Origin of the sequence: Proteus sp. G2675 (assembly GCF_963886535.1) — a bacterium.
Classification (GTDB): domain Bacteria; phylum Pseudomonadota; class Gammaproteobacteria; order Enterobacterales; family Enterobacteriaceae; genus Proteus; species Proteus mirabilis.
Genome location: NZ_CAWPCB010000018.1, coordinates 1 through 50000, shown reverse-complemented (window position 1 = coordinate 50000; position 50000 = coordinate 1). Strand labels below are relative to the sequence as shown.

General features: G+C 39.5%; 46 protein-coding genes. 16 read left to right on the top strand and 30 right to left on the bottom strand.

Annotation, left to right across the window (positions count from 1 at the left end; all coding sequences use genetic code 11):
• Positions 1 to 227 precede the first annotated feature (227 nt).
• Positions 228 to 794, bottom strand: coding sequence for a D-glycero-beta-D-manno-heptose 1,7-bisphosphate 7-phosphatase (gene gmhB / locus AACQ49_RS04950; protein WP_004245445.1), 567 nt, complete (start codon positions 792 to 794; stop codon positions 228 to 230).
• A gap of 210 nt (positions 795 to 1004) precedes the next feature.
• Between gmhB and metN the strand changes: the two genes are divergently transcribed.
• The 6 genes from metN to proS all read left to right on the top strand — a co-directional run bounded on the left by metN (position 1005) and on the right by proS (position 6727).
• Positions 1005 to 2036, top strand: coding sequence for a methionine ABC transporter ATP-binding protein MetN (gene metN / locus AACQ49_RS04945; protein WP_004245446.1), 1032 nt, complete (start codon positions 1005 to 1007; stop codon positions 2034 to 2036).
• Positions 2029 to 2682: a methionine ABC transporter permease MetI gene (locus AACQ49_RS04940; RefSeq protein WP_004245447.1), complete on the top strand. Its 654-nt coding sequence runs from the start codon at positions 2029 to 2031 to the stop codon at positions 2680 to 2682. The genes metN and AACQ49_RS04940 overlap by 8 nt, the downstream gene beginning before the upstream one ends.
• A 94-nt stretch (positions 2683 to 2776) precedes the next feature.
• Positions 2777 to 3592, top strand: coding sequence for a MetQ/NlpA family lipoprotein (locus tag AACQ49_RS04935; protein WP_004248707.1), 816 nt, complete (start codon positions 2777 to 2779; stop codon positions 3590 to 3592).
• Positions 3593 to 3722: 130 nt separating this feature from the next.
• Positions 3723 to 4133 (top strand): Rcs stress response system protein RcsF, encoded by a 411-nt coding sequence (gene rcsF / locus AACQ49_RS04930; protein ID WP_004248708.1) that lies wholly within the window; start codon positions 3723 to 3725, stop codon positions 4131 to 4133.
• On the top strand, positions 4130 to 4837 hold the full coding sequence (tsaA, locus tag AACQ49_RS04925; protein WP_004245450.1) for a tRNA (N6-threonylcarbamoyladenosine(37)-N6)-methyltransferase TrmO: 708 nt from the start codon (positions 4130 to 4132) through the stop codon (positions 4835 to 4837). The genes rcsF and tsaA overlap by 4 nt, the downstream gene beginning before the upstream one ends.
• Positions 4838 to 5011: 174 nt before the next feature.
• The gene (gene proS, locus AACQ49_RS04920) at positions 5012 to 6727 is read left to right on the top strand and encodes a proline--tRNA ligase (protein ID WP_004245451.1); all 1716 of its coding nucleotides are present in this window, start codon (positions 5012 to 5014) and stop codon (positions 6725 to 6727) included.
• A 116-nt stretch (positions 6728 to 6843) separates the two neighbouring features.
• Here the strand turns inward: proS and nlpE are convergent, their stop codons facing one another.
• Positions 6844 to 7524: an envelope stress response activation lipoprotein NlpE gene (nlpE, locus tag AACQ49_RS04915; protein WP_004245452.1), complete on the bottom strand. Its 681-nt coding sequence runs from the start codon at positions 7522 to 7524 to the stop codon at positions 6844 to 6846.
• Positions 7525 to 7785: 261 nt separating this feature from the next.
• On the opposite strand from nlpE, the gene rof reads away from it, so the two are divergent.
• Positions 7786 to 8046 carry a Rho-binding antiterminator gene (gene rof, locus AACQ49_RS04910; protein WP_004245453.1) on the top strand — a complete coding sequence of 87 codons (261 nt, stop codon included), beginning with the start codon at positions 7786 to 7788 and terminating at the stop codon, positions 8044 to 8046.
• A gap of 36 nt (positions 8047 to 8082) precedes the next feature.
• Here rof and tilS read toward each other — a convergent pair whose 3' ends face one another.
• From tilS to rpsB, 19 genes are all read right to left on the bottom strand, one after another.
• Positions 8083 to 9408: a tRNA lysidine(34) synthetase TilS gene (gene tilS / locus AACQ49_RS04905; RefSeq protein ID WP_109880234.1), complete on the bottom strand. Its 1326-nt coding sequence runs from the start codon at positions 9406 to 9408 to the stop codon at positions 8083 to 8085.
• 174 nt (positions 9409 to 9582) lie between these two features.
• Positions 9583 to 10326 (bottom strand): SDR family NAD(P)-dependent oxidoreductase, encoded by a 744-nt coding sequence (locus tag AACQ49_RS04900; protein WP_161778913.1) that lies wholly within the window; start codon positions 10324 to 10326, stop codon positions 9583 to 9585.
• Between the two features lie 296 nt (positions 10327 to 10622).
• A complete protein-coding gene (accA, locus tag AACQ49_RS04895; RefSeq protein ID WP_004245456.1) occupies positions 10623 to 11582 on the bottom strand; it encodes an acetyl-CoA carboxylase carboxyl transferase subunit alpha in 960 nt (319 codons plus the stop codon).
• Positions 11583 to 11594: 12 nt separating this feature from the next.
• The gene (gene dnaE, locus AACQ49_RS04890) at positions 11595 to 15077 is read right to left on the bottom strand and encodes a DNA polymerase III subunit alpha (RefSeq protein WP_004248711.1); all 3483 of its coding nucleotides are present in this window, start codon (positions 15075 to 15077) and stop codon (positions 11595 to 11597) included.
• 22 nt (positions 15078 to 15099) lie between these two features.
• A complete protein-coding gene (gene rnhB / locus AACQ49_RS04885; RefSeq protein ID WP_004245458.1) occupies positions 15100 to 15690 on the bottom strand; it encodes a ribonuclease HII in 591 nt (196 codons plus the stop codon).
• Positions 15690 to 16862 (bottom strand): lipid-A-disaccharide synthase, encoded by a 1173-nt coding sequence (gene lpxB, locus AACQ49_RS04880; protein WP_161778912.1) that lies wholly within the window; start codon positions 16860 to 16862, stop codon positions 15690 to 15692. The genes rnhB and lpxB overlap by 1 nt, the downstream gene beginning before the upstream one ends.
• A gap of 7 nt (positions 16863 to 16869) precedes the next feature.
• Positions 16870 to 17673: an acyl-ACP--UDP-N-acetylglucosamine O-acyltransferase gene (gene lpxA / locus AACQ49_RS04875; RefSeq protein WP_004245460.1), complete on the bottom strand. Its 804-nt coding sequence runs from the start codon at positions 17671 to 17673 to the stop codon at positions 16870 to 16872.
• A gap of 3 nt (positions 17674 to 17676) precedes the next feature.
• Positions 17677 to 18129: a 3-hydroxyacyl-ACP dehydratase FabZ gene (gene fabZ, locus AACQ49_RS04870; protein WP_004245462.1), complete on the bottom strand. Its 453-nt coding sequence runs from the start codon at positions 18127 to 18129 to the stop codon at positions 17677 to 17679.
• A gap of 126 nt (positions 18130 to 18255) precedes the next feature.
• The gene (lpxD, locus tag AACQ49_RS04865) at positions 18256 to 19284 is read right to left on the bottom strand and encodes a UDP-3-O-(3-hydroxymyristoyl)glucosamine N-acyltransferase (RefSeq protein ID WP_017628590.1); all 1029 of its coding nucleotides are present in this window, start codon (positions 19282 to 19284) and stop codon (positions 18256 to 18258) included.
• A 3-nt stretch (positions 19285 to 19287) separates the two neighbouring features.
• Positions 19288 to 19785, bottom strand: a complete 498-nt coding sequence (locus AACQ49_RS04860) for an OmpH family outer membrane protein (protein ID WP_004248713.1) — start codon at positions 19783 to 19785, stop codon at positions 19288 to 19290.
• A gap of 92 nt (positions 19786 to 19877) precedes the next feature.
• Positions 19878 to 22277, bottom strand: a complete 2400-nt coding sequence (bamA, locus tag AACQ49_RS04855; RefSeq protein ID WP_049203513.1) for an outer membrane protein assembly factor BamA — start codon at positions 22275 to 22277, stop codon at positions 19878 to 19880.
• A 40-nt stretch (positions 22278 to 22317) separates the two neighbouring features.
• Positions 22318 to 23670, bottom strand: coding sequence for a sigma E protease regulator RseP (gene rseP, locus AACQ49_RS04850; RefSeq protein ID WP_004248715.1), 1353 nt, complete (start codon positions 23668 to 23670; stop codon positions 22318 to 22320).
• Between the two features lie 9 nt (positions 23671 to 23679).
• Positions 23680 to 24543, bottom strand: a complete 864-nt coding sequence (cdsA, locus tag AACQ49_RS04845; protein WP_004245467.1) for a phosphatidate cytidylyltransferase — start codon at positions 24541 to 24543, stop codon at positions 23680 to 23682.
• Position 24544: 1 nt separating this feature from the next.
• Positions 24545 to 25246 (bottom strand): (2E,6E)-farnesyl-diphosphate-specific ditrans,polycis-undecaprenyl-diphosphate synthase, encoded by a 702-nt coding sequence (ispU, locus tag AACQ49_RS04840; RefSeq protein ID WP_155195897.1) that lies wholly within the window; start codon positions 25244 to 25246, stop codon positions 24545 to 24547.
• A gap of 282 nt (positions 25247 to 25528) precedes the next feature.
• On the bottom strand, positions 25529 to 26722 hold the full coding sequence (gene ispC / locus AACQ49_RS04835) for a 1-deoxy-D-xylulose-5-phosphate reductoisomerase (protein ID WP_036918958.1): 1194 nt from the start codon (positions 26720 to 26722) through the stop codon (positions 25529 to 25531).
• Positions 26723 to 26912: 190 nt separating this feature from the next.
• Entirely contained in the window at positions 26913 to 27470 is a 558-nt protein-coding gene (gene frr, locus AACQ49_RS04830; protein WP_004245470.1) for a ribosome recycling factor, read from the bottom strand.
• A gap of 116 nt (positions 27471 to 27586) precedes the next feature.
• Positions 27587 to 28315, bottom strand: coding sequence for a UMP kinase (gene pyrH / locus AACQ49_RS04825; RefSeq protein ID WP_004245471.1), 729 nt, complete (start codon positions 28313 to 28315; stop codon positions 27587 to 27589).
• 135 nt (positions 28316 to 28450) lie between these two features.
• Entirely contained in the window at positions 28451 to 29302 is an 852-nt protein-coding gene (gene tsf / locus AACQ49_RS04820) for a translation elongation factor Ts (RefSeq protein WP_004248719.1), read from the bottom strand.
• Positions 29303 to 29437: 135 nt separating this feature from the next.
• On the bottom strand, positions 29438 to 30163 hold the full coding sequence (rpsB, locus tag AACQ49_RS04815) for a 30S ribosomal protein S2 (RefSeq protein WP_004245475.1): 726 nt from the start codon (positions 30161 to 30163) through the stop codon (positions 29438 to 29440).
• A gap of 534 nt (positions 30164 to 30697) precedes the next feature.
• Between rpsB and map the strand changes: the two genes are divergently transcribed.
• From map to AACQ49_RS04795, 4 genes are all read left to right on the top strand, one after another.
• Positions 30698 to 31495: a type I methionyl aminopeptidase gene (gene map, locus AACQ49_RS04810; protein ID WP_049209821.1), complete on the top strand. Its 798-nt coding sequence runs from the start codon at positions 30698 to 30700 to the stop codon at positions 31493 to 31495.
• 154 nt (positions 31496 to 31649) lie between these two features.
• Positions 31650 to 34295 (top strand): bifunctional uridylyltransferase/uridylyl-removing protein GlnD, encoded by a 2646-nt coding sequence (gene glnD / locus AACQ49_RS04805; protein ID WP_049257150.1) that lies wholly within the window; start codon positions 31650 to 31652, stop codon positions 34293 to 34295.
• 34 nt (positions 34296 to 34329) lie between these two features.
• Positions 34330 to 35154 (top strand): 2,3,4,5-tetrahydropyridine-2,6-dicarboxylate N-succinyltransferase, encoded by an 825-nt coding sequence (gene dapD / locus AACQ49_RS04800; protein ID WP_004245480.1) that lies wholly within the window; start codon positions 34330 to 34332, stop codon positions 35152 to 35154.
• A 69-nt stretch (positions 35155 to 35223) separates the two neighbouring features.
• Positions 35224 to 35610, top strand: coding sequence for a DUF3461 family protein (locus AACQ49_RS04795; RefSeq protein WP_004245482.1), 387 nt, complete (start codon positions 35224 to 35226; stop codon positions 35608 to 35610).
• Between the two features lie 119 nt (positions 35611 to 35729).
• Here the strand turns inward: AACQ49_RS04795 and AACQ49_RS04790 are convergent, their stop codons facing one another.
• The 6 genes from AACQ49_RS04790 to syd form a co-directional block, all read right to left on the bottom strand.
• Entirely contained in the window at positions 35730 to 36173 is a 444-nt protein-coding gene (locus AACQ49_RS04790) for a flavodoxin (protein ID WP_161778911.1), read from the bottom strand.
• A 71-nt stretch (positions 36174 to 36244) separates the two neighbouring features.
• A complete protein-coding gene (locus AACQ49_RS04785) occupies positions 36245 to 37738 on the bottom strand; it encodes a hypothetical protein (protein WP_161778910.1) in 1494 nt (497 codons plus the stop codon).
• 121 nt (positions 37739 to 37859) lie between these two features.
• Positions 37860 to 39308, bottom strand: coding sequence for a PTS glucose transporter subunit IIBC (gene ptsG / locus AACQ49_RS04780; protein WP_004249509.1), 1449 nt, complete (start codon positions 39306 to 39308; stop codon positions 37860 to 37862).
• Positions 39309 to 39597: 289 nt separating this feature from the next.
• Positions 39598 to 40371: a tRNA pseudouridine(65) synthase TruC gene (gene truC, locus AACQ49_RS04775; protein WP_004249508.1), complete on the bottom strand. Its 774-nt coding sequence runs from the start codon at positions 40369 to 40371 to the stop codon at positions 39598 to 39600.
• An 8-nt stretch (positions 40372 to 40379) separates the two neighbouring features.
• Complete coding sequence (locus tag AACQ49_RS04770) at positions 40380 to 40703, bottom strand: YqcC family protein (RefSeq protein WP_004245488.1); 324 nt, start codon at positions 40701 to 40703, stop codon at positions 40380 to 40382.
• 473 nt (positions 40704 to 41176) lie between these two features.
• The gene (gene syd, locus AACQ49_RS04765) at positions 41177 to 41725 is read right to left on the bottom strand and encodes a SecY-interacting protein (RefSeq protein ID WP_161778909.1); all 549 of its coding nucleotides are present in this window, start codon (positions 41723 to 41725) and stop codon (positions 41177 to 41179) included.
• A gap of 163 nt (positions 41726 to 41888) precedes the next feature.
• Here syd and queF point away from each other — a divergent pair, with 163 nt between their 5' ends.
• The 3 genes from queF to xni all read left to right on the top strand — a co-directional run bounded on the left by queF (position 41889) and on the right by xni (position 44949).
• Positions 41889 to 42734 (top strand): NADPH-dependent 7-cyano-7-deazaguanine reductase QueF, encoded by an 846-nt coding sequence (gene queF / locus AACQ49_RS04760; protein WP_004245492.1) that lies wholly within the window; start codon positions 41889 to 41891, stop codon positions 42732 to 42734.
• 91 nt (positions 42735 to 42825) lie between these two features.
• On the top strand, positions 42826 to 44193 hold the full coding sequence (gene ppnN / locus AACQ49_RS04755) for a nucleotide 5'-monophosphate nucleosidase PpnN (protein ID WP_004249505.1): 1368 nt from the start codon (positions 42826 to 42828) through the stop codon (positions 44191 to 44193).
• A gap of 6 nt (positions 44194 to 44199) precedes the next feature.
• Positions 44200 to 44949: a flap endonuclease Xni gene (gene xni, locus AACQ49_RS04750; RefSeq protein ID WP_049199997.1), complete on the top strand. Its 750-nt coding sequence runs from the start codon at positions 44200 to 44202 to the stop codon at positions 44947 to 44949.
• A gap of 88 nt (positions 44950 to 45037) precedes the next feature.
• Here xni and rlmM read toward each other — a convergent pair whose 3' ends face one another.
• Genes rlmM through AACQ49_RS04735 form a run of 3 tightly spaced genes read right to left on the bottom strand, consistent with a single transcriptional unit; the run spans position 45038 to position 47487 of the window.
• Positions 45038 to 46135, bottom strand: coding sequence for a 23S rRNA (cytidine(2498)-2'-O)-methyltransferase RlmM (rlmM, locus tag AACQ49_RS04745; RefSeq protein ID WP_004245495.1), 1098 nt, complete (start codon positions 46133 to 46135; stop codon positions 45038 to 45040).
• Entirely contained in the window at positions 46128 to 46523 is a 396-nt protein-coding gene (locus tag AACQ49_RS04740) for a DUF423 domain-containing protein (RefSeq protein WP_004245496.1), read from the bottom strand. Before AACQ49_RS04740 ends, rlmM begins: the two co-directional genes overlap by 8 nt.
• A gap of 43 nt (positions 46524 to 46566) precedes the next feature.
• Positions 46567 to 47487 (bottom strand): transcriptional regulator GcvA, encoded by a 921-nt coding sequence (locus tag AACQ49_RS04735; RefSeq protein ID WP_004245498.1) that lies wholly within the window; start codon positions 47485 to 47487, stop codon positions 46567 to 46569.
• 651 nt (positions 47488 to 48138) lie between these two features.
• On the opposite strand from AACQ49_RS04735, the gene csdA reads away from it, so the two are divergent.
• Both csdA and csdE read left to right on the top strand, forming a co-directional pair.
• A complete protein-coding gene (csdA, locus tag AACQ49_RS04730) occupies positions 48139 to 49353 on the top strand; it encodes a cysteine desulfurase CsdA (protein WP_135092026.1) in 1215 nt (404 codons plus the stop codon).
• A gap of 2 nt (positions 49354 to 49355) precedes the next feature.
• Positions 49356 to 49799, top strand: coding sequence for a cysteine desulfurase sulfur acceptor subunit CsdE (gene csdE, locus AACQ49_RS04725; RefSeq protein WP_004245500.1), 444 nt, complete (start codon positions 49356 to 49358; stop codon positions 49797 to 49799).
• The last annotated feature ends 201 nt before the right edge of the window (positions 49800 to 50000 follow it).

Sequence of the window (50000 nt, the reverse complement as noted above, 5' to 3'; positions counted from 1 at the left end):
TGCCGTTTCCGGTCTTCTGCGTTGTTGCGAGGAGGTGCATTCTACATCTTCCTCATTCAGTGTCAAGCGCTAATTTATCAGGCTTTTCACTTTTTCTTTTGTTCTCTCAGCCGGTTCGCTTAGCGCCCTGTGCCGTGACAACGAGGACGCATTATAGGGAGTTTTCTGAGGCTGGCAATAGTTTTTTGAAAAAAAATGTTTGTTTGTTGGTTAATTAAACGAAGTGCCTATTTTTTGTGGCTTTTAAGCCATTTTGGCAGGTCAGCTAAGCTATCTAGAACAAAATCTGCACAAGTTTCGGCCTCTTCTGTAATCGCTTTTCCTGTGCGAACGAGAATTTTATGCCCAACGCCAGCCGCTTTTGCTGCCAACATATCTTCTTTTTTATCTCCCACCATATAAGAAGATGCCATATCGATGTTTAATTGTGCTTTCGCATCCATAAACATACCTGTTGCAGGTTTACGACAGTCACACTCTTTTTTGTATTCTTCTATAATTGCATCTGGATGATGTGGGCAATAATAAATGCCGTCTAAATCGACGCCTCGATCAGCTAAAGACCAATCCATCCATTCAGTTAAATGTAAAAACTGATCTTCACTATAATACCCTCGACCAATACCTGACTGATTAGTCACTAGCACTAAAGCATATCCCATGGCTTTTAATTCAGCCATTGCTTCAATCACACCTTCGATAAATTCAAAGTTATCAATTTCAGATACATAACCATGATCGATATTAATCGTTCCATCGCGATCTAAAAAAATCGCAGAAATCCCCTTGCTCACAGCATTACTCCTTTTAGATATTTGCGCTTAGTATCGCATGTTTTTTCTTATATAGAGAAGCATATCCACCTTTCTTTCTTTTATTGACTATTATTACCTATTACGCTTCTGCTCTTTTTTGTTGACTTGGACGTCTAGACGCCTTAACATCTATTTTAACTCGGGCAGAATAGCGTGAATGTCCCATATTCTACTTATATAAAGAACAAGATGATTAAACTGACGAATATAAATAAAGTATTTAAGCAGGGAGCGCGTTCAATACAAGCGCTATCAAATATTAACCTGCATGTGCCACAAGGGCAGATTTTTGGTGTGATTGGATCGTCAGGTGCAGGTAAAAGTACTCTCATACGCTGTGTAAACATGTTAGAAAAGCCGACATCAGGTGAAGTTTGGGTTGATGGTCGTGATCTAACAAAATTATCTGATAAAGAATTAACCAAAGCACGTCGTGGCATTGGCATGATTTTCCAACATTTTAATTTACTGTCCTCAAGAACGGTATTTGATAATGTTGCCTTACCTCTAGAACTTGATAACACGCCGCGTGCAGATATTAATAAACGTGTTAATGAGTTATTAGAATTAGTGGGTTTAGCAGATAAAAAAGAGTATTACCCTGCCAATTTATCAGGGGGACAAAAGCAGCGTGTTGCGATTGCTCGAGCATTAGCTAATTCACCAAACGTTTTATTGTGTGATGAGGCAACTAGTGCTCTTGATCCTGCAACGACACGTTCTATTTTAGAACTGTTAAAAGATATTAATCGTCGTTTAGGGTTAACTATTTTACTTATCACTCATGAAATGGATGTTGTAAAACGTATTTGTGACCAAGTTGCCGTGATCAGTGGTGGTCAATTAGTTGAAAGTGATGCGGTAAGTGAGGTTTTCTCTCACCCTAAAACACCCGTTTCTCAAGCATTTATTCAATCAACATTACAATTGGATATTCCTGACGATTATAAAGAACGTATGAAGCCAGAGTGGGAAGAAGGCTTATTCCCGCTGTTAAAGCTTGAATTTAATGGGTTATCTGTTGATGCGCCATTAATGTCTATTGTTGCTCGTCGTTTTGATGCTGATATTAATATTTTAAGTTCTCAAATGGACTATGCCGGTGGAGTAAAGTTTGGCGTGATGCTAGCAGAATTACACGGTAAAAATGGTAACACAGAAAAGTCTATCGCGTTTTTAGAAGAGCATCATGTGAAAGTAGAGGTTCTCGGTTATGTCTGAAGGAATGATTTATTTATTAATTAGTGGGATCTGGGAAACCTTAGTCATGACATTTGTCTCAGGCTTTTTTGGTTTTGTCATTGGATTACCATTAGGTGTCTTACTTTATGTGACTCGACCAGAGCAAATTATGGCGAACTCACCCGCTTATAAAGTGATTTCTGCTTTAGTTAATATTTTTAGGGCCATCCCTTTTATTATCTTATTAGTTTGGATGATCCCTTTTACACGTATGGTAGTAGGAACATCCATTGGTTTACAGGCGGCTATCGTTCCGTTAACTGTAGGAGCTGCACCTTTTATTGCACGTATGGTAGAAAATACCTTATTAGAAATACCTCATGGTTTAATTGAAGCTTCTCGTGCCATGGGGGCAACACCAATGCAGATAATCAAGAAAGTTTTATTACCAGAATCTTTACCAGGTTTAATTAATGCTGCGACCATTACACTCATTACATTAGTCGGTTATTCCGCAATGGGGGGCGCTGTGGGTGCCGGTGGTTTAGGTCAAATTGGTTATCAGTATGGTTATGTGGGCTATAATGCCACAGTAATGAATACCGTTATTGTACTACTTGTTATTCTTGTTTTTATCATTCAGTTTATTGGCGATCGTTTAGTTAAACTGACAACACATAAATAAATGAATTAAAGGTTTCTATTCATCTACTATCTAATCAATAAATGTAGTTTGTATGAAACCTTTTATTTAACCAGTTCAAAGAAAGGGTAAATCTATGTCATTGAAATTTAAATCACTTGCTGTAGTCAGTGCGTTAGTCGGTGCTTTAGCTTTAGCAGGTTGTGGCGAAAAAGAAAAAGATCCCAATCATATCCGTGTGGGGGTTATTTCTGGTTCTGAACAACAAGTTGCTGAAGTTGCTAAACAAGTCGCTAAAGATAAATATGGACTTAATGTTGAACTCGTCACTTTCAATGACTTTGTCATGCCGAATGAATCATTAAGCCGTGGTGATATTGATATTAATGCCTTTCAACATAAGCCTTATTTAGATCAACAAATCAAAGATCGTAATTACAAAATTACAGCTGTAGGTAATACCTTTATTTACCCTATTGCTGGTTATTCTAAAAAAATAACGGATTTAGCAGATTTACCCGATGGTGCACAAGTGGCTATCCCTAATGATCCAACCAACTTAGGTCGTTCACTGCTACTTTTAGAAAAAGTAGGATTAGTGAAATTAAAGGAAGGGGTTGGTTTATTACCGACTAAACTGGATATCATTGAAAATCCGAAAAACATACAATTAGTTGAGTTAGAAGCACCACAATTACCGCGCTCTTTAGATGATCAAAAAATCTACTTAGCGGTTATTAATACAACCTATGCGAGTCAAGTTAACTTAACTCCAGCAAAAGATGGTATTTTTGTTGAAGATAAAGATTCACCTTATGTCAATATTATTGTTGCCCGTGAAGACAATAAAGATGATGAAAATGTGAAGAAATTTATTCAATCTTATCAAACAGATGAAGTTGATAGCGCTGCGAATAAGATTTTTAACGGTGGTGCAGTAAAAGGTTGGTAATCATCTCACAACTCAACTTAATAATAAAAAAGGCGGACATTTGTTCGCCTTTCTCTTTTTTACTGGGCTAATTTGCATTAAATTAGGGCGGTTTAATTTTTGTATAGACAATAATAAAGAGGATATACCCATGCACATGCGCTTGCTACTTATTGGCATTATAGCGCTGTTTATGACCGGCTGTTCAATGCAGAAATCATCTGATGTTGATCAGTCTAAGTTTACGGATATGCGTTTAAATAAACCTGGCCAACCACAAAAGCCCAAACAGCAAACTTTATCTCCTGTTCGCATTGTTGAAAAAACAGAAGATCTTTTAGGTGCGCCTTTTAAAGATTTAGGTGTTGTTGCCGGTGAATCTTGCCGACAAACACTACAAGATCCACCCGCAAGCTTACCTGCTGCGAAAAAAAGAATGGCTATCAAAGCGGCTTATAAAAATGCGAATGCAGTTTTATTACATGAATGCCAAATAGTCACAGGAATGGGTTGCTATCAATCGGCAATCTGTGAAGGTTCAGCACTATTAATTACTCAATGAATAGCTACCAAATAACATCTATAGGGCATATTATCAGCCCTTATAAAGAGAAATTTGCCGTTCCTCGCCAACCTGGATTAGTCCAGGATGGCGTAGGCCAGCTAATACTACACACACCTTATAATCATCCTGATGCAGTAAGAGGCTTAGAACAATTTAGCCATCTTTGGTTATTATTTATTTTTCATCAAACAGCGCAACAAGGTTGGCATCCATTAGTGCGCCCACCAAGATTAGGGGGGAATAGCAAACTCGGGGTTTTCGCCACTCGCTCAACTTTTCGCCCTAATGCTATCGGCATGTCATTAGTCGAGCTAAAAGATATCATTATTGAAAAGCAATCGGTGATCTTGCAACTAGGCAGTCTAGATCTTATTGATGGAACCCCCATTATTGATATCAAGCCGTACCTTCCCTATGCTGAATCTATTGCTGATGCAACAGCAGGCTTTGCCCAATATGCTCCTCATGAAGAGATGGAGATTCTTTTTTCTGAAGATGCCACACAGCAGTTACAATATTACTCTCATCAATATCCTCATCTTATGCGATTTATCACTCAAGTATTGCAACAAGATCCGCGTCCTGCTTATAAAAAAAGCGAACAAAGTGATAGAGTATATGCCGTGCATTTACTGGATTTTAATATTCGTTGGCAAGTCAATGGGCAGCAAACACTTGTTCTTAGTATAGAACCGCGCTAACTTGCACTTACTAACATTGAAACTTCTTGTCTTTAAGCAAATCAGATTGAAAAAAATGCTTTGCCTCTTTTGGCAAACCTAAGTCACTGGTAGACTAAAGACTTTCTCTATTTATATTGATGTAGACTGGCCTGACAGTCAGCCTAAGTATTTTTGTTCTAATGGAACCTAATAATGCGTACTAGCCACTATTTGCTCTCTACTTTGAAAGAGACGCCTGCTGATGCCGAAATTGTCAGCCATCAACTCATGCTTCGCGCAGGTATGATCCGTAAACTCGCATCTGGCCTTTATGATTGGATGCCGACCGGTGTTCGTGTCCTGAGAAAAATTGAGAAAATTGTTCGTGAAGAGATGGACAACGCAGGCTCACTTGAAATTTCAATGCCGGTTGTTCAGCCTGCTGATCTATGGCAAGAAAGTGGCCGTTGGGAACAATATGGCCCAGAATTGTTGCGTTTTACAGATCGCGGTGAGCGTCCTTTTGTTTTAGGTCCAACCCATGAAGAAGTGGTGACCGATATTGTTCGTAATGAAATCACCTCTTACAAACAACTACCACTCAACCTTTACCAAATTCAAACTAAATTCCGTGATGAAGTACGCCCGCGCTTTGGTGTTATGCGTTCACGTGAGTTTATCATGAAAGATGCCTATTCATTCCATATCTCTCAAGAGTCTCTACAAGAGACTTACGACAGAATGTATCAAGCCTATAGCAATATCTTTACTCGTATTGGTTTAGACTTCCGTCCAGTATTGGCTGATACAGGCTCTATTGGTGGTAGTGCCTCTCATGAATTCCAAGTATTAGCAGATAGCGGAGAAGATGATATCGTATTCTCAACAGCATCTGACTATGCTGCTAATATTGAATTAGCAGAAGCGGTTATGCCAGCAACACCTCGCTCACCAGCAACAGAAGAGTTACGTTTAGTAGATACACCAAACGCAAAAACTATTGCTGAATTAGTTGAACAATTTAATCTGCCTATTGAAAAAACAGTTAAAACACTTATTGTTCATGCAACTGAAGAAAGTGGTCATAAATTAGTGGCTTTATTAGTCCGTGGTGATCATGAGCTCAATGAAATAAAAGCAGAAAAATGTAGCATTGTCGCTTCACCTTTAGTTTTCGCAACTGAAGAAGAGATCCGCCAAGCTGTTAATGCAGGTCCAGGCTCTCTTGGTCCAATTAACTTGCCATTACCAATCATTATCGATCGCGCTGTATCTGTTATGAGCGATTTTGGTGCTGGTGCAAATATTGATGGTAAACACTACTTTGGTATTAACTGGGAGCGTGATTTACCTCTTGCTGAAATGGCGGATATCCGTAATGTTGTCGAAGGTGATCCAAGCCCAGATGGTAAAGGTACTTTACTTATCAAACGTGGTATTGAAGTCGGTCATATCTTCCAACTAGGTAAGAAATATTCTGAAGCATTAAAAGCGACGGTACAAAACGAAGAAGGCCATAACCAAGTTGTGACTATGGGTTGTTATGGTATTGGTATTACTCGTATCGTTGCAGCGGCAATCGAACAAAATCACGATGCTCGTGGTATTATCTGGCCTGATGCTATCGCACCTTTCCAAGTTGCCATTTTACCAATGAACATGCATCGTTCTTATCGTGTAAAAGAAGTAGCAGAGAAACTCTATGCTGACTTACGTGCACAGGGTATTGATGTATTATTTGATGATCGCAAAGAGCGCCCAGGTGTGATGTTTGCAGATATGGAACTGATTGGTGTACCACACACCATCGTGATTGGTGATCGTAATCTGGATAACGAACAAGTTGAGTATAAAGCACGCCGTAGTGATGATAAATCGCTGGTCAATGTGAATGATGTTGTTGCCTTTATTAAAGAGCAACTGGTTTAATCCATTTAATATTGTTTAGCCCTTATGGGCTAAACTGACCAAACTTAACGACTGCTGTTACCACTTTTGTTAACGTAAAAAAACCGCTTTATTTAAAGCGGTTTTTTTATAATGAATTAACTTCTGCTATTACGACGGCTATTGCAAGAGCCATGACGATCAAAGCGTGGTTTATTATCGGTAACCACTAATGCACGATCATACTGTCCATCTTCCATTGAAGGACGAATACTATAGTAACCTCTGACCTCTAGATAGACAGGTGTTCCGCCATCAACGCCTGTAGCAAAATAGCCTTTTTCTAATACTAATCCATCAGCGGCATAGACACGTCCAGATTGGCAATCTTTAAAGGTTCCAGCGTCAGCAAAATAGGTAAATTCCCCCGCTAACTGCTTAGGTTGAACCTTTGCTAAGGTATAATTAAGACCCGAATTAATTACATTACCATCGATATCCAACATAACTAATTTATCTTCACGAGGTAAATAGTAACTCTTCTCGCCATAACTATTAGTCAAGGTCAGTTTATCTTTACTTAATGACCAAGTACCTGACTCAAAAAAACTTCGATTGTCATCAGAAGTGCCTTGGTAACTTTGCTCCATTACATAAGAGCCATCTTGATTGACAAGAATAGTCGTGTCGATACCAGAACAATCGGCACAAGGTAGAATACTGTTATATGTTTGATCAACAATTTTACCATCGAGTGACAGGCCAATATTATTTTGGCAGCCTGACATAATAAATAACCCTGCAGCAATGGCTGCAAATAAAAGTTTTTTCCCCATCATCAACTCCCTAAGTTCTGGGTACTTTCTAATTTCTCGTTTTCAATGCTAGTTTAGCATTTTTTTAAGCAAAAAGGGTGAATAAAACCCCCTTTAAGATAATTACACTACGTTTTAGTATAAATTCTTAAATCTTGTCGCAGAATGCACTATTTCAGAAAATTATCACAATAACTATTGTGATCACTTCGAATAACAGCATAATGATTTTATTCTGAATTATTCACTGGCGGCAATACCGCCACGAACGAGTGGTGAGGGAATATGTCAACAAATACAGAATATCAACCAATTAATTGTGATGATTATGAATATTTGGAGTTAGCTTGCCAACGAGGCTTAACACTCCATATTGAATTACATAATGGTGAGCAAATTGATGGTGTCGCAGATGATCTCTTTTTAAGTAAAAAAGTTGAATATCTGAAAGTAAAAACATCTGAGGGTGCAAAAGATTTACGACTGGATATTATTGCCAGTTTTTCTCATCCCGAACTTGGCACTATCATAATCAAATCTGAATAACTATTTACATAAACAACCGCCGTAATTGGCGGTTGTTTACGACGCTTGCCACTCAATTGTTATACTTTGTTCTGTTGTTGCATTTCCCTCTAAAGTCACAAAAGTATTAACCGCTGCAATTAATGTATCGTTATAATAAATCAATGGGATACGAGTTCTTTGCCATGGGGCAATATTAAGCTCTTGCCAAATTTTCTTGCTTGATCTGGCCAAATCTCGCCCAACAATACGTAAAGATGAAGCGGTTAAGCCAAAACGAACCGTCACTTTTTCATCTGCTAACGGTGCTCTGCAGATTGTTTTACCGCTATCACGACTCACCGCTAATATCCCTAACTGATTAGGCAAAATTAAAGGTTGTGATAATGACCATTCGATAACCCTATCCGTTAGTTCTTCCATAACAGGCACAAGATAGAGGCGTTGTTGATAACGCCTAACTTCATCTTGGAAAAAACGTAACCGTGGCTCTGCATCTGCTTTAGCTAAAGCAACTTCTTGCCATAGCCGCGACAATTGAGATCTTGATGGCATGCTTTTATTACATTTAGCAAACCAACGACGCAACAATGCATTACGTTTTATTTCGCTACAGCGGGACAATAAATTGATATCTAAACTCTGATGCTCATCAATCAATTGCTGCAATTCTACATCGAGTAACTCATCTAAGAGCGCTTCTTGTTCACCACACAGTGCGGCACTACGAGTGACAGCTTGAGAAAAATGTGGCCAGCGCTGAGTCAATAGAGGCATAACATGTAAACGTAAGAAATTGCGATCATAGCGATCATCTTGATTACTATCATCCTCAATCCATAATAAACCGTGCTCATGTGCATAAGCTTCGATTTGCTCACGTGTGATATTAAGTAATGGTCGTAATAAATACCCTTGTTCAAAAGGCATTTTTGCAGGCATTGAAGACAACCCAGCCGGTCCACTACCGCGTTTAAGCGCTAATAGGAAAGTTTCCGCTTGATCATCTTGATGTTGTGCCGTCACTAAAACTTGATTAGGCTGTAAATATTGGCGATAAGCTTGATAGCGCGCTTCTCTGGCACCCTGCTCAATTCCCCCTTCTTTCCCATTGACTTGTACTCTTTCACTGATAAAACTGACCTGCCAGTTATGACAAATATGTTCGCAATGCGTGAGCCAATCATCGGCTTTTGAATTCAATCCATGATGAACATAAATTGCCGTTAATTCTAAAGGAAGTTGATATTTATCACGTAAGCAAACCAACCCATGCAATAAAACGGTTGAATCAACTCCACCACTAAAACCCACTAAAATATGAGCATGAGAGCCAATTTGTCGTTTAATTTCGTTAATAAGAGGACAATTTTTCAGTTCCATAGCATTATCAGTTATCGAGGAATTCAATGGGTTATGTTAAGCCTTTCCATTGCATTTTGCACGAACACAACCTTTCGCCGCAACATAATAAAAAAGAAAGCAGAATATAGCTTTTCACTTAAGCTGATAACGATACTAAGAAAATTCTGTCCTCATCGCTGTCATGGGTTTAAATTATGCCGTAAAACCACCATCAACGAGATAAGAAGCCCCTGTGACAAACGAGGCGGCATCACTTGCTAAAAAGGCAACAACATTAGCCACCTCTTCAGGTGTACCTAACCGACCAATAGGGTGTAAAGCGGCGAGTTTTTGTTTGTCTAATTCACGCCCCTCTAATAAAGGAGTATCAATATAGCCTGGACAAACAGCATTAACACGAATACCTTGACTGGCATAATCAAGCGCTAACGTTTGTGTGAGTAATTTAATGCCCCCTTTAGAGGAGCAATAAGCAGGAAATGCATGCTGGCCGACAAAAGAGCAGATTGAACTACAGTTAACAATAGCGCCTGTGGTTTTAGTTTCTAACCAATGTTGAATAACCGCGCGGTTAATAAGAAATAGTCCATTAAGATTAACATCAAGCACTTTTTTCCATTGATCGTAATGTAATTTATCGGCAACGGTATCGGTTAAAACCCCCGCATTAGCAAATAAAAAATCCACTTTGCCATAATGTTTTACTACATGCTTAACCAGTTGTTGATTATCTTGCTCATTGGCGGCATCCATTTGTACAAATTCTGCGGAAAACCCTTTATCTTGCAAATACTTTTGTGCTTTTTCCCCACGACCTAAATGACTTCCAGTAATAACAACCGATGCCCCTAGTGATAAAAATTTCTCAGCGCTAGCTAAACCGATACCACTATTACCTCCGGTGATAATGCCTACTTTGTTGCTAAATGAAATCATAACTTTTCCTTCTTTGATTAACGATAAGCCTTATCAAATCATAGGTAGGGTTACGTATTTTTTAAGCAAAGATAAACATAAATCTTATATTTGAGATCGAGTTAACACATTGATATATAATTAAAAATGAAAGTATCACAAGCTATTACTATTAATAATAGAAATAGTTTTATAAAAGAAAAATTAGCTGGAGTGATAGTGGTGTGATAATAGCCTGATCCTATTCGCCATAAAAAAAACCCCATGCTATAGCATGGGGAGTGATCTTTTTAATGGCTAGCTAAGTACCCGCTCAATCAGCAATAGCCATATTCCATTAAGCGTTGATAACGGCGGTTAGTGAGTTCTTCTGTATCAAACTCATCTAACTGCGCTAAATCAGCTTTTAGCTGTGCTTTTAGTGATGCTGCCATTTCATCATAATGACGATGAGCACCACCTAAAGGTTCAGGGATCACCGTATCAATCAATTTTAATTCTTTTAAACGATTTGCCGTGATCCCCATAGCTTCAGCAGCTAATGGTGCTTTATCAGCACTCTTCCATAGAATAGAAGCACAACCTTCTGGCGAAATAACGGAATAGGTGCTGTACTGCAACATATTCACTTTATCACCCACACCAATCGCCAAAGCACCACCAGAGCCACCTTCGCCAATAACGGTACAAATAATTGGCACACCAAAGCGAGACATTTCTCTTAAATTACGAGCAATCGCTTCTGATTGTCCACGCTCTTCAGCGCCCACCCCCGGGTAAGCTCCCGGAGTATCAATAAAAGTGATAATAGGTAATTTAAAACGTTGTGCCATTTCCATTAAACGTAGCGCTTTGCGATAACCTTCAGGAGCTGGCATACCAAAATTACGACGAATTTTTTCTTTCGTTTCACGTCCTTTTTGATGACCAATGATCATCACCGGACGACCGTCTAAACGAGCAATACCACCGACAATCGCTTTATCATCAGCATAAGCGCGATCGCCCGCCAACTCCTGAAAATCAGTAAAAACACGATTAATATAATCAAGGGTATAAGGTCTTAATGGATGACGAGCAAGTTGTGCCACTTGCCATGCACCAAGATCAGAGAAAATTTTTCGAGTAAGTTCTAAACTTTTTTCTCTTAAGCGTGCAACTTCTTCATCAATATTAATATCAATTTTTTCATCATGTTGGCTAACTGCGGTTAGCGAATCGATTTTCGCTTCTAACTCGGCAATTGGCTGTTCAAAATCCAGAAAATTAAGACTCATAACATTCCTATTCTAGTCAAATTCTAATTCCACCTGCTCATTACCCAGCAGAGTTCGCAGATCGGTCAAAAGCATATCAGTCGGCGTTACTCGCCATGTTGCACCAAAACGCAAACGTGCACAGGCATCATGCTTTTGAAAATAAAGATGAACCGGGATCGTGCCTGAACGATGAGGTTCTAAAACGCCGCGAAGACGATTTAATAATTGCTCATTAATTTGCCTGTCTGATAACGAGATAGCAAGCCCTCGAGCATATTTTTCACGCGCTTCGTTAATATCCATTAATTCGCGGACTGTCATTTTAAGCCCACCGTTGAAATCATCAAAGCTGACCTGCCCGGTAGCAATTAAAATCCGATCTTGTTCCAATAGATGTTGGTATTTATCTAATGCATCGGAAAATAACATAATTTCCAAACGACCAGAACGATCATCTAACGTACATATACCAATTCTATTCCCTCGTTTAGTGGTAAAGACTTTCGAAGCAAGGACTAATCCTGCCACTTTTACCATCTGACCTCGGGGGGTTGGTACTAGATCTTTTAGACGGGTTCCTGCCGCATATCGTTCAATTTCTTTTAGATAACGGGTGATGGGATGTCCCGTTAAATATAAGCCGAGGGTTTCTCGCTCACCTTCTAAAACAACTTGATCTGGCCATTTAGGTACATTGGCATAAGAACGTTCCACTTGCTCTGGGGCTTCTGCCAATACACCAAACATATCGGATTGCCCAATGGCTTCCGCTTTTGCGTGTTGATCTGCCGCCTTTAAGGCATCTTCCAGCGAAGACATTAATGCTGCACGGTGAGGCCCTAATTTATCAAATGCGCCTGACATTATCAGTTTTTCCATCACTCGGCGATTCAATTTTTTGGTTTCTGTTCTCGCACAGAGATCAAAAATATCTTTAAAATGACCACCTTGTTGACGCGCTTCGACAATTGCCTCAATAGGGCCTTCTCCAACCCCTTTGATGGCCCCTATGCCATACACTATTTCGCCTTCATCATTAACATGGAAATGATAAAGCCCACTATTAATATCTGGAGGAAGGACTTTTAAACCCATTCGCCAACATTCATCCACCAGACCGACCACTTTTTCGGTATTATCCATATCGGCAGTCATGACTGCCGCCATAAACTCCGCAGGATAGTGAGCTTTTAACCAGAGCGTTTGATAAGAAACTAAGGCATAAGCCGCTGAGTGCGATTTGTTAAATCCATAACCGGCAAATTTCTCTACCAAGTCAAAGATTTTCATGGCTAATTCGCCATCAACACCATTTTTAATCGCCCCCGCTTCAAACACAGAGCGCTGTTTTGCCATCTCCTCAGGTTTTTTCTTACCCATCGCGCGTCGTAACATATCCGCGCCACCCAAGGTATAACCGGCAAGTACCTGTGCTATCTGCATCACTTGCTCTTGATACAAGATAACACCATAAGTTGGCTCTAATACAGGCTGTAAGCTCTCATGTTGCCATTTAACATCAGGGTAGGAAATCTCTTCAACACCGTGTTTTCGGTCGATAAAGTTATCCACCATCCCCGACTGTAAAGGCCCTGGGCGAAACAGTGCAACTAACGCAATCATATCTTCGAAGCAGTCTGGTCGCAGACGCTTTATCAGATCTTTCATGCCACGGGATTCCAATTGGAATACCGCGGTGGTTTCAGAGCGTTGCAACATATCGAAGCTACGCTGATCGGTTAATGAAATGGCTGATATATCAACAGGCTCAAGTGATTTTTTAGCCCGCCGAGCATTAATCATTTCTAATGCCCAGTTGATTATCGTCAGCGTTCTTAACCCTAAGAAGTCAAATTTAACAAGACCGGCATATTCAACATCATTCTTATCAAATTGTGTAACCGGGTTATTCCCTTCCGGATCGCAATAAAGTGGCGCAAAGTCGGTAATTTTGGTTGGAGAAATAACGACACCACCGGCATGCTTACCCGCATTACGGGTTACCCCTTCTAATTTACGCGCCATATCAATAAGCGATTTCACTTCTTCATCAGCTTCGTAAATTTCAGGTAACTGAGGCTCTGCGGCAAAAGCTTTTTCTAACGTCATTCCCGGATCAGGGGGAACAAGCTTGGAAATTCTATCAACGAAGCCATAAGGGTGTCCTAAAACACGCCCAACATCTCGAATAACAGCTTTGGCTGCCATAGTACCAAAGGTAATGATCTGTGATACGGCATCACGACCATACATATCCGCAACGTGATCGATAACTCTATCGCGCTTCTCCATACAGAAGTCAACGTCAAAGTCAGGCATTGATACACGTTCTGGATTAAGAAAACGTTCAAACAGTAGATCAAACTCAAGAGGATCGAGATCTGTTATCTTAAGCGAATAAGCCACCAGTGAGCCAGCACCTGAACCACGTCCTGGCCCTACAGGAACACCGTTATCTTTAGACCATTGGATAAATTCCATCACTATCAAAAAGTAACCGGGGAATCCCATCTGGTTAATAACTTTGAGTTCAATCTCAAGGCGCTCATCGTATTCAGGACGTCGCTTTTCTCTCTCTTGCGGATCAGGAAATAAAAAGGCAAGGCGCTCTTCTAAGCCCTCTTTGGACTTTTTAATTAAGAAATCTTCTGTACTCATATCCCCAGTCGGGAATTGAGGAAGAAAGTATTCACCTAAACGAATGGTCACATTACAGCGTTTGGCTATTTCAACACTGTTTTCTAATGCTTCAGGGATATCAGCAAAAAGCTCACACATCTCTTCTTCTGTGCGCATATATTGCTGAGGACTGTAGTGTTTAGGACGTTTAGGATCGGATAATGTGAAACCATCATGAATAGCCACGCGAATTTCATGAGCATCAAAATCATCACTATCCAGAAAACGGACATCATTTGTCGCAACAACAGGAAGCCCTTTTTCTGATGCTAAGGCTACAGCTTCATGTAAGTAGCTCTCTTCATCCGGACGCCCGGTACGAATAAGCTCTAAATAATAGCTATCAGGAAAGTGCGTTTGATAATATTCAAGACATTGCTCAACTAAAGCTCGATTACCGCGTAGTAGGAATTTACCAACATCTCCCATTCTACCGCCAGAAAGCAACAAGAGACCTTCTTTATATGTTGTTAACCACTCTTGTTTGATAACCGGTCCGGCAGCACCATAACCATGTTTATAAGCTTCAGAAATCAATAGTGTTAGGTTTTGATATCCCACATTATCACGGGCGAGAATGGTTAAATGCGCGTATTCATCACCTAATAGTTCCGTTTCCAGATAGACATCTGCACCAACAATAGGTTTGATACCGGCACCATGAGCCGCACCATAAAATTTCACTAACCCACATAAGTTAGTGAAATCTGTAATTGCAAAAGCAGGCATACCCAGCGAAGCCACTTTCTTCACAAGAGGCCCTGTTTTTGCCAATCCATCGATCATTGAATAATCGCTGTGTACCCTTAGATGGATAAAACGAGGATCTGCCATATCTTATTAATTACTCTGTGGATTAGACTAAATTTAAAGCACGTTTTACAGGCGCAAAACTTTTACGATGATAAGGCGTTGCCCCTAATGAAGCCAGTTTTTCCATATGGAAGGCTGTTGGATAGCCTTTATGTTTGGCAAAGCCGTAATCAGGATAAAGTTTATCTAGCTGTTCCATTTCCCTATCACGGGTAACTTTAGCTAGTATTGACGCTGCGCTAATTTCTTGAACTAAACTATCACCTTTAATCACTGCTTGAGATGCCATTGGCAAGTTAGGACAACGGTTTCCGTCGACTAAGACCATATCAGGCGTTATGGATAATCCCGCGACAGCACGCTCCATGGCTTTCATCGTTGCCCAAAGAATATTCAGTTTATCTATCTCTTCAGGCTCAGCACGTCCAATAGCCCAACATAATGCTTTTTCTTTTATTTCATCATAAAGCGCATTGCGTTTTTTCTCGGTCAATTTTTTCGAGTCCATTAATCCTTGAATAGGATTAGCTGGATCGAGGATCACCGCAGCAGTAACTACCGCCCCCACCAATGGTCCGCGACCGACTTCATCGACGCCAGCAATTAGGTTTGCTTTAGGATAGACAAATTCCATTATTGACCTGCTAATTCTAAAACTGCATTCGCTGCTTGCTCATCAGCACGACAACGGATAGCTGAGTGTAATTGTAAAAATATCTCTTTTAAGTGTTGTGCTTTTTCCGCATCCGTTAATAGGGGGAGTAATTGTTCTGCCAGTGCTTCTGGTGTGCACTCTTCTTGCAGCAACTCTTTAATTATTTCCCGTCCTGCTAATAAATTGGGTAAAGAGACATAGGGCGTTTTAACTAATTTTTTTGCTAACCAAAAGGTAAATGGTTTCATACGATAACCCACTACCATCGGGCATTTCGTTAACATGCATTCTAAGGCGGCTGTACCAGATGCTAATAAAGTCGCATCACTGGCGGTCATCGCCTCTCTTGCTTGTCCATCTAAGAGTTGGATTTCAAGTTTTGGGGCAACACTTTGATGTATTTGTTCAAATTGTGCCCGTCGCTTCGCATTTACCAAAGGGACAACAATATGTAATGCGGGGATCTGTTGCTTTAATCGCTGCGCTGTTTTTATAAAGTCCGCACTGAGCATTTCCACTTCAGAATGCCGACTTCCTGGTAGCAGAGCTAAACAGATTGCCTCTTGATCAATACCTAGGTGTTCACGAGCCACTTTTTTATCAGGGTGTAACGCAATTGCATCAGCCATTGTATGACCGATAAAGCGACAAGGAACCTGATATTTATCGTAAAACGCTTTTTCAAAAGGAAGGAAAGCTAAAACCAAATCCGTTGCTTTACCAATTTTAAAAACCCGTTTTTGACGCCAAGCCCATACTGATGGACTGACATAATGGATAGTTTTCAACCCTTTTTGTTTTAAGCGACCTTCAAGGGTGATATTAAAATCAGGAGCATCAATACCAACAAAAACATCTGGCTTAAGTTGTGTAAAGCGTTGAGTGAGATCTTTTCTGATCTTCAATAATCGTGGCAAACGTTCAAGTACTTCCACGACCCCCATCACCGCAAGCTCTTCCATTTCATACCAAGCTTCACAACCTTCTGCTTGCATCAAAGGACCTGCGACACCAACAAAACGAATATTGGGATGCATTTGTTTAAGAGCGCGGATTAATCCCGCGCCCAAGATATCACCGGACGTTTCACCAGCCACAAGGCCGATAACTAACGGACGCTGTTTTATAGATGATTGGCCTGACAAGGTCATATCCTAATTAGCGAATAATACCGCGGTTTGATTTTGCTGAGTTTTCCAGAAAATCACTGAATATTTTTACATACTGATTATTATTGTCTGCGGCTAATTGAGCAATCTCTTCTCGCGCTTCTTCAAGCGTTTTACCATTACGATAAAGTATCTTGTAAGCGTTACGAATGGCATGCAGATCTTCTTTTGCAAAACCGCGACGTTTTAATCCTTCAATATTCAAACCATAAGGGGTGGCATGGTTTCCTTGTGCAATCACAAAAGGAGGAACATCTTGTGCTACACCGGAACAGCCGCCCACCATGACATGTGAACCAATCTGACAAAATTGGTGAACCGCACTCATACCACCGATTATCACATAATCACCTAAAGTGACATGTCCACCTAAAGTACCGTTATTTGCAATAATACAGCGATCGCCAATGATACAATCATGAGCAACATGGGTGTTGATCATCAATAAGTTATCATTGCCAATTTTAGTAATATTACCGCCTTGTGTCGTACCACGATGAATAGTGACACTTTCGCGGATAAGATTGCGATCACCAATAATGACTTGGGTCGGCTCACCACGATATTTCAGATCTTGGTTTACTTCACCGATAGAGGCAAATTGGTAAATCTGATTATCACGGCCAATGCGTGTATGGCCATTAATAACCACATGAGATTTGATATCTGTACCTTCACCAATCTCAACATGGCTACCAATAACGCAAAAAGGGCCAATGCGAACATTAGCACCAATTACCGCACCCTCTTCAATAATTGAAGAAGGGTGAATTACTGCGGATTTATCAATCATAAGCTAGACCTCACGGCGGCGAGCACACATCATCTCAGCTTCGCAGGCAATTTCTCCATCAACTTTAGCGACGCCTTTAAAGCGTGCAACGCCACGGCGTTCTTTAATGAATTCAACCTCAAGAACCATTTGGTCTCCAGGTAAGACAGGACGTTTAAAGCGAGCACCGTCAATAGCAGCAAAATAGTAAAGTTCACCGGGTTCCAGTTTTCCTACGCTTTTGAATGCTAAAATACCTGTTGCCTGCGCCATTGCTTCGAGGATCAGTACACCAGGGAAAATAGGTTTGCCTGGGAAGTGACCTTGAAAGAAAGGCTCATTAAAAGATACATTTTTTACTGCTCTTAGAAATTTCCCTTCTTCAAAATCAAGGACACGGTCAACCAATAAAAATGGGTAACGGTGTGGAAGTAAATCTAAAATTTCTTCGATTTGCAGAGTATGATTATCACTCATTGCAATACTCTTCCTGTCTAATAAAACTGAATCTAATTAAGAATGACACGACCTGCTGTGACTCAAAAAGGGAGTTAACGCGCAGGTCGCAAAATAGGTAACAACAACCGTCAAAGATGCTACTTGTTACTTATCGCTATTTTCTACTTGACGTTCTAGCGACTTTAGCCTTTTTTGCATTTCATCAATTCGCAGCACCAGTGCTGCGGTTTTACGCCATGCTTTATTCGGTTGTAACGGAATGCCAGAAGAATAAACCCCAGGTTCAGTGATAGGACGCATAACCATCCCCATTCCTGTTACCGTAACTTTATCACAAATTTCCATGTGACCATTGATAACACTTGCTCCACCAATCATACAGTAACGCCCAATTTTCAGGCTCCCCGCCATGATGACACCACCTGCCACAGCAGTATTGTCACCAATAATGACGTTATGTGCGATTTGGCACTGGTTATCAATGATAACACCATTACCGATAACTGTGTTATCTAATGCGCCTCTATCGATGGTAGTACATGCACCAATTTCGACACGGTCACCAATGATCACTGAGCCTAACTGAGGAATTTTAATCCAATTGCCACGCTCATTGGCATAACCAAAACCATCAGAACCAATGACAGTACCAGATTGTACTAAACAATCTTTACCAATAATAACTTCATGATAAATAGAGACATTTGCCCACAAACGGCTATTATCGCCGATATGTGCTTTTTTACCAATAAAACATCCTGCACCAATAACTACGTTATTACCTAACTCAACACCTGACTCAATGACCGCATTGGCACCAATTGAGACGTTATTCCCTAATTTAGCATCAGCGGCAATAACAGCAGAAGGATGTATATCTTGTGCTGGCGCGGGCGTAGTATCCATAATCTGAGCCATTTGAGCATAAGCCAGATAAGGATTTTTCACCACCAGTGCAGCAACAGGACAAAAAGGAAGATCAGCCTCTGTTAATACCACCGCAGCGGCCTGACATTCACTTAATTTTTCACGATAGCGACTATCGGAAAGAAAGGTAATTTGTTCACCATTTGCTAAGCCCATTGAAGCAAGACCGGCGATAGTGATATCACCATCGCCGTGTAACTGTGCATTCAATTGCTGAGCAAGATCAGCTAATCGAATTGAAAACATCTATTATTTAACCTGTTTTTGAACCTGAGCAGTAATATCTTTACCGTCTGCGAAATAAGGAACAGTGTTTGCATCTAAAATCACATCATAACCTTCTTTTTTCGCTACAGCATCAACAGCGTCTAATACGCGTTTCATGATTTTATTACGCTCTTCTGCTTGACGACGGCTAAAGTCTTGCTCAAAAGCTTGTGCTTTTTGTGCATAAGCTTCACGTTTAGCAACCAGATCTTTTTCTGTATTAGCACGTTGTGTCGCATTCATGGTTGGTGCATCTTTTTGGTATTTCTCAACCGCAGTTTGTAATGCTTTACCTAAATTTTGCAATTCGGTATCACGTGATTTAAATTCATTTTCCAATTGTTTCTCTACCGCATCACGGTTAGGCACTTTTTGGAGAACTTGACCGATGTTCACAACACCTACTTTATCTGCAGCTTGAGCGCCTGCTGACATCGTCAATGCCATTCCTAGGGCAGCGGCACATAACAATTTTTTCACGATAGACTCCTTAAAACCCAAAATAAATTTTTTGTCAGATATGAGATGTCTTTTCTATATATTGAGAAAAGACATCAACTTTACTTACATCGCTACCACGTTCTACCAATATTAAACTGGAATTGCTCAGATTTATCGCCTTCGTAATCTTTAATTGGCTTCGCATAAGAGAAGACTAACGGACCTAAAGGTGATAACCACTGTAAAGCCACACCGGTTGAAACACGTATATTACTTGCTTTACCAAAATCAGGCATACCAGCAGTCCAATTAGAATTAGTACTGTTCCAGTTGGTATCCCATACCGTACCCGCATCAACAAACATTGAAGTTCTGACTGATGAGGAGTATTTATCATCAATAAATGGCGTTGGTGTGATTAGCTCAAAGCTGGCGACTGCCATTGCATTACCACCGACCGCATCGCTAGATAAATAAGGTTTACCTTTCATCCCTTCTCTATTTAAATAGATAGCTTTAGGACCGATATTATTGGAACGGAAACCACGTACTGTACCAGAACCACCGGCATAGAAGTTTTCATAGAAGGGTAATTCTTTACCCCCTAAACCGTCACCGTAACCTAAACGACCTTTGAATAAGGTGACCCAAGACTCTTTTTCATTTAGAGGGTAATAAGCCATACCGTCCCAAGTTACTTTATAGTACTTGTTATCAGAGCCAGGTATGGTAATACGCCCACTTAAATTACTTCTTGCCCCAGAGGTTGGGAAGAAACCACGGTTTAAGTTATTAAATGTCCATCCAAGACTGACAGTATAGTCATCTGCATTAAAGGATTCTCGACCAGAATAATCATCACTTAGATTTTTACCCATACTTTCAAGATAACGCCACATCGCTACTTGAGGTTCCATACGTGACAGGCCGTTATGCGTATAGCCTAAGCCAAGACGAGCCGAGTTATATTCATTGATAGGGAAACCTAAAGTGCCGTCTAACCCATAAGATTTATTGGTATAGCCGGATAAATCTGCATCATTAGCTCGGAAATCGTTATAGAAAATACGACCTCCTAAGCTGACACCATTTACAGTAAAGTAAGGATCAGTGACTGACAATTCAGCATACGTTGAGTAATCATTTTTACTGGCATTAATCGCAACAGCATTCCCCGTTCCTAACCAGTTATCCTGTGTTACCCCAACTTGGAAGCTGACACCACTTTCTGTACCGAAACCGACACCAAAGTTAAGTGAACCCGTATTACGCTCTTTGACACGATAAACGATATCAACTTGATCAGGTGATCCGGGAATACGCTGTGTTTCCGTTTCGACTGTTTCAAAATAACCTAAACGGTTTAAACGCTCTTTACCTTGTTCAACTAAATCGCTACCTAACCAAGCCCCTTCCATTTGACGCATTTCACGACGTAAAACAGAGTCCTTGGTTATATCATTACCCGCAAAACGGATTTGACGCACATAGAAACGATTCCCTGCATCAACGTTAACATGCAGTTTTACCGTTTTATTTTCATCATTGATTTCAGGATTTGTCATCACCCGTGGATAGGCGTATCCATAGCGACCTAATAGATTTTTAATTTCATTTTCTGTTTTGGTCACTTGAGCACCGTTATACAGTGAGCCTGGTGCGATTTGGATCAGATCTTCAATCTCTTTGGTATAGCCTGCGGTATTACCATTGATTTCGGTACTTTCAACCGTGTATTTATCACCTTCTTTCAGGTTAATAGTAATATAAATACCTTTTTTATCAGGAGTTAAGCTAACGTTTGTGGATTCAATATCAAAACGTGCATAACCACGATCTAGATAAAAACTTCTTAATGTCTCTAAGTCACCAGCGAGTTTTTGTTTCTGATATTTTTCATCAGCCGCTAAGTTCCACCAAGGCACATCATCACGTAGTTGGAAGCGGTTAACTAATTCAGCAGTACTAAATGCTTTATTACCAACAATATTGATTTGTTGAATAGTAGCTGAAACACCTTCGGCAAATACCAGTTTTAAATCAACACGGTTACGAGGAAGAGGAGTCACAACAACTTTTACTGTGGCGTTATATTTACCAACACTATAGTAGAAATCTTCAAGACCTTTCTCAATATTAGCCAACATTGTTCGGTCAAGTGTTTCACCAATACGGATATTGGAAGCATCAAGATTTTGCTTAAGCATATCTTCTTTAATTGCTTTGTTACCTGAGAAAGTAATACTCGCAATTGTTGGACGCTCTTTAACTTGAACAATAAGTACATTTCCGTCACGCAGAACCCGAACATCATCGAAGTTTCCTGTCGCAAATAATGAACGGATAGTTCGACTAATATCATCATCGCTGACCGAATCTCCAACTCGGACAGGCATGTTCAGTAATGCTGCACCAACGGCGACGCGTTGAAGACCTTCAAATTGAATGTCCTGAACTACGAATCCGTCTGAACCGTATGCAGTGGCGCTGCCCAGCAGCAGCGACGCTATAAGCAACTTTTTCATCGCCATCGTTGTTTTGTGTTTTCCTAACCGGTCCCTGCTTATTTTATTATAAGCGAGAGAAATCATTGAAAAGTGCAAGTCCCATTAACAGCATCAGTGCCATAACACCGAAACGATAACAGACATCTTGTACACGCTCAGATACCGGCCCTCCCTTTATCTTCTCGATAACCAGGAAAAGCAGGTGCCCACCATCTAAGACAGGCAGGGGAAACAAATTAATGATCCCCAGATTGACACTGATAAGTGCGATAAACATCAAATAGTAAACAAAACCTGAATCCGCAGACATTCCAGCGCCTTTAGCGATAGAAACCGGTCCACTAAGATTTGTTAACTTGACATCACCAACCACTAACTTGCCAATCATTTTGACAGTCAAACCCATTAACTGCCATGTTTTATCAGATGCTTCATATAACGCTGAAAATGGGTTGTATTGTTGCATTATCAAGTATTGCTCATCTGGCGGTAATACTTGTAGCTTCGCACCCACTTGTCCAACTTCGCTACCATCTTTCAGCGCTATTGCTGTAGGAGTAATATTTAACACCAAAGAAGCACCGTTACGTTCAACTAACAGTTCCAACGTTTTGTTGGGGCTTTGTCGAACAAAATAAGTAAATGGGTGCCAAGTATCAATTGGCTGACCATCGACTTTAACGATCCGATCCCCTGCTTGTAAACCTGCTTTTTCAGCCGCAGAGTCTGGTGTTACTTCTACAACTTTAGAGTCCAACCGTGCGCCAACAGGCATGATGCCTAGGGATACGATAGGATCTTGTCTTTCAGGATCAAAATTCCACTGTTGCAAATTCAGTATATTCTCACTCTCAGAAAGAGAGTTAGGCTGAGTTACAACGAAAGTCACCTCTTTTGCACCAATTTTACTCACTAATGCTAAACGAACAGCATTCTGATCAGGCGTTTCGATACCTGCAACGGATTTTAGTTCCATTCCCGGCGTTAATTTTGCTTGTTCTGCGATAGAATCAGGGCGAATATCTGCAATTATTGGCTTTAATGCCGGCACCCCTATCATAAAAACAAGCCAATAAGCCACAATGGCTAATAAGAAATTTGCAATAGGTCCGGCGGCAACAATAGCGGCTCTTTGCCCGACGGTTTTATTGTTAAAAGCGAGATGACGACGCTCTGGTGCAACTTCGGCGACACGCTCATCCAACATTTTTACATAACCACCTAAAGGTATCCATGCAACGACAAATTCGGTGCCATGTTTATCTGTTTTACGCCAAATCGCTTTACCAAAACCAATAGAAAAACGCTCAACATAAACGCCACAGCGTCTTGCTACCCAAAAATGTCCAAATTCATGTACCGTAATAAGAATACCTAAAACGATAATAAACGCGGCTAGATTCCACAGGATACCCATTGCTTACCTTTACATTTGAAAGCCAGAAGAAACTAAAAACACCAATCCAGCGAAAACAGGGATCGCCGCGGTCAAACTATCAATACGATCTAGCACACCACCATGCCCAGGGATAAGCTGACTACTGTCTTTGATGCCGGAAACACGTTTAAACATACTCTCAGCCAGATCGCCGAATACGGAAACAATCACCACGATGCCCGAAATCAGTAATAGATGGTTAGGCACTTCAGTAATTGGTGCGAAACGCGTAAATAGCCATGAAACAACACCTGCAGTGATTAACCCGCCCACCAGACCTTCCAAGGTTTTACCCGGTGATACTTTCGGTGCCATTTTATGTTTACCCATTAAACGGCCAAATGCATAAGCCCCTGAGTCCGCAGCCCAAACCAATAACATGACATACAGTAACCACCAGGCCCCTGTATATGAGTTTGTACTATATCCCAACATACGTAGCGCCATCATGCCACAATAAAAAGGAACAATCGTCAATATACCGAACAATAACTTAAGAAGAACAGAATTTTTCCACATATTGGCTGAATTCGGATAACTGACAACTAATAAAATCGCCGCTACCCACCAAAAGAGCCCAGCCCATAAGCTATTCTTAATCATTGCTGTATCAAGCAGGTGATCAAAATCCGGTAACGAGGCTTGCATAAGAACTAAGAGTGCAGCAAATCCAACACCAGTAGCAATACGTTTACCTTGAGAATGCCAGCCGATAAATTGAGCCCATTCCCAACCCGCTAAGCCTGAAATGGCAATAATAACTAATCCAAATCCTGCGGGAGGAAGAAGAAATAAAGCAGCAATAACAATAGGGATTAGTATTAATGCAGTAATGACACGATACTTAAGCAAATTATCCTCCCAGATTTACAGTATCTGTTTCCGATGTAGTACCACCGAAACGTCTTTCCCGTTTAGCAAAAGCATCAAGTGCATTCTGAAAAACTTGTTCATCAAAATCAGGCCATAAAACCTGTGTAAAATATAACTCAGCATAAGCAATTTGCCAGATAAGGAAATTACTTATACGATGTTCTCCACCTGTGCGGATCACAAGATCTACAGGTGATTGATCGTGTAAACACAAGTGTGAGGATATCGCATTTTCATTAATATCTTCGACAGCTAACTCCCCTTTTGCGAGGGAACTCGCTAATTGTTGTACACTTTGTGTAATATCCCATCGTCCACCGTAATTGGCAGCAATATTTAAATTGAGTCCGGTATTATTTGCAGTCAGTGCAACAGAGTTTTTTATTCTATCTTGTAAACGACGACTAAAGCGGCTGATATCACCGATAATTGTTAATCTGACATTGTGTTTGTGTAGGCTTTTCACTTCATTATCTAATGCAAAAACAAACAACTCCATCAAAGAACTCACCTCTTGTTCAGGGCGATTCCAGTTTTCGCTGCTAAATGCATATAACGTTAGTGATTCAATTTTATGTTTGACGGAAAAGCTAACCGCATCTCGAACTGCTTTAATTCCCGCGCGATGGCCCGTAACTCGGAGTTTCCCTTGTTTTTTTGCCCAACGTCCGTTGCCATCCATAATGATGGCAACATGCTTTGGTTTTGATGCGGATGAATCGTCACTGGATAAGTTCACTCAATTTAACCCTTTGCTAATCTGATACTGATACAGACAGTCCTCTTCGGATAACCTACGCACAAAAAAACCGTGTGACTCCACGGCCTTTGGCAAAGCCTCAAAGTTGCTAAAGCGGTTGCTTTAGTAATGAACTGTTAATTTTCATTATTGTCTTTAGTGATTTGGCAACTATACCATTAGCCAGAAAGACGAACAAACACACTCTGGTAAATATCATCATCATTATACAATTTGTGCGATAATCTGCTGTGTTTGTAACCTTGCTAATTTATCAATTTCTAAAACATCGTCGATACTTTGAGGCTCAGAGAGGTCAAAATGTTCAACCACTTTGCGATTAATTTTAGCAATATCAGTGAATTTTACTTTTTCGTTTAAAAAAGCATCAACAACAACCTCATTAGCGGCATTTAATACCGTTGTTGAAGCTTGTCCCCGTTGCGAGGCTTCGATGGCAAGTGCTAAACAAGGATAGCGCTGATAGTCTGGACGGATAAATTCTAGGGCTTGTATCTCAAAAAAATCTAATGCTTTCGCACCCGATTGGGTGCGATGAGGGTATGCCATGGAATAAGCGATAGGCGTTCTCATATCTGGCTCACCAATTTGTGCGATAATGCTACCATCACGATAGCGAACCATTGAATGGATCACCGATTGGGGATGAATAATGACTTCCATCTCTGCTTCCGAGGCATTAAAGAAATAACGAGCTTCGATATATTCCAAGCCTTTATTCATCATAGTGGCTGAATCAACCGAAATTTTACGCCCCATTGACCAGTTTGGATGTGCGCAAGCTTGGTCTGGAGTCATTGCATCTAGCTCATCTAAAGGCGTATAGCGAAACGGCCCACCGGAGCCTGTGAGTAAAATACTGGTGATGCCATGGGCTTCTAAAGATGCATGACCTAAATTGTCTTGAATACCTGTAGGTAAACTTTGGTAGATAGCATTATGTTCACTATCAATAGGTAAAACCTTCGCACCATATTTAGCCACCGCATCAAAGAATAAACGACCACTCGTGATCAGAGATTCTTTATTGGCTAATAAAATTCTTTTCCCTTTTTCTATCGCAGCCAGTGTAGGCTTAAGCCCCGCCACCCCTGTAATAGCAGACATCACTTGATCGGCTTCATCCAATGCAGCAATTTCATTAACAGCATTAGAGCCTGATAATATTTCCGTTTTACACGATGTATTGGCTAATAATTGTTTCAGCTCACCGGCACTTTTTTCATCTGACATCACCGCATATTTAGGCTGGAAAGCGCGACATTGCTGCGCCATTTTAGTTGCATTTTTTCCAGCCACTAAAGCAAGCACCTGAAACTCATCAGGGTTATTTTCAATGACGGATAACGTACTTGTTCCGATAGACCCTGTTGAGCCTAATATAGTTATTTGTTTCATTATTAATCAATCAGTATATCAATAACATTTTCATTAAAAGGAATTATATCAGCATGACGAGATAAATGAGGGGAAAGATGATAACTTTAATAAATAATGTGATAAAAAGAAGATATTAGGCATTTATTTTCCAGTAAATGCTCAAAAATAATGCCACATTTCAGTGGCATTATCAGAAAAAGAATAAAAATTAGAATTCCATTAACTCAGCTTCTTTCAGCGTTAATGCTTCATCAATTTTTTTAATGAACATATCAGTTAATTTCTGAATTTCATCTTGTGAACGGCGTTCATCATCTTCACTAATTTCTTTATCTTTCAGTAATGCTTTGATTTTATCATTAGCATCACGACGGATATTACGAATAGAGACACGACCTTGTTCTGCATCTCCACGCACAACTTTGATTAAGTCTTTACGACGTTCTTCAGTTAACGGAGGCAGTGGAACACGGATGATCGCGCCTGCAGATGAAGGATTTAAGCCTAAATCTGATGCCATAATCGCTTTTTCAACAGCAGGTGCTAAAGTACGATCGAACACTGTAATTGCCAATGTGCGGCCATCTTCTGCCACAACGTTAGCAACTTGATTTAATGGAGTTGGTGCGCCGTAGTATTCTACAACAATACCATCTAATAGGTTTGGAGACGCACGGCCAGTACGAACTTTATTAATTTGGCTTTTTAGTGCTTCAACGCTTTTGTCCATGCGTTCTTGAGCATCTTTTTTGATTTCATTAATCACGTTATAAACCCTTGGGAACTGGTTATCTTCCAGACGATATCAAATTATGATATCGACATAAATGAATTGGCGTACTTTAAGATGTTAACGCCAAATTATACCATTGTCTCTGTGTATTAAGCGTGAGAAATCAAAGTTCCTTCACTTTCACCCATTACAACCCGACGTAATGCACCCGGTTTATTCATATTGAATACGCGGATAGGTAAATTATGATCTCGGGCTAATGTGAATGCAGCAAGATCCATGACTTTCAATTCACGTTCTAATACATCCTGATAAGTCAGCTTTTCATATAATACCGCATCAGGATCTTTGGTTGGATCGGCTGAAAATACACCGTCAACTTTTGTCGCTTTCAATACAACGTCAGCTTCAATTTCAATACCACGTAAACACGCAGCTGAGTCAGTCGTAAAGAATGGGTTGCCTGTACCTGCCGAGAAGATAACAACTCGGCCATGGCGTAATAAGCTAATAGCCTCAGCCCAACTGTAGTTATCACAAACACCATTAAGTGGAAATGCTGACATTAATCGTGCATTGACATAAGCACGATGCAATGCATCACGCATTGCTAAGCCATTCATTACTGTGGCGAGCATTCCCATGTGGTCACCCACAACACGGTTCATACCTGCAGCTGCTAGACCAGCGCCACGGAACAAGTTACCACCGCCAATTACGACACCGACTTGTATGCCCAATTCAACGAGTTCTTTAATTTCCTGAGCCATGCGATCAAGTACGCTCGCATCGATACCAAAACCTTCTGCGCCTTGCAGGGCTTCGCCACTCAGCTTTAATAAAATTCGCTGATATACGGGTTTTGCATTGGTTGCCATGGTGTTCTGTCCTAAGCAGATTAGTTAATTGGAGGTTTTAGATAGCCTTACTCTTTTCAAAGAAAAGCAAACTGTCAGTGGAGATTGTAACAAAACAGAACCGCCTTAAGGCGGTTCTATTAACGCAAAGCGTTATTATTTGCTCATTGCCGCAACTTCTGCTGCGAAATCAGCTTCAACTTTCTCAATACCTTCACCAACTTCGAAACGAACGAAGTTAATGATTTCAGCATTGTTTTCTTTCAGCAGATCGCCAACAGTTTTGCTTGGATCCATAACGAAATGCTGACCAGTCAGAGAGATCTCACCGGTGAATTTGTTCATACGACCAGTAACCATTTTTTCTGCGATTTCGCGTGGTTTACCTGATTGCATTGCGATGTCCATCTGGATTTGGTGCTCATGCTCAACAACATCAGCAGGCACATCTTCAGGGCGAACATATTCTGGTTTGCTTGCAGCAACGTGCATAGCAATGTGTTTGATCAGTTCTTCGTTAGCGCCTTTAGCTGCAACTAAAACACCGATGCGAGCACCGTGCAGGTAAGTACCTAACTCTTCGCCTTCTAAGATAGCAACGCGGCGAATGTTGATGTTTTCACCAATTTTTGCAACTAATGCAGTACGAGCGTCTTCGAATTTCGCTTTCAGTGCTTCGATATCGTCAGTTTTGTCTGCTAATACTGCAGCCATAACATCTTTACCAAATGCGATGAAGCCAGCATCTTTAGCAACGAAGTCTGTTTCACAGTTCAGTTCAACCAACGCACCGAATTTACCATCAGCAGCAACTTCTGCAAGGATGATACCTTCAGCAGCAACGCGACCTGCTTTTTTAGCCGCTTTTGCTTGACCTGATTTACGCATGTTGTCGATAGCTAATTCGATATCACCGTTAGCTTCAACCAGCGCTTTTTTACATTCCATCATGCCTGCGCCAGTACGTTCACGCAGTTCTTTTACCAATGCAGCGGTAATTCCAGACATTTGTTTCTTCCTCGACTTTTCTATGGGCGAGCCATAGATGTTCTCATAGCAGATGTGTAAAGGGGGCCTATTGAGGCCCCCTAACCAATATATAGCAATACCTGGTTAAATAAGGGCTCTTACGAGCATGCCTTATTATTCAGCTTCGACTAAGCCTTCTTCAGCCTGAACAGCCAGATCTTGAGAACGACCTTCACGAACAGCTGTTGCTGCAGCGGTCAGATATAATTTAACCGCACGGATTGCATCATCATTACCAGGGATAATGTAGTCGATACCATCTGGATCAGAGTTAGTATCAACGATAGCAAATACTGGGATACCCAGGTTGTTTGCTTCTTTGATAGCAATGTGTTCGTGCTCAGCATCGATAACAAACAGAGCGTCAGGTAAACCGCCCATGTCTTTGATACCACCCAGGCTGTTTTCTAACTTACCAAGTTCACGAGAACGCATTAACGCTTCTTTCTTGGTCAGTTTGTCAAAAGTACCGTCCTGAGATTGAGATTCTAAATCTTTAAGACGTTTGATTGACTGACGAACAGTTTTCCAGTTAGTCAGCATACCGCCTAACCAGCGGTGGTTTACATAAAACTGGTCACAGCTTTCTGCTGCTTCTTTAACAGCTTCAACGGCAGAGCGCTTAGTACCAACAAACAGGATTTTGCCTTTACGAGAAGCAATTTTGTTCAGTTCAACCAGAGCTTCATTGAACATTGGAACAGTTTTTTCCAAGTTAATGATATGAACTTTGTTACGCGCACCAAAGATGAATGGTTTCATTTTTGGATTCCAGTAACGAGTTTGGTGACCGAAGTGAACACCGGCTTGCAGCATATCGCGCATTGAAACAGTTGCCATTTTAGACCTCTATAAGTTTAAATTTGGGGTTATTTCCTCCACAAATCCCATACGACCGACTCATCAGCTGTAAAGATTAAACCTTTACATAAGAGCACCCCGGCGTATGTGTCGATTTGTGTGTGTCATTAACACAATTGAATGTTTTCAGATTTACTGCTATTTCTTAAACCTCACATGGTGAAGCCATAGCCAATAGAAGCCATAGCCAATAACAGAACTCCGGCGCGCTTTATACCATAAATAACCTCAAGAAACCACTATTAGTTACGGTTTCACTGCCAATATATCAGTTAACAACAGCGAATAAAAAAGCGCAATATGTAAAGACAACAAACAATATAAGGCGTAATGTGCCTGATTATTGGCGATATCAAACAGATTACTCCTATCCTCTTTGATTGGCACACCCACTTTCTGCTGATATCATAAATGGTAATTAGAATTATTTCTCACCATCATAATTCATAGACCTGCAATACCATGCAATAATGATTGTATTGTGGCTTTTAAATCTATTAATGAAGAACTCAAATGGCTATTGTAATCAAGACTGAAGAAGATATTCAAAAAATGCGCGTCGCGGGTCGTCTTGCGGCTGAAGTCCTTGAAGTTGTCGCACCCTTTGTAAAACCCGGCGTAAGTACAGCGGAATTAGATCGTATTTGTCATCAACATATTGTTGATGTTCAGCAAGCTATCCCTGCTTGCTTAAACTATCATGGCTTCCCTAAATCAGTGTGTATTTCTGTTAATGATGTTATTTGCCATGGTATTCCTAGTGAAGACAAAATTTTAAAAGACGGCGATATTGTTAATATTGATGTTACTGTCATTAAAGAGGGTTTTCATGGCGATACGTCAAAAATGTTTATCGTCGGTAAACCGACTATTCAAGGTGAGCGTCTGTGTCGGATCACCCAAGAAAGTCTCTACCTTGCAATAAAAATGGTAAAACCAGGTATTCGCTTACGTGAATTAGGTAAGGCCATTCAAAAATTCGTTGAAGGGCATGATTTTTCTGTGGTACGCGAATATTGTGGACATGGTATTGGCGAAGGTTTCCACGAAGAGCCTCAAGTATTACACTATGATGCTGATGACGGTGGTGTTGTGTTACAAAAAGGCATGGCATTTACTATCGAGCCGATGGTCAATACTGGAGATTACCGTATTCGTACCATGAAAGATGGTTGGACAGTAAAAACCAAAGATCGCGGTTGGTCTGCTCAATATGAGCATACTTTAGTGGTTACCGACAATGGTTGTGAAATCATGACACTGCGTAAAGAAGAAGAGCCATTTATTTCTGCCGTATTAGTTAACGAATAAATCGCACTCTTCTAAAATGTAAAAACGACATATTTTTTCGAGGTATGTCGTTTTTTTTATTTTCAACTTTGGTAAGAAAATAGAAATGCTAGTCAGGTTACCGTTTTAACATTACTCTTAATATAATCAGCATATATGAGTGAGATGATTAACTATGATAACCTCCAATACCTTTCAAACAGCACCACCGTCCCCTTCGTTGCTGACTGAAAATACGCTAGATAGTACTTTACTAAAACACTCTATTGAACAATTTCAGTCATGGTTAACAGATGCTTTTCATCATGATGCTGATGTTGCTTTGTTACTACAAGCTCGTAGTCACTTTATCGACCAACTACTCACACAATTATGGCGTTATACTGAATTAGCGGATCACCCTGATCTCTGTATCATTGCAGTGGGGGGGTATGGTCGCCAAGAATTACACCCTCTTTCTGACATTGACTTGCTATTTTTAAGTCAACAGCCTCTTCCTCCCCAAATTGCCGAAAAAGTGAGTCAATTAATTACCTTGCTTTGGGATATCCGTTTAGAGATAGGTGTCAGTGTGAGAACGATGGAAGAGTGCCTTTTAGAAGGACTGTCTGATTTAACTATTGCCACCAATTTACTAGAAGCGCGTCTTGTTTGTGGTAATAACGCACTCTATCAACAATTAATTAAACACATTTTTAGCCAAGGTTTTTGGCCATCGCCTGATTTCTTTGCAGCTAAAATTGAAGAGCAAGAACAACGTCATCAACGCTTTCATAGCACCAGTTATAATCTAGAGCCTGATATTAAAAGTAGTCCTGGGGGACTTCGTGATATTCACACCCTTATATGGGTCGCTCACCGTCATTTTGGCGCAACATCAATATCTGAAATGGTCAACTTTGGCTTTTTAACCCCTGCCGAAGGACAAGAATTACTCGAGTGCCAATATACCTTATGGAAGATCCGTTTTGCGCTACATTTAGTCCTCAATCGTTATGACAATAGGTTACTGTTTGATCGCCAATTAAGCGTTGCCCAACTTTTAAATTATCAAGGTGAAGGCAACCAACCTGTCGAAAAAATGATGAAGGATTACTATCGCGTTACTCGCCGTGTGAGTGAGCTAAACGATATGCTACTGCAACTCTTTGATGAAGCAATCCTCGCATTACAACCCAATGTTAAACCTCGCCCTCTTGACAAAGAATTTCAATTAAGAGGTACATTAATTGATGTTATAGACGATGAATGTTTTCTTAATGATCCTATTGCCATTATGCGGTTATTTTTACGTATGGCAGAGCATGCAGAGATAACCGGAATTTATTCGACCACACTACGCCATTTGCGTTATGCCCGTCGTCATTTAGTACAACCTTTATGTGAGTACCCACTAGCTAGACAAGTATTTATGCAAATCTTACGTCATCCTAGGGCGGTTTCGGGGGCATTTGTCCCAATGCATAAACATAGTGTATTAAGTGCTTATTTCCCACAATGGAACAATATTGTCGGGCAAATGCAGTTTGATCTATTCCATGCTTATACAGTTGATGAGCATACTATCCGTGTATTACAAAAACTTGAAAGTTTCGCTGATGATGCAAATCGAAACCGACATCCTCTTTGTGTCGATATCTACCCGAAACTACCTCAAATTGAGTTATTAAGACTTGCTGCTCTATTTCACGATATTGCTAAAGGGCGACATGGTGATCACTCTTTATTAGGTGCACAGGATGTTATTAGCTTTGCTCAACAACATGGACTAAATCAACGAGAAATCGCTTTAGTTGAATGGCTTGTAAGTCATCACTTACTTATGTCTGTAACGGCACAAAGACGTGATATTCAAGATCCCGATGTTATCTTCCAATTTGCCTCTGAAGTCAAAAATGAGAGCCGTTTACGCTATTTACTCTGTCTCACTGTTGCTGATATTTGTGCAACAAACAGTAGCTTATGGAATAGTTGGAAACAAAGCTTACTGCGTGAACTATTTCTCGCTACGGCCAATCAATTACGCCAAGGGATGCACTCTATTCCAGATTTACGGGAACGTATCCGCGATCACCGTCAGCAAGCACTAACTATTTTACAACAGCAACAGGTCGATGAAGAAAAACTGCAAGCGATTTGGGCTCGTTGTCATGCGGACTATTTTTTACGTCATACTCCAGAGCAAATTGCTTGGCATGCTCAGGCTCTTATTGAGCACAATAGTGCTGAGCCTATGGTATTGATTAGCCAACAAACCGAGCATGGTGGTACAGAGGTTTTTATTTGGTGTGCTGACCGGCCTTCTCTATTTGCTTCTGTTGCGGGTGAGCTAGATAGACGTAATTTAAATATTCACAACGCACAAATTTTTACTAATCGCGACAATATGGCGATGGATACCTTTATCGTTTTAGAGCCTAATGGTAAACCACTGGCGATTGATCGCTATCATGCTATACGCCAAGCGCTTATTCGCGTTGTATCAGCCCCTTATAACGCCAATGCCAAAACCCGTGCTTTACCAGCTAAATTACGCCATTTTGAGGTACCCACTAAAATTAACTTTATCGCCTCTAACCATAATAAACGTACTTATATGGAGTTATTTGCACGCGATCGCCCAGGCTTATTAGCTATTATAGGTAAGGTTTTTGCCGATCTTTCTCTTTCGTTACATGGCGCAAGGATCACCACTATTGGTGAGCGTGTTGAGGATTTTTTTGTATTAACAGATAACGAAAATAATGCGTTAAACCAAAAAATGAAGGATGAAGTCGTAGAAAGGTTGACAAAAGCCCTCGTTTCAAAGGATAAAATATAGAAACCCACGACAATACATATAGGAAATACTATAGATGCAAGCATTACAATCTATTATTGATAACGCCTTTGAACAACGCGCTGAAATCACACCAGATAATGTTGAACCACAGGTACGCGATGCGATTAATAACGTTATCGCTCAACTAGACAGTGGAAAATTGCGAGTTGCTGAGAAAATTAATGGTCAGTGGGTTACTCATCAATGGCTAAAAAAAGCGGTTCTACTCTCTTTTCGTATCAGTCACAATCAAGTGATCGACGGTAGCGAAAGCCGTTATTTTGATAAAGTGCCAATGAAATTTGCAAATTACGATCAAGCTCGTTTTGAAAAAGAGGGATTTCGTGTTGTGCCACCTGCTGCCGTCAGACAAGGGGCCTATATTGCTCGTAATACGGTTCTAATGCCTTCTTATGTCAATATTGGTGCTTATGTTGATGAAGGAAGTATGGTGGATACATGGGCAACCGTTGGTTCATGTGCGCAAATTGGTAAAAATGTCCATTTATCCGGTGGCGTTGGGATCGGTGGCGTATTAGAACCTTTACAAGCTAACCCAACCATTATTGAAGATAACTGCTTTATTGGAGCACGTTCTGAAATTGTTGAAGGTGTGATTGTTGAAGAAGGCTCTGTCATTTCAATGGGTGTTTATATTGGACAAAGTACCAAAATTTATGACAGAGAAACTGGCGAAATCCATTACGGTCGTGTTCCTGCTGGTTCAGTGGTGGTTTCTGGTAATTTACCGTCAAAAGATGGTCGTTACAGTTTGTACTGTGCTGTGATTGTAAAAAAAGTCGATGCTAAAACACGTGGGAAAGTGGGTATTAATGAATTGTTAAGAACTATCGACTAATATAATAACAGCGGATAGAATGAATTCTGTTCGCTGTATCTCATTCATCTTTCTATCTGGTGCCAATATATGTACGATAATTTAAAAAATTTAGGGATCCAACATCCTGAAGATATTGATCGCTATACCCTACGTCAAGAAGCTAACAACGATATTTTAAAAATTTATTTTCGCAAAGATAAAGGTGAATTCTTTGCAAAAAGTGTAAAATTTAAATATCCACGCCAACGTAAAACAATTTCTGATACTCAATCAGGACAAGGTTTTAAAGAAGTCAATGAAATCAACACTAACTTACGTTATGTGATTGAAGAATTAGATCAAATTTGCCAGCAAGATCAAGTGGAAGTGGATTTGAAACATAAAATCCTCGATGATTTACGTCACCTTGAGCACGTTGTTGCCAATAAAATTGCTGAAATTGAAGCCGATTTAGAAAAATTGACTCGTCGTTAATTAATTGTCTCAATTTTATAAGAAACACCGCTTATAACTATTCACAACTTAATAGTAAGCGGTGCTCTTTAATAAAATAGCCATGATCCATCAATTTATTGCTCATGTAACCGATTAATTTAATTCAATAATGTAGCCCAGTTTTCCAGCCAATTTATAGCAAATACTTCTGGCTCGGCAATATCCATACTGTCTATTTTTAATATTTCACCAATACGCTTTGCTTGATGCTCTTGTAATAACGCTTCAAATTGCATACCTGCACCACAAAAATTATCGTAACTGCTATCACCTAACGCAATTAGGCCATAATGTAAATTAGGTTGATAACCAACATTATCTCGTAGCTCATAAAATAAAGGTGCTATTGTATCGGGTAAATCGTCTTGGCCGGTTGTAGAGCTTATCACCAGTACTGTTGAATATTTTTGCCAATCGGCAAGTGTACCTTCTTCATAGATATTAGCTTGATGTTTATGCTCAAGCAAAATGCGCTGCGCTTCTTCAGCAACCGCCAATGCATTGCCATAAACAGTACCAACAAAAATGCCGATTTTAGCCATAATGTCCCCTATTTCATTTATCTATAATCATAGTAAATCACATACTATATTATTGATATATAATTTATGCTCTATATTTCTTCTCTCTTTCTCTCTACAATAAATGATCTATCTACAATAAATGATTTATAAATTTTATTCCATTCTGTGCGCTCTTTAGAGAATCGCCAAAAAATATCGTTTCTAGGCATTGATTCATTTATTATTTTTGCTACTAATTTGCAAGCCCAATCAGGTACATAATTATTTTTAAAATCTTTAGATTCAAGCAAAAAGAATAAATCCCTATCCAATATTTCTAATTTTTTAACAGCATTATCATTTATCTCTTTTTTTCTTAGGTATTTGTTTTTAAATAATAATTTATACAGTTTAAGGAAAAAACCTTTATTTTCCTTTAATGATTTATTATAAGAAGATAATTGAGAAAACATATCTTTTATATTATTAAAAAAAACCTTTTTAAAATTAACATTAATCTCGTTAACTGTAGTAAAATTAGATTCATCTGCTTCTTTATAAAAACAATATAACTGATTAGATTTAAAATCCTCCATCTTTTTTATAATTTCATTAAGTTCTTCAATTGTTATTTTTATGTCACTTAATTCTATCTCAATATCTTTTTTAGATAAAAACTGACTATCTTTGTTAAAGACATTACATTTTTTTACCAAAGTTTCAATAGACATTTTGAATTGGTCAATGAGGTCGAAATTACAAGTACCATTATCAGTTTTAGAACTAATTAAATTAGATAGATTATCTATATACTCTACAGTTTTTAATAACCCTTGGCTAGAAGTAGCTAACAACTCATTCATTTTCTGTTTATCTTTATCAAGTTGTTCCATCAGGGCTGCTTTTTTTGATTTTTTGTTTTTTTTTGAGAGGTCTGTTTTTTCTGTTTTTTCAAAATTATTTTTATTATGAGAATCATCTTTTGTTATATCAGTATTCTCTGGTTCCTTAAAAATTTTATTCGAAATGGTAGTTATACGTTGATATTTAAGAGAATTGTTATTATATAATGTAAATTCTGGGTTACGCCTAATTTTATTTACTATTTTTTCTATGTCATCAGAAATCTTTTTTTCTTCTTTAGAGATAAAACTATTAATTATTATATTTTTATTACTAAATATTTTATTAAAAAGTGTACTAGAATTATCTTTATTCTTTAACAAAGAGGAAAATAATACATTTATATCATTAGCATCTTTTATTTCTGATACAATTACCTTATTATCAAGTATTATTATTTTATCAGTTAATCTTTCTTTTTCAAGAATATCTTTTAATTTCTTCAGCCTATCTTTTTTTTTATTTTTTTCAAGTATGTATTTTTCCAGAGCACATTTCAACTCTAATGTAAATTTAAAGAATAAAACTTCTTTATCTTTATTAGCAATCATAAAGTCTCTATTACTATTTCTTATAAGTAAAGATAAATCTTTTCTTCCTAAAGAAATATCACCTTCTCCCAAAGAGATGTTTTTTTTATTCCCTATAGAGAGCACAAAAGTTTTATATTCACCATCTTTTTCAAATAATTTCATTGTCATTTAATCTCTTAAACTCTGTTTATGCTCTAAAATAATTACATAATTAACACCTATATTATTTCAATAAAAAAACACTCTTAGCTGATGCATAAGAGTGTTTTCTAATTTAGTCAAAAATAATTTATTTTTCAGTTGTACCTATAGACCTAATATATTCATCCATTTCAGTTTTTAAATTATCAGACTTAGGGCCAAAAATTGCTTGAATACCGGATCCAACCACCACAACACCAGCCGCTCCCAGTCTTTTCAGCTCATCACGATCGACCTTATCAATCTCTTTTACACCAATACGCAAGCGTGTAATACAAGCATCTAAGCTACTGATATTATCTTTACCACCGAAAGCAGCGACTAAAGATTGTCCCATCGCACTTTTATCCGCTTGTTTCGCGTTTTTATCTTCTACTTCTCGCCCTGGGGTTTTCAGGTTGAGTTTCACGATTAAAAAACGGAAAATAGAGTAATAAGTTATCGCATAAAGTATGCCAATAATTGGGAATAGATACAGTTTACTGCTATTGCCACTCAATACGATAAAGTCGATTAAGCCATGAGAAAAACTTGTACCGTCACGCATACCTAACAAGATACAAATAACAAATGCTAAACCGGCAAGAATGGCATGAATAACATAAAGAATAGGTGCTACGAACATAAATGAGAATTCAATTGGCTCTGTGATCCCTGTTAAAAAGGCAGTCAATGCCGCAGAAATCATGATCCCGCCAACTTTTACACGGTTTTCAGGACGTGCTGTATGCCAAATAGCAATGGCCGCCGCGGGTAGACCAAACATTTTAAATAGGAAGCCACCTGATAACATCCCCGCAGTTGGATCACCTGCCATATAACGTGGAATATCACCGTGGAACACTTGTCCTGCGCTATTTACATACTCACCCACTTGCATTTGGAATGGTACATTCCAGATATGATGCAGACCAAATGGCACTAACGCACGCTCAACAACACCATAAATACCAAATGCAACGGCTGGATTTTGATACGCTGCCCACTCAGAAAAACGTTGAATAGCAGTACCAATAGGAGGCCAAATAAAGGATAAAAGAATACCGACAAAAATCGCAATCAGACCAGAAATAATAGGTACAAAACGTTTACCTGCAAAGAAGCCTAAATACTCAGGAAGTTTAATACGATAAAAGCGGTTAAACATTGATGCGGCAATAATACCGGCAATGATCCCACCTAGTACCCCCGTATCAGTTAAACGTTGTATTTCAACACTATCAGGAGATAATCCTAAGACCCAAGGTGCCACCACCAGCATGGTTTTTGACATGATGCCATAGGCAACGACGGACGCAAGAGCTGAGACACCATCATTATTGGTAAAACCTAACGCCACACCAATAGCAAAAATCAGTGGCATATTAGAGAAAACCGAACCACCCGCTTCTGCCATCACTTGAGAAACAGAGACAGGGATCCATGATAGTCCCGCAGATCCAACCCCTAGTAAGATACCGGCAATAGGTAGCACAGATACCGGTAACATTAAGGATTTTCCAATTTTTTGTAAAACAACAAATAGGTTTTTAAACATCAAGCAGACTCCCGAATATGGGTTGTATGTGTTATAAGTTTTTTATTTGTTTAAAGCTAAGGTAGGTTTATTCAATTAACTTATCTAATAATAAGCTCTATTTATTTTACATCATAAAATAAATCTATTATTGAATATATGATAGCTGTCACGTTTCAGTTCATATCTTTTATCAATAAAAGTAACTTTTTATATTACAACCAGTTATTGAGCAATAAATATTGCGCAAACTATCAAAACTTAAGTAAATAAGTCTTGATAGTCACGAGATGTAAGCAATATTTAAATATCAAGAAAGTACAAAATGGTGAGCTAAATCCTCACCGAATTGCTCTAATTCGGGCTTTAGACCACGCCAGCCAAACTGATTAATCAGATGTTGCCATGGCAGATCCCACTTCGCTGTTAAGTTAAGAGGTAGTTGAGTGATCGGATGAATTAAGTTTAGCTGACTTGCGTGTAACATCAAACGATGTGATTGAAAATGATTTACGACCCCACGATTTTGTCGTAAATCACCATGGGCTGTATCCCCAATAATAGGATGACGAATATGAGACATATGACGGCGCAATTGATGCTTACGCCCCGTTTCAGGACGTAATTCCAATAAGCTAAAACGCGATGTTGGATAGCGCCCTATCGCCACTTCTTTTTCCACTTTTGCAAGTGGCACACAATGCGTAATACAGTGTTGAATTTTAGGAGGTTGAGAGGCAAATTTGTCAGCGATTTTGTCATGCTCTTCAACAAGTGGGCTATCAATTATCATTGGCTCTTCAACATAGCCACGCACAACCGCATGATACACTTTCTCCATTTGATGTTGTTCAAAACAGACTGAAAGTGTTCTTGCAACCTCGGAAGAGAGCGCCATTAATAGCACTCCGGATGTGGGTCTATCTAAACGATGAACAGGAAAAACATGCTGACCAATTTGATCTCTTAATGTTTGCATCACAAACACGGTTTCATGCCTATCAAGCCAACTGCGGTGAACAAGCCAGCCCGCCGGTTTATTCACCGCCACAAGATATTCATCTTGATAAATAATATCTAGCATCATTGACCTTATTGCTTAAATAACGCATCAAGTTCACGAAGGTGATTGAGTAAATCAACATAATCACGCGTCTCATCGTCCTTAAATGCTTCTTCATAATAAGGTGCGATAGCAAAAGCCGTCGGCAATGCCATACCACTGTCAATAAGAGAAGATAAACGAGGGATCAGAACCCATTGCAACCATTCATGCGCCTCCATTGTATCAATACAAAAAGGCTCTGAGCTTGCAAAAGCCTCATCATTAGGCGCATCCAATTGCCATAACCCTATGTTTTTCATCTCTTCTTCAATTAATAACAGTCTTGCTAAAATGTGTTGTTCTGAGGTCATTGTTTATTCCTTACATAAAAACAGAATAAGCATAACATTGGGGCTGAAAGAGTGAAAAACAAATAGAAAATAAAGGGGCCGTAGCCCCTTTAGACAAGAAGATATGATTATCTAATATAATACCTGCATCCTAGCAGAACCGTTTTATTGTCATCTGTCATCCATGATGATGAAAGTCTATATCTTGTATTAATGGAAATATCCTATTTCCTACATCCTTGATTACTTTCTTTATCACGGTTACCAAATAATCCCTTAGTTGGCGGAGGTAGAATGCCAATAATTGGTTAGTGAAACAACCCACAAAACAAAGGTAATCAATAAAGAAAAACCATCACGAAAAACAATGTATGATTAATCCATTGAAATTATTTAACAAACAAAAAAAGCATTACGCAATATTTGCATTTAGTAAGCTAAAGATACTCTTTTTGTAAGATATATCTCACAGAAAAAATAGCTAAATGATTACCTTACTTATCAAAAACAGGGGTTAATTTTGTTAAAAATAGTGATAAATTATCTGCAAGCACTTCCCTTTTCTTTTGACCAAAAGTTTCTAGTATTACTTCACCTGAAAGATTACATACAGAAATAATATCGTTTTCAGACGCTGTTGTACCGATAAACAAAGTCGGGGTAAGCTTCAATCGTTTTTGTGTCACAAGATGTCCGATCATGTTCTCTTGTAGGCGAATAAAATCCTCTTCACTCCAAATTTGAAGCAGAGTAAAGTTGAGCGAATCAAAACGGACTTGCATATCACCAGCATATTGCGTAGTAAAATAGTCATGTAATTCAGCGCGAATAATAATTCCCATCGCTTTTTCAACTTTTTCTAATTTATCTCGACCCTTAAAAGGCTGTGGTAACCAATAAACCACATTATCTCCGGCACGAGAAATACAAGGAGAAGGAACACCATAAAGCTCATGGCTGGCAGGAGGAAACCCTGACTCTTGTTGCCATAAATCAACATAATTTTGCGTAAGCTGTTTTAATTCAGTGGAAATATCATTCATCGTTATCATCGTCTGTAGGCATAAAAAAGAGAAATATATCCCTTATGTTACCTGATAATACCGGTAATTTTGAGCGCCAATAATAAAGCGTTCATATACTCTTGATATTTCGCTAGTATAATCACGGCTCTTTCCATTTTTTGATGACATTAGGATATCGATTATGTCTTTATATCAGGGAGATAAGGCTCTCGAAGCACTATCATTAGGCAAAGAAACACAATACCACACACACTATGATGCGAGTCTATTACAAGGTGTACCTCGTCGCTTAAATCGAGATTCACTCTCTTTAACTGCTGACAATCTACCTTTTCATGGTGGTGATATCTGGACAATGTATGAGCTATCTTGGCTCAACAGCCAAGGCTTACCTCAAGTGGCTATTGGCCATGTAGAATTAGATGCAACGACAGAAAATCTCATCGAATCAAAAAGCTTTAAACTCTATCTCAATAGCTTTAATCAAACTCGTTTTGAAAATTGGCACATTGTTGAAGAAACATTACTCAAAGATTTAACTGCTTGTGCTAAAGGCAGGGTGCATCTAACACTGTACCCACTTTCCCATTTTACCTCACAGCCTATTGTCGATTTTGTAGGAGAGTGCATTGATAACCAACCTATTGAAATTGATAATTACCAATTCGATAGCCAATGGTTAAACGGATCAACAACAGATACACTGGTTGAGGAGACGCTTGTTAGTCATCTGCTAAAATCAAATTGCCTGATCACGCACCAACCTGATTGGGGATCTGTGATGATCCAATATAAAGGCAAAAAAATCGACCGTGAAAAACTACTACGCTATCTTGTATCCTTTAGACAGCATAATGAATTTCACGAGCAGTGTGTTGAGCGAATATTCCACGATATTATGACATTTTGTTCACCAGACACATTAACGGTTTATGCAAGATACACTCGCCGTGGAGGATTAGATATTAATCCTTGGCGTAGTAATTGTGAGTTTGTTCCAGAAACTGGTCGCTTAGCCAGACAATAACGTGAATAATGCCTGTATGTTAATATGATCTATGTTATACAGAGATCAGTTGCACTTCAGTTTGTTATTTCGGGAGAAAAAGGAGTCCTACGTGATAACTCATGTCAGCCCATTAGGTTCCATGGATCTGCTTTCACAGCTAGAAGTTGATATGCTTAAAAGAACAGCCAGCAGTGATCTTTATCAACTGTTTCGTAACTGTTCACTTGCAGTTCTCAACTCTGGTAGCCTTACTGATAGTAGTAAAGAACTGTTATCTAAATACCAAGATTTTGATATTAACGTACTGCGTCGCGAACGTGGTGTAAAATTAGAGCTAGTTAATCCCCCAGAAGATGCCTTTGTTGATGGAAAAATTATTCGCTCTCTACAAGCAAACCTATTTGCTGTACTGCGCGATATTTTGTTTGTGCATGGGCAAATAACCACGGCAAAACGCGACCTACATTTAAATCTTGAAAACAGCGCCCATATAACAAACACCATTTTCTCTATCTTACGTAATGCAAGAGCGCTACATATCGATGAAGATCCAAATATGATCGTTTGCTGGGGTGGACACTCCATCAATGAAACAGAGTATCTTTACGGTAGAAAAGTCGGTAATGAATTAGGGTTACGCGAACTAAATATCTGTACTGGGTGTGGACCTGGGGCTATGGAAGCTCCCATGAAAGGCGCTGCAGTGGGTCACGCTCAACAACGTTATAGAAATAGCCGTTTTATTGGTGTTACAGAGCCATCAATCATCGCCGCAGAGCCACCAAATCCTCTGGTTAATGAACTTATCATTATGCCAGATATTGAAAAACGTCTGGAAGCTTTTGTTCGTATTGCCCACGGCATTATTATTTTCCCAGGGGGCGTAGGAACCGCAGAAGAGCTACTCTATCTACTTGGTATTCTGATGTCACCAGAAAACCAAGAACAAGTACTGCCACTGATTTTAACGGGTCCTAAAGAGAGTGCAGACTATTTCCGAGTACTCGATGATTTTATTGTTAATACCTTAGGTGAAGATGCACGACGTCATTATCAAATCATCGTCGATGATGCGGCTGAAGTGGCTCGTATTATGAAGAAATACATGCCATTGGTAAAAGATAACCGTCGTAGCACAGGGGATGCTTACAGCTTTAATTGGTCAATAAAAATTAATGCGGACTTACAACATCCTTTCGAGCCAACTCATGAAAATATGGCATCACTTAATTTAAGCACGCATCAATCTCCTGAAAAACTGGCGGCTGATTTACGCCGTGCATTTTCCGGTATTGTCGCAGGTAACGTAAAAGAAGTGGGAATGAAGGCGATAGAAGCTCATGGCCCTTATAAAATTCACGGTGAAAGCGATATTATGCGCCGTATGGATATTTTATTGGCGGGGTTTGTCGAACAACATCGTATGAAGCTACCTGGTGGTAGTGCCTATCAACCTTGTTACGAGATCATCAGCTAATTAATTATGGTACATTTGCTGATCATTGATGCATTAAACCTGATCCGCCGTATTCATGCGGCATCAGGTTCTTCATGCCTGACAGTGTGTGAACATAGCGTGAATCAATTGCTTAATCACACACGGCCTACTCACGCGGTTGCTGTTTTTGATGAAGATGATAGGGAAAATAGCTGGCGCCATCAGTTATTGCCGGAATATAAAGCAGGCCGCTCGCCGATGCCGGCTGATCTGCACCAACAGCTTCCAGAAATTAAAGCAATGCTACTTAACTTAGGTATAAAAAGCTGGCATTCAGGAGGCGATGAAGCGGATGATGTGGCCGCAACTTTGGCAACAAAAGTCGCTCAAGCCGGACATAATGTGACCATTATTTCAACAGATAAAGGTTATTGCCAATTACTTTCCCCTGCCATACGTATTCGTGATTATTTCCAAAAACGCTGGCTCGATCTTGAATTTATTAATCAAGAGTTTGGTGTTAAACCGACACAATTAACTGATTATTGGGGATTAACAGGCGTTAGCAGCAGTAAAGTTTCCGGTGTCCCCGGTATTGGCCCTAAAAGTGCAACAGAACTTTTGCAACTTTATCCTAATTTAGAGTCACTGTATCAACACATTGATGAAGTGCCAAAAAAATGGCAAACCAAATTGAGTGATAATAAAGAAGTTGCTTTTATTAGCCGCCAAATCACCACACTTCGCACTGATATTAAGCTAAACGGTAATTTACAACAGTTACGTTTAAAATAGTTTAATCAATAAAAAGGCTAACGCTCTGTAATCGAGAATTAGCCTGTTGATAATTTATTCATCAAAAGATGAACTTAACGCTGTGAAGTTAAAACTCGCGATCAGGACGATAAGCAGCCCAGATATTTTGGATATGTACCGTGATCTCTTCTCTGTCATGATACAAATGCTTAGCCTGAATTTTAGCATTAATGCCTTTCTCAGCTAATTCAGCTCTAATTTTATCAAGGATATGCGCAACTTCTTCATAACGCTTTTTCATCGGTAATTTTAAGTTGAAGATTGCTTCACGACACCATTCATTAACTATCCATGTTGTCATTAATGCAGCCACTTTTGCAGGCTTCTCAACCATATCACACACCAGCCAAGTAATATTCTTTGACGTCGGCTCAAACTTAAAGCCATCAGCTTGATGGTGGCGCACTTGTCCTGTTTCCATTAAAGAAGGAGCCATAGGACCATTATCAACGGCATGCACCATCATGCTACGTTTAACTAATTGGTAAGTCCATCCTCCGGGACAAGCCCCAAGATCAACCGCACTCATCCCACTGGCTAAGCGCTCTTCCCACTCTTCATAAGGAATAAAAACATGGAACGCTTCTTCAAGTTTTAAAGTTGAACGACTTGGTGCATCTGCTGGGAATTTTAATCGGGGGATCCCCATATAGAATGGCGAGTTATTAAAGCTATAGGAATAGCCCACGTAACAACATCCCGGAGCAATAAAAAAGACATGGATCACCGGACGGCTATAATTTTCAACTTTTAATAAGATCTTTTCTTTACGTAATTGATTACGCAAAGGAACAGTGAATTTGCGGCAAAATTTTAATAACTCTTTGCTTTCATTGGTATCAGCGACTTCAACACGTAATTCACCTGCTTTTTCTGTACTACCTTTTAGCTGGTCAATAATGGGAGTAATACGATCTTCTGGTGGTAAGTTCTTTAATAATTCACCACAAACAAATAATTGGCGTGCAAAGATAAGTCCTCTAAAATCCACATCACGAGCAATTTTATCTGCATCACCTTCTTGATAGCATTCAAAAATGACGTAGCCACTTCCCTCTTTCACACGAGAAAAGCCATAAACACCTATTTGTCCTGCTTTATCCGTTATCTCCGCCGCGCACTCTTTTTCAAAACCAGGGCGACAATATAATGCTACTTTATTCATGGCGAGATGCCGGTGTCCTTAGACGCAAAGCGCCAATAAAAATTAAAATCCAACCAATAAGAAAACTAAATCCACCAATTGGCGTAAAATAAGATAATAACCTAACCTGTGTTAGCGCCATACAATAAAGGCTACCACTGAAAAGTAAAATGCCTAAACCAAAGAAAATACCTGCCCAATAAAGCCATAAAATGGTTTTGCGCATTAATATCGCCGCTAACCCTACAAGTAGTAAAGTATGTACGATTTGATAACGCATAGCTAACTGAATATATTCCCAATGCTGTGGCGATAAATGAGGGGCTAATTTATGGGTAGCGAATGCCCCAAAAGCCACATAAAAAAAACCACTGATTGCGGAAAACATAAGCAATGTACGACTATTCACTGTTTATTCCTTCCTGTTAGGAGCTAATTTACCTAAACAAATATTAAGAAGTTGCCAGTAATCCTAATTTTTCCTGTTCATTTGCCGCTTGAGATAAAATCCATTGACGGAAAGCAGCAATTTTTCCTAATTCAGCCTGACTGTCTTGGCAAACTAAATAAAAGGCATTTTTACTGACAAGCACATCTTGAAAAGGCCTAACTAATCGACCTGATTCAATTTCACTACGAGCCATAACATTATTAACTAATGCAACACCTTGTCCGTGTACTGCAGCCTGTATCACCATAGAGCTATGGCTAAAGATAGGCCCTTGTTGCACATTAATCTGGTTTTGGATCTCCAATTGACGAACATAAGCTTGCCAATCACGACGCGATGTATCATGTAACAGTGTATGATAAATCAGATCGGACGGGGTTTTTAGTGGTTTTTCACCTGTCAGCAAAGAAGGAGCACAAACCGGAATTAAATATTCAGCGTAAAGACGATCAGTACGCAATCCAGTCCAGTTCCCGCGGCCATAAAAAATAGCCACATCCACATCATCAGCAAGCTTATCTTCTTCGCGATCAACCGCCTGAATACGGACATCAATCCCCGGATAAGCCTGATTAAACCCTGATAACCTCGGTACTAACCACTGAATAGCAAAACTCGGCGACAAACTCACTGTTAAAGCCCCTTTTGCGCTTCGTGCAAGTAATTTTCTTGTCGCTTCATTAATTGAAGAGAAAATTTCTTTGATATCAAGATAATAACTTTGACCTTCTTCGGTCAGTAACAAAGAACGATTGCGTCTTCTAAATAATTTTAGCCCAAGAAATTCTTCTAATGTTTTAATTTGATGGCTAACCGCTGCTTGAGTCACGAATAATTCTTCAGCCGCTTTAGTAAAACTTAAATGACGTGCTGCCGAATCAAAAACTCTAAGGGCATTTAGTGGAGGTAAACGTTTAGACATATTCTGTTGTGAAACCCCTATTTTGGCTGTTGGTAAACCCTAACGTTAGTTATTAGTTTTTTTTATGCGAAGCATTATAATTTGTCCCTTGATGATTAGCCAGTAAATACCTATAGTACTCGCACTTCCTAAGCCGGAACGAAAAGTTGTGTAGTAGCAATACTGCAAAACTTTTGGCTTTGTGGTTGTGATGTTGTGTTTGCAAGTTGTCTGGAAATTCCAGACTTTGTAGCTGATGCTACTGTTTTTTTTCACTTCCTGTACATTTACCCTGTCTGTCCATAGTGATTTTATAATGCACCGCCAAGGCGGTGCTTTTTTTATATATAATTTTACTCTAACTTCGTAACGCTGACGGACTGCACATCCTATTTTTATGCTAAATGCGCACCTACTTAGCTATTATTATGCTAAAAAAGTGTAACATCTTTTCCCCATAGGCAATAACAGCGCTCAGTAGATAAACATCTATTCCATTTTCGATGCTATAAACAAGCTCACCTTTATCGTGTTACCATAAAAATCTATCGCAATTCACAGTAAACAAATTAGCAATTTCATTATAAATAAATATTATTAACCGTATAATCTCGCGGTTAGATTTTTACTTACTATAACGGCGTTTTCTAGACTGACTAACACAAGCTCATTATGAAACCATTTTCCCCTACTGTTTTTCGCCAACAATTTCCTGCTATTGAGGAAAATATTGTTTATCTTGATAGTGCGGCTACCGCATTAAAACCTGTAGCTATGATTGAAGCTTCAGATGAATTTTATCGCCATAGCTCAGCGACGGTTCACCGTAGCCAATATCAACAAGCTAAAAAGATGACACAACACTTTGAGCAAGCACGTCAGCAAGTCGCTCAATTACTTAACGTCGCAGATAGCGATACTATTATTTGGACGCAAGGCACCACAGGCTCACTTAATCTTATTGCTCAAGGCTATTTCCGCCCACGATTACAAGCCGGTGATGAAATTATTGTTAGCGAACAAGAGCATCACGCCAATCTTATTCCTTGGTTAATGTTAGCAGAGCAGACTGGGGCCAAAATTATTCGCTGGCCGATTGAAGATAACTTTTTACCTTCAATCGCCACACTGGCGACATTACTTACGGCAAGGACAAGAGTAGTGGCAATAAGCCAAATGTCGAATATCACCGGTGCACAAATCGCCTTAGATAAAGTTTCTCAATGTGTACATCAATATGATGACTGTTTACTCGTGGTTGATGGTGCACAAGGCATAGCTCATCATGCAACGGATATCAGCGCCCTTGATATCGATTTTTATGCTTTCTCTGCCCATAAATTATATGGCCCCAATGGCCTTGGCGTATGTTATGGAAAGCGCGAACTTTTAGAAGTGATGTCTGCGTGGCAAGGGGGCGGAAAAATGTTAACCACGGCAAGCTTTAACGGTTTTGTACCCGCGGCTATTCCTCATCGCTTTGAAGCAGGCACCCCTAACATAGCTGCTGTAATTGCTTTTTCAGCAACATTAGATTGGTTACAAACGCAAGATATGGCGCAAGCCAATCAATACGCCTTAACTCTAGCAGATAAAGCACAGGCGCGTCTTGAGCAACTGGAGGGTTTTATCAGTTACCGCGCGCCTCATTCACCGGTACTCGCTTTTAATTTTGAGGGTATTCATCACAGTGATTTAGCGGCATTAATCGCGGAACAAGGTATTGCTTTACGCACAGGGCAACACTGCGCACAACCCTTAATCGATGCTTTAACCATCTCTGGCTGTTTACGCGCTTCTTTTATGCCATATAATCAACTTTCTGATATTGATAGGTTAGTTGATGCGGTTAAATTCGCACTGTCCTTATTAAAAGATGAAGATTAAATATGAGTAATAATACACAACACCCTTTTGGTCATGACATTACCTTAGATGGATTATTTCAAGACTTCCAGAAATCTAAATCATGGGAAGATAAATATCGTCAATTGATCCAACTTTCAAGAAAATTACCCGCATTACCTGATGAATTAAAAACAACAGAAAACGAAATCAAAGGGTGCGAAAATAGAGTATGGCTAGGTGTTGAGTTAAACAATGACGGCAAATACCATATTTATGGTGATAGTGATGGGCGAATTGTAAAAGGCTTACTGGCGGTTATTTTAACAACAGTTGAGAATAAGACGGCACAAGAAATAGCCAATATCGATATATTAGCTATTTTTGAACAATTAGGATTGGCTAATCAAATTAGCCAATCGCGCACTGATGGTGTCAATGCCATTATTGCGCGATTAACGTCGCTGACACAGACATCACAACCCTAACAAGTCAATGTGTATAGCTTGTTGTATGGTGGATCAATACGCTTAAATGCTCCAAAGTGCAACTAGGTGACTAGTGCGATTGAGCACCATCAACATCGCTACAACTTGAAGTATCACGAGTACTACTCTAAATAATTTAAGGTGTAGCTAGGCGACAAGTGAATGAGTCGCTAGGAGCATACATCAGTATGTGACTAGTGC

What these genes read in the sequence shown, in the direction of transcription:
- ispU (WP_155195897.1), bottom strand. Translation starts at nt 25,246, where the DNA reads ATGGATGGCAACGGACGTTGGGCAAAAAAACAAGGGAAACTCCGAGTT.
- rlmM (WP_004245495.1), bottom strand. Translation starts at nt 46,135, where the DNA reads ATGAATAAAGTAGCATTATATTGTCGCCCTGGTTTTGAAAAAGAGTGC.
- AACQ49_RS04900 (WP_161778913.1), bottom strand. Translation starts at nt 10,326, where the DNA reads ATGATTTCATTTAGCAACAAAGTAGGCATTATCACCGGAGGTAATAGT.
- glnD (WP_049257150.1), top strand. Translation starts at nt 31,650, where the DNA reads ATGATAACCTCCAATACCTTTCAAACAGCACCACCGTCCCCTTCGTTG.
- AACQ49_RS04735 (WP_004245498.1), bottom strand. Translation starts at nt 47,487, where the DNA reads ATGTCTAAACGTTTACCTCCACTAAATGCCCTTAGAGTTTTTGATTCG.
- proS (WP_004245451.1), top strand. Translation starts at nt 5,012, where the DNA reads ATGCGTACTAGCCACTATTTGCTCTCTACTTTGAAAGAGACGCCTGCT.
- lpxD (WP_017628590.1), bottom strand. Translation starts at nt 19,284, where the DNA reads ATGTTTTCAATTCGATTAGCTGATCTTGCTCAGCAATTGAATGCACAG.
- accA (WP_004245456.1), bottom strand. Translation starts at nt 11,582, where the DNA reads ATGAGTCTTAATTTTCTGGATTTTGAACAGCCAATTGCCGAGTTAGAA.
- pyrH (WP_004245471.1), bottom strand. Translation starts at nt 28,315, where the DNA reads ATGGCAACCAATGCAAAACCCGTATATCAGCGAATTTTATTAAAGCTG.
- AACQ49_RS04770 (WP_004245488.1), bottom strand. Translation starts at nt 40,703, where the DNA reads ATGACCTCAGAACAACACATTTTAGCAAGACTGTTATTAATTGAAGAA.
- AACQ49_RS04940 (WP_004245447.1), top strand. Translation starts at nt 2,029, where the DNA reads ATGTCTGAAGGAATGATTTATTTATTAATTAGTGGGATCTGGGAAACC.
- AACQ49_RS04790 (WP_161778911.1), bottom strand. Translation starts at nt 36,173, where the DNA reads ATGGCTAAAATCGGCATTTTTGTTGGTACTGTTTATGGCAATGCATTG.
- tilS (WP_109880234.1), bottom strand. Translation starts at nt 9,408, where the DNA reads ATGGAACTGAAAAATTGTCCTCTTATTAACGAAATTAAACGACAAATT.
- map (WP_049209821.1), top strand. Translation starts at nt 30,698, where the DNA reads ATGGCTATTGTAATCAAGACTGAAGAAGATATTCAAAAAATGCGCGTC.
- rcsF (WP_004248708.1), top strand. Translation starts at nt 3,723, where the DNA reads ATGCACATGCGCTTGCTACTTATTGGCATTATAGCGCTGTTTATGACC.
- syd (WP_161778909.1), bottom strand. Translation starts at nt 41,725, where the DNA reads ATGAATGATATTTCCACTGAATTAAAACAGCTTACGCAAAATTATGTT.
- dapD (WP_004245480.1), top strand. Translation starts at nt 34,330, where the DNA reads ATGCAAGCATTACAATCTATTATTGATAACGCCTTTGAACAACGCGCT.
- ispC (WP_036918958.1), bottom strand. Translation starts at nt 26,722, where the DNA reads ATGAAACAAATAACTATATTAGGCTCAACAGGGTCTATCGGAACAAGT.
- bamA (WP_049203513.1), bottom strand. Translation starts at nt 22,277, where the DNA reads ATGGCGATGAAAAAGTTGCTTATAGCGTCGCTGCTGCTGGGCAGCGCC.
- tsf (WP_004248719.1), bottom strand. Translation starts at nt 29,302, where the DNA reads ATGTCTGGAATTACCGCTGCATTGGTAAAAGAACTGCGTGAACGTACT.
- queF (WP_004245492.1), top strand. Translation starts at nt 41,889, where the DNA reads ATGTCTTTATATCAGGGAGATAAGGCTCTCGAAGCACTATCATTAGGC.
- fabZ (WP_004245462.1), bottom strand. Translation starts at nt 18,129, where the DNA reads ATGAGTGATAATCATACTCTGCAAATCGAAGAAATTTTAGATTTACTT.
- xni (WP_049199997.1), top strand. Translation starts at nt 44,200, where the DNA reads ATGGTACATTTGCTGATCATTGATGCATTAAACCTGATCCGCCGTATT.
- rof (WP_004245453.1), top strand. Translation starts at nt 7,786, where the DNA reads ATGTCAACAAATACAGAATATCAACCAATTAATTGTGATGATTATGAA.
- AACQ49_RS04785 (WP_161778910.1), bottom strand. Translation starts at nt 37,738, where the DNA reads ATGACAATGAAATTATTTGAAAAAGATGGTGAATATAAAACTTTTGTG.
- rseP (WP_004248715.1), bottom strand. Translation starts at nt 23,670, where the DNA reads ATGGGTATCCTGTGGAATCTAGCCGCGTTTATTATCGTTTTAGGTATT.
- lpxA (WP_004245460.1), bottom strand. Translation starts at nt 17,673, where the DNA reads ATGATTGATAAATCCGCAGTAATTCACCCTTCTTCAATTATTGAAGAG.
- AACQ49_RS04935 (WP_004248707.1), top strand. Translation starts at nt 2,777, where the DNA reads ATGTCATTGAAATTTAAATCACTTGCTGTAGTCAGTGCGTTAGTCGGT.
- metN (WP_004245446.1), top strand. Translation starts at nt 1,005, where the DNA reads ATGATTAAACTGACGAATATAAATAAAGTATTTAAGCAGGGAGCGCGT.
- rpsB (WP_004245475.1), bottom strand. Translation starts at nt 30,163, where the DNA reads ATGGCAACTGTTTCAATGCGCGATATGCTGCAAGCCGGTGTTCACTTC.
- ptsG (WP_004249509.1), bottom strand. Translation starts at nt 39,308, where the DNA reads ATGTTTAAAAACCTATTTGTTGTTTTACAAAAAATTGGAAAATCCTTA.
- lpxB (WP_161778912.1), bottom strand. Translation starts at nt 16,862, where the DNA reads ATGACCTTGTCAGGCCAATCATCTATAAAACAGCGTCCGTTAGTTATC.
- AACQ49_RS04795 (WP_004245482.1), top strand. Translation starts at nt 35,224, where the DNA reads ATGTACGATAATTTAAAAAATTTAGGGATCCAACATCCTGAAGATATT.
- csdA (WP_135092026.1), top strand. Translation starts at nt 48,139, where the DNA reads ATGAAACCATTTTCCCCTACTGTTTTTCGCCAACAATTTCCTGCTATT.
- csdE (WP_004245500.1), top strand. Translation starts at nt 49,356, where the DNA reads ATGAGTAATAATACACAACACCCTTTTGGTCATGACATTACCTTAGAT.
- nlpE (WP_004245452.1), bottom strand. Translation starts at nt 7,524, where the DNA reads ATGATGGGGAAAAAACTTTTATTTGCAGCCATTGCTGCAGGGTTATTT.
- truC (WP_004249508.1), bottom strand. Translation starts at nt 40,371, where the DNA reads ATGCTAGATATTATTTATCAAGATGAATATCTTGTGGCGGTGAATAAA.
- tsaA (WP_004245450.1), top strand. Translation starts at nt 4,130, where the DNA reads ATGAATAGCTACCAAATAACATCTATAGGGCATATTATCAGCCCTTAT.
- rnhB (WP_004245458.1), bottom strand. Translation starts at nt 15,690, where the DNA reads ATGGAATTTGTCTATCCTAAAGCAAACCTAATTGCTGGCGTCGATGAA.
- dnaE (WP_004248711.1), bottom strand. Translation starts at nt 15,077, where the DNA reads ATGGCAGATCCTCGTTTTATCCATCTAAGGGTACACAGCGATTATTCA.